Below are 50,472 nucleotides of genomic sequence, written 5' to 3'. Positions count from 1 at the left end.
TGGGAGAGTAGGACGCCGCCGAACAATCTTTCGGAGAAAGCCCCCTGACGGGATGTCAGGGGGCTTTCTCGCGTTCCCGGGGGAATTCCGGTCAGCGGCCGTCGCAGCCGGTTCCGGCGCCGGCGGCCCGGCCTGATCGCTCGGCGTCCGTACGGAAAACCGGCCGGAGAACGTACGCTCGCAGGCATGCGGACTTCTGAGAACACGTCAGGTGCGGGCCGGATCGAGCGGGTCGAGGCGTTGGCGCCGGGGCAGGCCGGGGAGGTGCGGGAGCTGCTCGCGGCGGCGGCCGCGGCGGACGGGCGGGAGGCGGTGTCGGAGGCCGGTCGGCTGCGGGTCCGGCCGGACGACCCGCGCGCGGGGGTGCGGCACCTGGTGCAGTCGGTGGACGGCGCGGTGGTGGGCTACGCGCAGCTGGAGGGCGAGCGGCCCGGCACCGTGGAGCTGACGGTGGCCCCGGCCGAGCGCGGCCGGGGCCTGGGCGGCGCGCTGGTGGACGCGGTGCTGGCCGAGGGTGCGGGCGGGTTGGACTTCTGGGCGCACGGCGGGCTGCCGGCCGCCCGGCACCTGGCCGAGCGTCACGGCGCGGTGCTGGTGCGCGAGCTGCGGCAGATGCGGCGCACCGAGGCGGCGCCGGACGCGGTGGCGCTGCCCGCGGGCGTCGAGCTGCGGACGTTCGAGCCGGGCCGGGACGAGGCGGCCTGGCTGGCGCTGAACGCGCTGGCGTTCGCGCACCACCCGGAGCAGGGTGCCTGGACCGGACGCGACCTGGCGGAGCGGATCGCCGAGCCGTGGTTCGACCCGAAGGGCTTCTTCCTGGCCGAGCGGGACGGCCGGCTGGTGGGCTTCCACTGGACGAAGGTCCAGCCGGACGGGCTCGGCGAGGTCTACGTGGTGGGGGTGGATCCGGCGGAACAGGGTAATGGCCTGGGGAAGGCGTTGACGGCGGCGGGCCTGCGGCACCTGATCCTGGAACGCGGCCTGCCGACGGTGATGCTGTACGTGGACGCGGACAACGCGGCGGCCGTCCGGGTCTACGAGCGGCTCGGCTTCGCGGTCCACGAGGTCGACCTGATGTACCGGTGGACGCCTTCCGGGCAGCGCTGAGCCGGTCGGGCGCGGGCGGAAGGGGGCGTCCGCTAGCGGCCACGGGGGTGACGGACTCAGCTTTCCTCCTGGCCATGCGGTGTTTACCGTGGATTCAATTGGCGCCGCGAAGATCACAGAATGTCGTCCGTATTGCCCCGTCCGCGTCACCGCTCCACCCACCGCCCGGCCGGGCGGGTTCCGGCCTCCCCGGGCGGGTGGACGTGGTTCGACGAGGACGAGCGACCGGCGGAGTCATGCCCTTCGCCCCACTGGGAGCGCGTCCTGCAGGAGGAGCTGGAACCGATGAGCATCCCCCGCCCCGTCTCCGACTCGGCCGATCCGGCCGAGCGCAGCAGCGAGCAGAAGCCGGCCGTCCGGTCGGGCGTGAGGTCCGGTGCCGGCTCCAGGGCCGTCGCCCCGAAGGACACCGCGAAGGACACCGTGAAGGACAAGGACGCCGCGAAGGACGCGAAGCCGCGCCCGGTGCCGGTCCGCGGCGGCAAGGGCAAGGCGGTCGAGCCCAGGACCGGGGCGAAGCCCGAGGCCAAGGAGCCGGCCGAGGCCGAGTCGCCGCGCGCCGCGACGGCGCTGCCCGCCGCGGTGTCGGCGGCCTTCGCCGCGGGCCCGGCGGCGGGCACGTCGGCCGGCGGCGCGGACGAGGGGGAGCTGCCGCAGGGCCGCTTCCTGGACCGCGAGCGCAGCTGGCTGGCGTTCAACGAGCGGGTGCTGGAGCTCGCCGAGGACCCGGAGATCCCGCTGCTGGAGCGGGCGAAGTTCCTGGCGATCTTCGCGTCCAACCTGGACGAGTTCTTCATGGTGCGGGTGGCCGGCCTCAAGCGCCGGATCGCCACCGGGGTGGCGCAGCGCTCGGCGTCCGGCCTGCAGCCGCGCGAGGTGCTGGACCAGATATGGCGGCGTTCGCGCGAGCTGATGGCCCGGCACGCGGCGACCTTCCAGCAGGAGGTGCTGCCGGACCTGGCGGCCGAGGGCGTCGAGCTGGTGCGCTGGCCGGACCTGGCGGAGGCCGAGCAGGCCCGGCTGCACACGCTGTTCCGGCAGCAGATCTTCCCCGTGCTGACGCCGCTGGCGGTCGACCCGGCGCACCCGTTCCCGTACATATCGGGGCTGTCGCTGAACCTGGCGGTGGTGGTGCGCAACCCGGTGTCGGGGCACAAGCACTTCGCCCGGGTGAAGGTGCCGCAGTCGCTGTCGCGGTTCCTGGAGGCGTCCCCGCAGCGGTACGTGCCGCTGGAGGACGTGATGGGGGCGCACCTGGAGGAGCTGTTCCCGGGGATGGAGGTGCTCGCCCACCACGCGTTCCGGGTCACCCGCAACGAGGACCTGGAGGTGGAGGAGGACGACACCGAGAACATCCTGAAGGCGCTGGAGAAGGAGCTGATGCGGCGCCGCTTCGGCCCGCCGGTGCGCCTGGAGGTCGAGGAGTCGATCGACCCGTACATCCTGGACCTGCTGGTGCGGGAGCTGAACATCACCGAGGCGGAGGTCTTCCCGCTGCCCGGGCCGCTGGACCTGACCGGGCTGTTCGGGATCGCCGAACTGGACCGGCCGGAGCTGAAGTACCCGAAGTTCGTGGCGGGCACCGCGCGCGGGCTGACCGACGTGGAGTCGGCGACGCTGCCGGACATCTTCGGGGCGATGCGCGAGCGGGACGTGCTGCTGCACCACCCGTACGACTCGTTCTCCACCTCGGTGCAGGCGTTCCTGGAGCAGGCCGCCGCCGACCCGCACGTGCTGGCGATCAAGCAGACGCTGTACCGCACCTCCGGCGACTCGCCGATCGTGGACGCGCTGATCGACGCGGCGGAGTCCGGCAAGCAGGTGCTGGTGCTGGTGGAGATCAAGGCGCGGTTCGACGAGCAGGCGAACATCAAGTGGGCCCGGAAGCTGGAGGAGTCCGGCTGCCACGTGGTGTACGGCCTGGTCGGGCTGAAGACGCACTGCAAGCTGTCGCTGGTGGTCCGCCAGGAGGGCGACACGCTGCGCCGGTACTCGCACGTCGGCACCGGCAACTACCACCCGAAGACGGCCCGGCTGTACGAGGACCTGGGCCTGCTGACGGCGGACCCGCAGGTCGGGGCCGACCTGAGCGACCTGTTCAACCGGCTGTCGGGCTACTCGCGGCGCGAGTCGTACCGGCGGCTGCTGACCGCGCCGCGCGGGCTGCGGGACGGGCTGGTGGCGCGGATCAACGGGGAGATCGCGCACCACCGGGCCGGGCGGCCGGCCTTCGTCCGGATCAAGGTCAACTCGATCGTCGACGAGGTGGTCGTCGACGCGCTGTACCGGGCCTCGCGGGCGGGCGTGCCGGTGGACGTGTGGGTGCGCGGCATCTGCGCGATCCGGCCGGGCGTGCCGGGGCTGAGCGAGAACATCCGGGTGCGGTCGATCCTGGGGCGGTTCCTGGAGCACTCCCGGGTGTTCGTGTTCGGCAACGGCGGCGACCCGGAGGTGTGGATCGGCAGCGCCGACATGATGCACCGCAACCTGGACCGCCGGATCGAGGCGCTGGTGCGGGTCACCGACCCGGCCCACCGGTCCGAGCTGAACGGGCTGCTGGAGCTCGGCGTCTCGGACGAGACCGACTCCTGGCACCTGGGCGCCGACGGCACCTGGACCCGGCACGCGCAGGACGCCGAGGGACGGCCGCTGCGCCACGTCCAGGACCTGCTGATCGACTCGCGCCGCCGCAACCGCGGCTCCGCCGCCGCGCGCTGAGCGGCACCCCGCCCGCGCCGGGAAGGACCCCGGCGCGGGCGGACTGCACCCCTGGGGCAGGCCCAGGGAGGGAATCGGGGAGAGCCACAGCCATGACCGATGCGCCGACGACGGCCCCGGTGGCGCGCGCCGCGACCGCCGGGGAGGTCCTTGCCGGCTACCTGACCGCCCAGGCGGGCGCGTTCCTGCGCGCCCTGCCGCAGGCGGTCGGCGAGGCGGGGTCCAGACCGGGGGCGCTGCCGGCGTCGGCGCGGGCCGCGGACGACCTGCTGCGGGCGGTGCGCCGGGTCGGCGGGGCGCTGCACACCTTCGCGGCGGCGTTCGACCCGCAGTGGGCGCAGGAGTCCCGCACCGAGCTGCGCTGGCTGCTGAACCTGCTGGCCCAGGAGCCGGGCTACCAGCGGCGGGCGACCCGGCTGCTGGGCGCGCTGGACTCGCTGGCCGACACCTCGCCGGACGGGGCGGGCATGCTGGCGGGGCACGCGGGCGCGCCGAAGGCCCGGGCGCTGCTGGAGCGGCAGCTGACGCTGGCCCGGACCAGGGCGCACACCGCGCTGCTGCAGGAGCTGCGCTCGGCCCGGCTGCACGCGCTGGCGGACCGGATGACGCTGCTGGCGGGCGAGGTGCCGCTGGTGGCCCCGGCCGAGCCGGCGGCGGCGCTGCTGCCGAGGGCCTCGGCGGCGCTGGCGGCGCTGCTGGGCGCGGGCGAGCGGCTGCCGTGGCGGCGCGCGGCGCAGGCGTACGGCGGGGCGGGGCTGCACCGGCTGGGGTCGGCGGAGCCGCCGGTGGAGCCGGCCGGGGTGCCGGCGGCCAGGTCGGCGGCGGACGCGGACGCGGCGCTGGCGGCGGACGACGCGCCGTGGCTGCGGGCCCGGATCCTGGTGAAGCGGGCCAGGTACGCGCTGGAGGTGTGCGGGGCGCCGGGTGAGGGCCTGCGGGAGCTGGACGGGGTGCTGGCCCGGCACCAGGAGGCCTCGGACGCGGCGGCGACGGTGGCGACGGCGGCGCGCACGCCGCGGATCACCCCGGCGACGGCGTACGTGCTGGGCGTGGTGCACGCGGACCAGCGTTTGGAGGTGGAGTCGGCCCGGTACGCTTTCGGGCGCCAGTGGCCGGGGGTGGTGCCCGGGCTGGCCGGCCCGGCGGCGGTGCTGCCGGCCTGAGCCCCTCGTTCCCCGTCCGGACGGACCGCGTACCGCTGATGCCCGATCGTTCCTCCCCGCCCGACCGAGGCCAGGCCCGGTCGGGCGGTCCCCGTCCGGACCGGCGTCCGGCGGCGGGTTCCCGTTCCACGGTGCTGGCGGCGGGTGCGGTGCTGTGGGTGCCGGGGCCGCCGAAGAAGGGCGGCCGGGGGCGGAAGAAGCCGCGGATCGCGCTGGTGCACCGGCCCAAGTACGACGACTGGAGCCTGCCGAAGGGCAAGCTCGACCCGGGCGAGGGCTGGCGGGCGGCGGCGCTGCGCGAGGTGCTGGAGGAGACCGGGATGCGCTGCGTGCTGGGGCCGGAGCTGCCGGCCCAGCACTACCTGGCGCACGGCCGGCCGAAGGAGGTCCGGTACTGGTCGGCGGTGCCGACGGGCGGCGCGTTCCGGCCCAACCGGGAGGTCGACCGGCTGGAGTGGCTGCCGCCGAAGCGGGCCCGGGAGCGGCTGACCCACCCGCGGGACCGGGTGCTGGTGGACGCGCTGCTGGAGCTGCTGCTGGGCTGAGCGGCCGTCCGGGTGGTTCGCCCAGGTCGTGCGGGTGATCTGTCCGCGCCCCCACCGTGACGCAACCGTTACTACCGGCCGCAGTTTCCTGACGTCCCTTCGAGGTTCACTCCCCGTTCATTTGCGACGGGCTGACGCGTCACCTGTCCTGCCTAACTTCTGGGTTACCGGAGGGCCGGAAGGGCCCCGGACCACAGCAAAACCGGTCGTTCCGAGACCGGCATTGCCTCAGAAAGGGACACCCAGTGAACCTGCGGAACGGCCGCTCCAAGGCCCTCGCCATCGGTGCCGTCGCGCTCGTCTCCACGCTGTCGCTCTCGGCTTGCGGCACGGACGACAACACCTCGAAGACCAACGCCGGTTCCTCGGCTTCGGGTGGCTCCGCTCCCGCCGCTGCCAAGATCACCTGTGCGGACAAGGGCGGCGCGCTGCTGGCCGCGGGTTCCACCGCGCAGACCCCGGCGATCGACGTCTGGAAGGCCGCGTACAGCGCCGCCTGCTCCAGCGCCACGCTGACCTACGGCGGCGGCGGCTCCGGTGCCGGTGTCACCCAGTTCAACCAGGGCAAGATCGCCTTCGCGGGCACCGACTCGGCCCTCAAGCCGGCCGAGGTCGAGACCTCGAAGACCGTCTGCACCGGCGGCCAGGCGATCGACCTCCCGATGGTCGGCGGCCTGATCTCGATCGTCTTCAACGTCGAGGGTGTCGACAAGCTGGTCCTGGACGGCCCGACCCTGGCGAAGATCTTCGACGCGCAGATCACCAAGTGGAACGACCCGGCGATCGCCGCCCTGAACGCGGGCGTCAACCTGCCGGCCGCCGACATCCAGGCGATCCACCGCTCGGACGACTCCGGCACCACCGCCAACCTGACCGGCTACCTGGCGAAGGCCGGCGCCGGTGCCTGGAAGTACCCGGCGTCGAAGACCTGGGCGGGCCAGGGCGGCCAGTCCGCGAACGGCTCCGCCGGTGTCGCGGCCCAGGTGAAGCAGGTCAAGAACTCGATCTCCTACGTCGAGCTCTCCTACGCCCAGACCAACAAGCTGAACAGCGCCGCGATCAACACCGGCGCCTCCAAGCCGGTCGAGGCCACCGCCGCCAACGCCGCCGCGACCCTGGCCGCCGCGAAGATCACCGGCACCGGCGCGGACCTGACCCTGGACATCGACTACGCGACCAAGGCCGAGGGCAACTACCCGCTGACCCTGGTCACCTACGAGGTCGTCTGCGACAAGGGCAACAAGGCCGACAGCCTGCCGGTCCTGAAGTCCTTCCTGAACTACACCGTCAGCGACGCCGGCCAGCAGGCCATCGGCGCGGTCGGCTACGTGCCGCTGCCGGCCGAGCTCGCGGCCAAGGTCAAGACCCAGGTCGACGCCCTCGCCTGAGCCTGAACGACGACCGGCCGGGCGGCCCCCCAAGGAGGGGGGAGGGGCCGCCCGGCCGGGCTGCTCGTCGGAACGCGGTACCGCACCAACCACCACTGAACGTCCGGGGCACCGCCGCCAAGGTGCCGCCCTCCGCGGGGCAGCGCCGCCAGACCGGAGTAAACGATCATGACTTCTGCACCCCCCGCCGACGCGCGGGGACGGACTCGACGGGGCCGGGGCGACAGCCGCCGCGGCGACAGCGTGTTCTTCAACCTCTCGCGGGGCTCGGGCATCCTGCTGCTGGTCATCATGGCCGCCATCGCAGGCTTCCTGGCCTACCGCTCCTTCCTCGCCCTGGGCAAGAACGAGGGCAACTTCCTCACCACCTTCGAGTGGGCGCCGGACGGCGTCAAGCCGGTCTTCGGCATCGCGGTCCTCACCTTCGGCACACTGGTCAGCGCGTTGATCGCGATGGTCATCGCGGTCCCGATCTCGGTCGGCATCGCGCTGTTCATCTCGCACTACGCGCCGCGCCGGATCGCCCAGCCCTTCGCCTACCTGGTCGACCTGCTGGCCGCCGTGCCGTCCATCGTCTACGGCCTGTGGGGCGTGCTGTTCCTCGTCCCGCACATGGACGGCCTGACCAGCTGGATGGACCAGTACCTCGGCTGGACGTACGTCTTCGACCAGTCCAGCACCGGCGTCCCGCCGCGCAACCTGTTCACGGTCGGCATCCTGCTCGCCATCATGGTGCTGCCGATCATCACCGCGGTCACCCGCGAGGTGTTCCGGCAGGTCCCGCGGATGCACGAGGAGGCGGCGCTCGCGCTCGGCGCGACCCGCTGGGAGATGATCCGCACCGCGGTGCTGCCGTTCGGCCGCCCCGGCATCATCTCCGCGTCGATGCTCGGCCTGGGCCGCGCGCTCGGCGAGACCATCGCCGTCGCCACCGTGCTGTCCACCAACAGCCAGCTGTCGCTGCACCTGCTCGACCCGGGCGGCGGCACCTTCGCGCAGAACATCGCGCTCAAGTTCAACGAGGCCCAGCCGCTGGGCCGGGACGCCCTGATGGCCTCCGGCCTGGTCCTGTTCGTCATCACCCTGCTGGTGAACGGCGCGGCCCGCATGATCATCGCCCGTCGCAAGGAGTACTCGGGGGCCGCCGCATGAGTGCCGTCATCGTCACCGACGCCGCCCCGCAGCTGAGCCACCGGCTCACCGCGGCCCGGCTGCCCCGCTGGGCGCCGGCCGGCATCGCCCTCGCCTCGATCGCGGTCGGCTGCGGCGTGGGCGCCGCCGCCGGGCTGGAGAGCCACCTGCAGTGGGGCCTGATCTCGGCGCTGCTGTTCCTGGTGGTCAGCTACACCGTCTCGGCCGCGGTCGAGGGCCGCCGCCAGGCCCGGGACCGGTTCGCCACCTCGCTGGTCTGGGTCTCCTTCATCTGCGCCGTGGTGCCGCTGGTCGCCCTGACCTTCTACACCGTCCAGCAGGGCATCGACGCGATCACCCCCGAGTTCCTCACCCACTCGATGAAGGGCATCGCCGCCACCCTCAGCCCGGACGGCGGCATCTACCACGCGATCATCGGCACCATCGAGCAGGTCCTGCTCGCCACCCTGATCGCCGCCCCGATCGGCCTGCTCACCGCCGTCTACCTGGTGGAGTACGGCCGCGGCCGGCTCGCCAAGGCGGTCACCTTCTTCGTCGACGTCATGACCGGCATCCCGTCGGTCGTCGCCGGCCTGTTCGTCCTCTCGCTCTGGAACATCGCCCTGGGCTTCCAGTACTCCGGCTTCTCGGGCAGCCTCGCGCTGGCCATCCTGATGATGCCGGTGGTGGTCCGCTCGACCGAGGAGATGCTCAAGCTCGTCCCGAACGAGCTGCGCGAGGCCTCGTACGCCCTCGGTGTGCCGAGGTGGAAGACCATCCTGCGGATCGTCCTCCCCACGGCCGTGGGCGGCATCACCACGGGTGTCATGCTGGCCGTCGCCCGCATCACCGGCGAGACCGCCCCCGTGATGATGCTGGTCTTCGGTGCCGACTTCATCAACAGCGACCCCTTCAACGGACCGCAGCAGTCGCTGCCGCTCTACATCTGGCAGCAGTACTCGCAGATCAACAACGACTACGGCTACCAGCGCGCCTGGGGTGCGGCCCTGGTGCTGATCGCGTTCGTGATGGGTCTCAACCTCATCGCCCGGGGCATCGCGCGGTGGCGCTCGCCCAAGGGCGGGCACTGACACCGACTGACGTTCGAACAGACGAGAGAAGACGAAAGACCATGGCCAAGCGCATCGACGTCAGCGGACTGTCCGCCTACTACGGCTCCACCCGCGCCATCGAGGACATCTCGATGACCATCGAGCCCCGCTCGGTGACCGCCTTCATCGGCCCCTCGGGCTGCGGCAAGTCCACCTTCCTGCGCACCCTCAACCGGATGCACGAGGTGATCCCCGGCGCCCGGGTCGAGGGCAAGGTGATGCTGGACGACGAGAACCTGTACGGCGCCCACGTCGACTCGGTCGCCGTCCGCCGCTCGGTCGGCATGGTGTTCCAGCGCCCCAACCCGTTCCCCACCATGTCGATCTACGACAACGTGGTGGCGGGCCTCAAGCTGGCCGGCGTGAAGAAGAAGTCCGTGCTGGACGGGGTGGTGGAGCGCTCCCTGCAGGGCGCCAACCTGTGGAACGAGGTCAAGGACCGCCTGGGCAAGCCCGGTGCGGGCCTGTCCGGCGGCCAGCAGCAGCGCCTGTGCATCGCCCGGGCGATCGCCGTCGAGCCCGAGGTGCTGCTGATGGACGAGCCCTGCTCGGCCCTCGACCCGATCTCCACCCTCGCCATCGAGGACCTGATCGGCGAGCTGAAGTCGCAGTTCACCATCGTGATCGTGACCCACAACATGCAGCAGGCGGCCCGGGTCTCCGACCGCACCGCCTTCTTCAACCTGGCGGGCGTCGGCCAGCCCGGCAAGCTGGTCGAGCTGGACGACACCCAGCGGATCTTCTCCAACCCGTCGGTCCAGGCCACCGAGGACTACATCTCCGGCCGCTTCGGCTGACCGACCCGGCCCCCCGGGGCCCCACCCGACTGCTCCGCGGCGCTGCATGGCGGTGCCGCCGCGGAGTCAGAAAGAGGAAGGGCCCGCCCCCGTGCTGTGGGGGCGGGCCCTTCCGCCGTTCTCGTCGGTCCTCCCGGTCCCGCGCCGGGTCAGAGGACCAGCAGGTTCACGATCCCGAACATCGCGGCGGCCACGACCGCCGCGGCCGGCATGGTGATGAACCAGCCCAGCACGATGTTCTTCGCCACCCCCCAGCGGACCGCGCGGACCCGCTTGGTGGCGCCCACGCCCATGATCGCCGAGGTGATCACGTGGGTGGTGGAGATCGGCGCCGCGTAGACGAACGAGGTCGTGTACATCACCGCGGAGGCGGTGGCCTCGGCGGCGAAGCCCTGCGGCGGGTCCAGCTCGATGATCTTCCGGCCGAGGGTGCGCATGATCCGCCAGCCGCCCGCGTAGGTGCCCAGCGAGAGCATCGTGGCGCAGGAGATCTTCACCCAGATCGGGATGCCGTTGCCGGTCTGGTGGCCGGAGATGACCAGGGCCATCACCACGATGCCCATGGTCTTCTGGGCGTCCTGCAGGCCGTGCGCCAGCGCCATCGCGGCCGCCGAAGCGGTCTGCGCCACCCGGAAGTTGCGCTTGGCCTTGTGCGGGTTGGCCCGCCGGAAGATCCACAGGATCGCCAGCATCACCAGGAAGCCGCCGACCAGGCCGACCACCGGCGAGACGATCATCGGAACGATGATCTTGTCGACCACGCCGTGCCAGACCACCCCGATGCCACCCGCCAGCGCCGCGCCCACCATGCCGCCGAACAGCGCGTGCGAGGAGGAGGACGGCAGGCCGAAGTACCAGGTCACCAGGTTCCAGGCGATCGCCCCGACCAGGGCCGAGAACAGGATCGCCATGCCCTTGCTGCCGGTCGGGGTCTCGATGATCCCCTTGGAGACGGTCTTGGCCACCCCGCTGCCGAGGAACGCGCCGGCCAGGTTCATCACCGCGGCCATCGCCAGGGCCGCCCGCGGGGTCAGCGCCCGGGTGGAGACCGAGGTGGCGATCGCGTTCGCCGAGTCGTGGAAGCCGTTCGTGTACGTGAAGAAGAAAGCGACGCCGATGACGACGATCAGTGCTGCCATGTCCACGGAGGTCAGGACTCCTTGACGGCGATGGTCTCCACCGTGTTGGCCACGTGCTCGAACGCGTCGGCGGCCTCTTCGAGGACGTCCACGACCTGCTTGAGCTTCAGCACCTCGATCGCCTCGTACTGGCCGGAGAACAGGTGGGCCAGCAGCTTGCGGTGGATCTGGTCCGCCTGGTTCTCCAGCCGGTTGACCTCGATCCAGTACTCGGTGAGGTTCGACATCGACCGCAGGTTGGGCATCGCCTCCGCGGTCAGCTCGGCGGCCCGGGCCAGCACCTCGATCTGCTGCTCGATGCCCTTCGGGAGGGTCTCGATGTCGTACAGCACGACCAGGTCGACGGCCTCCTCCATGAAGTCCATGATGTCGTCCAGCGAGGAGGCCAGGTTGTAGATGTCCTCCCGGTCGAACGGGGTGATGAACGAGGAGTTCAGCTGGTGGAAGATCGCATGGGTGGTGTCGTCGCCGGCGTGCTCGGCGGCGCGCATGCGCTCGACGATCTCCGCGCGGGCTGACACGTCCGAGCCCAGTAGTTCCAGCAGGAGCTTCGATCCGACGACGAGGTTCTCCGCTGCTGCGGCGAACATGTCGTAGAAGCTCGTCTCCTTCGGGGTCAGGCTAAAACGCACGGAAATCTCCGATGTGCGGGGTCGGTACTTGACGATGCTAGGCGCACGCCCCCCTCACCTGAACACGGGGTTGCCGACGCGCGCCCTAAGTGTGTCCCACGACACGCCGGTTTGCTCCCGCTCTGCACGGGGATCTCTGACCTGACGCCCGGACGGCGGAACACCAGGCCGGTGCCGCTTGTTGGATCCGGGGGCACCTCCCGGCCGTAGGCTGGGGGCGGGCCGAGCACCGAGACCACGAGGGCGGACCGGATGACCACCATCGACACCCCGAGCGCCGGCACCGCGCCGGCCACCGACAGCGCACCGGCGGCCGCCTGCCACGGCGCCTCCCCGGGTGCCGGGCCGCACGGCTACAGCGGCGAGAAGGAGGCGCACCTCAAGCGGCTGCGCCGGATCGAGGGCCAGATCCGCGGCCTGCAGCGGATGGTCGACGAGGACGTCTACTGCATCGACATCCTCACCCAGGTCTCCGCCTCCACCAAGGCCCTGCAGTCCTTCGCGCTCTCCCTGCTGGAGGAGCACCTGCGGCACTGCGTGGCCGCCGCCGCGGCCGCCGAGGACGGCGGCGAGGAACTGAACGCCAAGGTCGCCGAGGCCAGCGCGGCCATCGCCCGGCTGCTGCGCACCTGACCCGAGCGCCCGACCGACGCGGCGTCAGTCCGCCCCGCCCGTCAGCCCGCCCCGCCTGTCAGTCCGGTCCGTCCGTCAGTCCGGTCCGTCCGTGGCCGGATCGCGGCGGGCCAGCAGGACCTCGTCGATCTGCTCGGCGGCCAGCCGTTCCGCGCGGCTGGCCGAGGCGGCGATCATCAGCTCGCCGGTCAGGTCGATCTCGTCCAGCGCGGTTCTGTCGTGGCCGCCGGTGCCGCTGTCCCCGGATGCCATCTCCACCCCTTCCGCCGCCCGGCCGTGCCCGCCCCGTACCAGCGTAGGGAGCGGCGGGCCGGGCCACATGGCACGGACGGGCCATCTCTGCCGTCCGAAACGGGTGGGCCCGGCGCTCCGCCGGTCACTTCGGCGAGGGGGTGGCCTTCATCGAGTAGATGTCGGCGGCGGCGGGCTCGGCGGCCTCCACCGGCTTGCCGAACTCGCTCAGCGACAGCGTGGAGACCACCTTGACCTGGTCCTTCGGCGCGGTCGAACCGGCCACCCCGGCGAAGGCGAAGTTCTCCACCACCTTGTGCAGCCGGCCCTGGCCGTCCAGCCAGGCCTCGAACGGGACCTCCTTCGCGGTGAAGGTCTGGGCGGCCATCCGCAGGCCGTCCGCCCCCCGGCCGCCGGTCGCGTCGGCGGCCTTCGCCAGGTCGAGGGTGCCCTTGTAGTGCTTGAGCTCCACCCCGTCCGCCGTCTCGGTGCCCACCAGCTCGGCGTGCAGCGCGCCGCGCAGCGCGCCCGCCGCGGTGGCCGGGTCGGTGGCGCCGGAGCTGACCAGGTTGCCGTCCGGGAGCTGGCGCACGTCCAGCTTGACCCACTTGCCCTCGGGGATCTTCGCGCCGCTGTTCTGCAGGTACACCGTGCCGGGCAGCACCACCTCGGTGATCTTCCCGGTGGTGGCGGCGCCGGGCGGGACGTCGATCTCCAGCCGGCCGATCCGCTTCACGTAGTCGTAGCCCCCGCCGCCGTGGAAGACCGCCCTCTTGTCGGCGGACTCGGTGACCAGCTCGGTGGTCGCCCGGGCCGAGCCGGTGCGGCCGGTGATGTCGGCCGCCGAACGGACCGCCGTCAGCGGGTCCCCGGACAGCTGGTCGGCCGAACCCGGCCGCTCCTGACCACCGCCGCCGCAGGCCGACAGCACGGTGACGAGCAGGGCCGCGGCGGCGGCGCGGTTGAGCGTCTTCACTTCTTCGACAACCCCCTCGGGCCCCGGACGACCCGGGATGACCCGGCGAGCAACCACCCCGGATGGGCGGAGCGCCTGCCAGGCAAACGAGCCGGGGCGCGGAAGGTTACGCCGTTGTTCACCGAACGGACCGGAGGCCGGTCCGCCGGGCCGGGATACGGTGAAAGGTGTGGCAGAACAGCGCGCAGGGGCCTTCGGCAGGGCATTGGCGGCCGACCACACGACCGGCCGCACCACCGACCGCACGAGCGGCCGCACCGATCACACCGACCGCACGAGCGGCCGCCCGGACGGACACCGGGTGGAGGTGGTGGAACGCGGCTCGTTCAGCTTCGCGCAGTGCGCCTGCGGCTGGTTCGCCCCGGCCCGGCGCTCCCGCGACAAGTCCCGGCGGGACGCGGCGGACCACCTCGCGGAGACGGCCGGACCGGTGGCGCGGGCGGGTTGACCCCCCCCGGGCCCCGGGCCCCGGTGCTGCCGGGCTCAGGCCGCCAGGTCCGACTCGCGGTCCCGTTCCGGCTCGCGGCCCCGGTCCCGGCCGGCCCGGCGGCCCGAGCGGCGGGCGCCCGACCCGGCCGGCCGGCGCCCGCCGGAGCCGTCGGCGGGTACCCGGGCCGCCACCAGCGGCCGCAGCGCGGTCCGGGACAGCGCGTGGCACAACGGCACCAGGACGGCCATCGCGATCGGCGCGAGCAGCAGCACCACGGCGGTGGCCAGCGCGTAGCCGCCGAGCACGTCGGTCGGGTAGTGCACGCCGACGAACAGCCGGCAGAAGCCCTGCAGCAGGGCGAGCGCCCCGGCGACCAGGCCGAGCCTGCGGTTGACCAGGAACAGCGCGACGGCGATGCCCATGGACATCGCCGAGTGGTCGCTGACGAAGGAGAGGGTGTCCTCCTTGCCGGGCACCAGGACGTCCAGCTCGGGGTGGGTGACGAACGGGCGGGGCCGGTCGACGAGCTTCGAGATCGGCAGGTTGGCGAGCTCGGCGACGGCGACGGCGATCGGCGCCCACAGCACGCCGGCCACCGCGACCGGCGCGTCCGGGCGGCGGCGGGCGGACAGCCAGGCGGCCAGGCCGACCGCGGCCAGGCCGAGCAGGACGCCGTACTCGGCCGTCCAGGCGACCAGCGAGTCCAGCCAGCCGGGGGCGTCGGCGGCCAGGCCGTTGACGGCCTTGAGCAGCCCGAGGTCGGGGTCGCTCGAAGCGGTTCCGGCGTCGGCGAGCAGCGTCGGCACGCCGCACCTCCCTGTCGGCTCTCCGCAGTGGTCCCAGGTCGTGGTGCTTCCGGGTGCGGACGACCGGCAGCCTCCTGAGTCAACGCGATCAAGGGCGCCGCGGTTTCCGTGGAAACGCACCGTTATGCAAAATTGACTGACCGTCCACCGGGCGTGCACATGCCGGGCCGGTCCGGACCGGTTCCGGACCCGGTCAGTCGGTCTTCGGCGCCTCGCCCCGGGTGATGGTGCCGTCGCCCAGGTTCCGGTTGGGCAGCGCGGCCGCGCCGTCCGGGGTGACCCGGGTCGCGCCGATGTAGTCCCGCTGGTCGATGGTGTCGTAGCGGACCTTGGCGCCGGTGTGCGGCGCGTCGATCATGTAGCCGCCGCCGACGTAGATCCCGACGTGGTGGATGGTCCGCGGGTCGTCCAGGTCGTTGGCGAAGAACACCAGGTCGCCCGGACGGAGTTGGTCCCGCGAGGGGTGCGGCCCGGCGTACCACTGGTCGTTGGCCACCCGGGGCAGCTCGATGCCGACGCTCTCGTACGCGACCTTGGTCAGGCCCGAGCAGTCGAACCGCCCGTTCTCCCACTCCTGCCCGGTGCCGCCCCACAGGTAGTCGGTGCCCAGCTTGCTCTGCGCGAACCAGATCGCCCCGGCGGCCTCCTTGGACAGCGCCAGCTGCACGCCCGGGTCGGCCGGCGCGGTGAAGGACTTCGCCAGGGTCTGGATGCTGCGGACGTACCCCTGGGTCTCCTTGTACGGCGGGATCCCCCGGTACTTGGAGACCGCGCCCGGGCCCGCGTTGTAGGCGGCCAGCATGTTCGCCTGCCGGTCGCCGGGGACGTTGGCGACCTGCTTGGCCAGCAGGCAGTCGTAGCTCGCGGCGGAGGCGATCGCGTCGAGCGGGTTCCAGACGTCCCGCTTGCCGTCGCCGTCGCCGTCGACGCTGAAGGCGTCCCAGCTGCCCGGCATGAACTGGGCCATGCCCATCGCCCCGACCGGACTCCTCGCCCCCGGGTCGAAGCCGCTCTCCTGGTAGAGCTGGGCGGCCAGCACCGGCGCGGAGATCTCCGCGCAGAGCTCGCCCCACCGCTGGATGTGCGCCTGGTACGCGGCCGGCACCGTCCGCCCGGAGAGCCCGGGCCGCGCGGCGGACTGCCCCGGGACCCCGCTGGCCGCGTACGTCCCGACCGTCACGACGCCCACGAAACCGATCACCACCACCGCCGAGGCGGCCCCTGCCACCCGAGCCTTCCGGAGCACCATCAAGCACCATCCCGACGGAACGTCAGCGGCCATGTCCTGTTACGCAATTGCCCGGTGCAATCATCACAGATACCAGGGGCGGGAAGTATCCTTGTAGCCACCGGACATCCTGGCGGAGGCGTCCGGCCAGCCACGAGCAATCCGCGAGAAGCAGCCAAGTCGGCGTCGGATCCGGCCAAGAATAGGACCTGCCCCTTCGCTCGACCGTGGTCCGGGGCCTTGAATTTTCCTGATCGGGCGGTGAGATGGGATGGACCTGAACGTGGACAGCACAGTGATCCGGCACTTGGCGGAGGACCCGCCCAAGAAGGCCGACATCGACACCATCATCGGCGGGATCGCCCCCGACTGGGGCCCGTTCGCCACCCTCGGCTCCTCGGCCCGGGTGATGGTCCAGGTCGTGATGGCCGTGGCGATCCTGGTCTGCCTCGCCATCGCCATCTGGGGCGCGGCCAAGCAGCGGATCGGCGCCACCGCGATGCGCGACACCTTCAGCGCCGAACAGGGCAAGGGGCTGATCGTCGCCGGCCTGACCGGCGTGTTCATCATCGGTTCGCTCGGCACCCTGTTCACCATTGTGTACGGCATGGCCATCTGACGATCGGACAACCGCCGCCCCGGCGGCGCCGGTCCACCACCCGTCCGTCACCGCCTCCCCCGCCGACCCGCTTCCCACCGCACGCTCACGCCGAGCACCCGTCACGCCGCCGCGCACGCCCCGCGCGGCGGCGCCCACCAGGAGGGCCCCGTGCCGTTGTCCGACGACCAGCCGCACACCCGTACGCGGCTACCGGTCGCCGAACAGAACGCCCCCGCGAGCGGCCGGCCGGCCAGACCGCTGCGCACCCTCCTGACCGTCCTCGGCATCGTCACCCTGCTGGTCGTCGCCGTCGCCGTCGCCAACCGCGACAAGGCCCCCGTCGACCGCGGCGCCGCCACCACCTCCGGCGACCGCGCCGCCGGCGGCGCCACCGCCTCCCCCGACCGCACCGCCGCCAGCGGGCAGCAGCCCGTCGGCACCACGGTCAACGGCATCGGCACCGGCTACCCGCACACCGACCAGGGCGCGCAGTCCGCCGCCGCCAACTACGCGGTGGCGCTCGGCTCCACCGACATGTTCCGCGCCGACTCCCGCCGCACCGTCCTCACCACCATCGCCGACCCCACCGCCGTCCAGACCCTGCAGACCCGCCTCGACCAGGCCTTCACCCCGGAGACCAACGCCCGCTACGGGCTCGACGCGCAGGGCAGGGCGCCGGCGAACCTGACGTTCATCAGTCGCGCCATCCCGATCGGCACCGACCTGCTGAACTACTCGGACACCGGGACGAAGGTGGACGTCTGGTGCAATTCGCTGGTGGGGCTGACCGGTAAGACCTCGGAGATCCCGGTCACCGCGAGCTGGTACACGCTCGACATCACGATGCGTTGGACCGGCAACGACTGGAAGATCATCGATTACAGCCGGAAGGCAGGCCCGGCCCCGTTGCCCGCTGACCAACAGGCCGCGACCTCGGAGGAGATCACGGGTGCCGTCCAGCAATTCGGAGGTTTCCGCTATGCGCGCTGACGGAGCGGGCAGAGGTCTCGGCCGTCGTGTCGCCGTCCTGGCCGGGGCGACCGCTTCGCTCCAGACGGCGCTCCTGGCGGTGGTCAGGGCGGCCACCGCCGCGACCCCGTCGCCCACTCCCCAGCCCTCTTGCACGGTGGACGTGCCGGTGCCGGGTGCCGACAAGCTGTGCGCTCCGCCCGGGGCCACCGTGATCCCCGGGAGCGGGGCGGTGTCCGGGGTGACGGATCCGTTGGGGTCGTTGGCGAAGGGGTGTGCGCAGGCGGCGGCCTGGGTGGTGCGGCAGTTGTCGGGGGCGATCGACGGGACGACGAAGGTCGACTTCACGAACGCGGCGTTCCTGCAGCAGTACGCGGTGGTGTTCGCGGTCTCGACGGTGATCACGCTGGTGCTGTGGCTGCTGGCGGTGACGAAGCGGGCGGTGCGCGGGGCGGCGCTGGGGCAGGCGTTCGGCGAGGCGGTCGGGTACCTGTGGCTGACGGTGATCGCCTCGGCGTTCACGCCGTTGATCCTGTACACCGTGGTGACGGTGACCGACGGGCTGACGGACGCGATCGCGTCGGGGACGAAGTCGGACACCGGCACGTACCTGGGCGGGTTCGCGGACACGTTGGAGAAGGGCACCATGGGCGGCGGCCCGCTGATCCTGATCCTGGTGTCGCTGGTGGCGGTGCTGGCCGCGGCGGTGCTCTGGGTGGAGCTGGTGATCCGGGCGGCGATGCTGTACGTGGGCGCGCTGCTGGGGACGGCGGTGTACGCGGGGCTGGTGGACAAGCAGATGTGGAAGCACGTCCGCCGGTGGGCCGCGATGATGCTGGCGGTGGACCTGGCGAAGCCGATCGTGGTGGTCATCCTGGGGCTGGCGGGCGCGGTGGCGACCGGCGCGGGGGCGGACGACGACTTCGGCCGGGTGCTGGCGGGGTTGGCGATCCTGTTCCTGTCGATCTTCGCGAGCGCGGCGGTGTACCGGTTCGTGCCGGGCTTCGGCGACGAGCTGATGGCGATGCGGCGGGCCCGGGCGGGCGCGGTGCAGGCCGGCAGCGCGATGATCAACGGTCCGGCGAACTTCGTGAAGCAGGGCATCTCGACGCACGGTTCGCGCGGCGGCGCGGAGGGCGCGGGCGGCGGTGGCGGCGCCCCGGCCGGCGGCGGCGGGGCGGGCGCGGGCATCGCGGCGCACGCCTCCCGTCCGGCGAACCCGCCGCGGGCGGCGGCGCCGCCCGCGCAGGCCCAGGTCCAGGCTCCGGTCAACAACCCGAAGGGAGGGTGACGGGGAGATGAGCAGCGAACAGCTCGGCCAGTACGGCACCCAGTACGCCCATCAGCGCCGCAGTTACCTGATCGGCAAGGCGCGTCCGAACGCGCCGATCGGGCGCAACCGGGAGAACGGCGAGATCGTGCTGATCATCGCCGGCGCGGGCCTGGGCATGGTGTGGGGGCTGGTCCCGAGCCTGTTGCCGCTGCGGATCGCCGGCCTGGTGGGCTTCCCGCTGCTGGCGATCATGGCGGTGTACGTGCCGTACCGGCGGCGGACGTTCTACAAGTGGGCGGAGATCAACCGGACGTACCGGCGGACGGTGCGCAGCGGCCGGGCGGTCTGGCGGCCGGACGTGCACGAGGCGGGCACCCGGCTGGACGGCCGCGAGGTGGAGGTCGGCCCGCCGCCGGGGGTGGGGCGGCTGCGCTGGCTGTCCGCGCCGTTCGGGCCGGACGAGGTCGCGGTGCTGATGCACCTGGAGCGCCGGACGGTGACGGCGGCGATCGAGATCGAGGGCCCGGGCGTGGGCCTGCGCGACTCGGAGGACCAGGAGGCGCTGGTCGACCGGTTCGGGACGCTGCTCAAGCACGTGGCCAACGGCGACGGCTTCGTGACCCGGCTGCAGATCCTGGCCCGGACGCTGCCGGCCGACCCGGACGCGCACGCCAAGGACGTGGAGCGGCGCGGCGACCACGCGGCGCCGCGCTGGCTGCAGGAGAGCTACGACCAGTTGCAGTCGATGGTGTCGACCTCCTCGGAGCAGCACCGGGCGTACCTGGTGGCCTGCATGCACTACACCCGGGACCTGGCGGCCGAGGCGCACGCGATGGGGCGCACCGCGTACGGGCGGGACGACGCGAAGCGGGACCGCAGCGACGACGGTCTGGCGACCGTGATGGCGCGCGAACTGACCGACATCTGCGCGCGGTTGGCGGAGGCGGACATCCGGGTGCGGCAGCCGCTGGGGCAGGCCCGGCTGGCGTCGCTGATCCACTCGATGTACGACCCGGACCACCCGATCGACCACATCCAGGCGATGAGCCGGCGCAACGCCTGGCCGGCCGAGCTGGACGCCACGCACCCGCAGTACCTGCAGGCGAAGACCCGCGAGGCGGCGACCCGGGAGCCGTGGTGCCACGCCACCGCGTGGATCAAGGAGTGGCCGCTGACCCCGGTCGGGGTGAACTTCCTGGCGCCGCTGCTGGTGCACACGCCGGACGTGATCCGGACGGTCGCGGTGACCATGGACCTGGAGCCGACCGACGTCGCGATCGAGCGGATGCTGACCGAGAAGACCAACGACGAGGCGGAGGCCAGCCGGGCGGCGAAGATGAACCGCACGGTGGACCCGCGCGACCTGGCGCACACCGGCCGGGTGGACCAGCGCGGCGACGACCTGGCGTCCGGCGCGGCCGGGGTGAACCTGGTCGGCTACCTGACGGTGTCCTCGCGCAGTCCGGAGGCGCTGGCCCGGGACAAGCGCACCATCCGGGCGTCGGCGGGCAAGAGCTACCTGAAGCTGGAGTGGTGCGACCGCGAGCACCACCGGGCGTTCGCCAACACCCTGCCGTTCGCCACCGGCATCCGCCGCTGACCCCGCTGACCCACCCGGAGGACCGTCGATGCTCGGCAAGCTGACCGATGCCTTCACCAGCACCCTGTTCGGCCGGGTGGAGACCACCCGGCTGCCGGTGCGCACCTCCAGCGGCCAGGCGCAGGCGGTGTACCTGCCGACGGCGGCGCCCGGGCTGGGCGACTCCGGGGTGATCATCGGCCGCGAGGTGTACAGCGGCAAGGGCTACGTCTACGACCCGTTCCAGCTGTACGGCCAGCAGCTGCCGGCCCCGCACTGGCTGGTGCTGGGGGAGTCCGGCAACGGCAAGTCGGCGTTGGAGAAGACGTACGTGCTGCGGCAGTTGAGGTTCCGCGACCGCCAGGTGGTGGTGCTGGACGCGCAGGGCGAGGACGGCGTCGGCGAGTGGAACCTGATCGCGAACGCGCTGGGGATAAAGTCCATCCGGCTGGACCCGCTGGCGGCCCGGGACGGCGGGGTGAAGCTGAACCCGCTGGACCCGGCGATCACCACCACCGGCCAGCTGTCGCTGCTGCGCACCATCATCGAGGTGGCGATGGGCCGCGGCCTGGAGGAGCGGGCCGGCTTCGCGCTGAAGGCCGCGCACGCGTACGTGACGGCGACGGTGAAGGACCGCCAGCCGGTGCTGAACGACATCATCGACACGCTGCGCAGCCCCGACCTGTCGGCGGTGGAGTCGCTGGGCGTGCAGGTCGGCGAGGTGCAGTCCTGGGGCCTGGACGTGGCGCTGGTGCTGGACCGGCTGGTCGACGGCGACCTGCGGGGCATGTTCGACGGGCCGACCTCGGCGGGCATCGACCTGGACGCGCCGCTGATCGTCTTCGACCTGTCGCACATCGACCGGAACTCGATCGCGATGCCGATCCTGATGGCGATCGTCGGGGTGTGGCTGGAGCACACCTGGCTGCGGCCGGACCGGGTGAAGCGGATCTTCCTGGTCGAGGAGGCCTGGCACATCATCAACAGCCCGTTCGTGGCGCAGCTGTTCCAGCGGTTGCTGAAGTTCGGCCGCCGGCTGGGCCTGTCCTTCGTCGCGGTGGTGCACCACCTGTCGGACGTGGTGGACGGGGCGGCGGCGAAGGAGGCCTCGGCGATCCTGAAGATGGCCTCGACCCGGACGATCTACATGCAGAAGGCCGACGAGGCGAGAGCCACCGGCCGGGTGCTGGGCCTGCCGCGCTGGGCGGTGGAGATCATCCCGACGTTGTCGCCGGGCATCGCGGTGTGGGACGTCAACGGCAACGTGCAGGTGGTCAAGCACATCATCACCGAGGCCGAGAAGCCGCTGGTGTACACCGACCGCGCGATGACCGAGGACGCGGTGGCCGAGCGGGACCGGGCCGACCAGCAGCTGGCGGCGCAGCCGCGGATCTGACCCCGGACGGGAGGGCCCGGCCGGGGTCGGGCGGGCGATTCGTCAGGCCGTGGATACCAGCTCGTTACTCGCAGGTTCCTGACAGCTACGCGCGTTGACCCTAGGCTGCACCCTGACAACGCCAGGCCGCGCTGCCGCGGCCCCGACGGTCCAGGGGACACCCATGCCCATTTCCGGTTCCACCGGCCGCCGTTCGACCGCCCTCGCGGTCGCCGCGGCCGCCGCCCTGTTCGGCACGATGGCCCTGCCGGCCACCGCCGAGGCCCACGGCCGGGGCCACGGCAAGCCCACGTACGAGGACCTGCAGCTCCTCGCCATCAACGACCTGCACGGCAACCTGGAGCCCCCGGCCGGTTCCTCGGGCACGATCACCGAGATCGACCCGGCCACCGGCAAGACCGTCGCGACCCCGGCCGGCGGCGCCGAGTACCTGGCCACCGCGCTGCGCCAGGCCCGCGAGGGCCACCGCAACAGCCTGACCGTCGCCGCGGGCGACCTGATCGGCGCCAGCCCGCTCATCTCGGGCCTGTTCCACGACGAGCCGACCGTCGAGGCGCTGAACGAGATCGGCCTGGACGTCACCTCGGTGGGCAACCACGAGTTCGACGAGGGCTCGGCCGAGCTGCTGCGCATGCAGAAGGGCGGCTGCCACCCGACCGACGGCTGCTACGAGGAGGGCCGCACCTTCGAGGGCGCCGACTTCCCGTACCTGGCGGCGAACGTCACCAGCGAGAAGACCGGCAAGCCGATCCTCAAGCCGTACTGGGTGAAGAACGTCCGCGGCGTCAAGGTCGGCTTCATCGGCGTGACCCTGGAGGGCACCCCGAACATCGTCACCGCCGAGGGCGTCAAGGGCCTCAAGTTCGGCAACGAGGTCGCCACGGTCAACAGGTACGCCGCCGAGCTGAAGAAGCAGGGCGTCAACTCGATCGTGGCGCTGATCCACGAGGGCGGCCTGCCCGCCAGCAGCGTGTACAACTACGACTGCGGCGCGGCCGGCGCGGGCATCTCCGGCCCGATCGTGGACATCGCCAAGCAGATCGACCCGGCCGTCGGGGCGATCGTCACCGGCCACACCCACAACTCGTACGCCTGCACCATCCCGGACCCGAACGGCGTGCCCCGCTCGGTGACCAGCGCCGCCTCGTTCGGCCGGCTGTACACCGAGATCAACCTGAAGCTGGACAAGCGCACCGGCGCCATCGTCCGCCCGTCGGTCACCGCCGCCAACCACGTGGTGCGCCGCGACCTGCCGAAGGCGCCGGACCTGACCGCGCTGATCGACCGGTACCGGACGCTGGCCGCGCCGATCTCCAACCGGGCCACCGGCTACATCACCGCCGACATCAACGGCCGCGGCTCCAGCGCGCTGGAGAAGCCGCTCGGCGACCTGATCGCCGACGCCCAGCTGGCCGGCCTGGCGCCCGCCGACAAGGGCGGCGCGCAGGTGGCGTTCATGAACCCCGGCGGCATCCGCAGCGACCTGGTGTACAAGGCCAGTGGCGCCGAGGGCGACGGCGTGGTGACCTACGGCGAGGTGTTCGCCGTCCAGCCGTTCACCAACATGATGCAGGTCAAGACGCTGACCGGCGCCCAGCTGGTGCAGGTGCTGCAGCAGCAGGTCTCCGGCCCCAACGAGGCCTCCCCGAAGGTCCTGCAGATCTCGAACAACCTGCACTACACGCTCGACCTGAACCAGGTCGGCGCGGCCCGCGTCGTCGTCGACTCGATCCGGCTGAACGGCGCGCCGGTCGACCCGGCCGCGCGCTACCGGGTCGCCGCGAACGAGTTCCTGGCGGGCGGCGGTGACGGCTTCCCGGCCTTCGCGGCCGGCACCGACAAGCTGGTCGGCGCCTCCGACCTGGACGTCTTCAACACCTACCTGACCGCCCACAGCTCGGCGAGCGCCCCGCTCGCGCCGCCGGCCGCGGACCGGATCACCGTCGTCCCGGTGGTCAAGGCGGGCTGACCGCGCACCGCCCCGCGCGGAGGGCGGGACACCACCGGGTGTCCCGCCCTCCGGCGCGTCTCAGCGCGGGTCGTCCGGCTGCCCCGGCAGCACCAGCACCGCCCGCGTCCCCGCCCCGCCGTCCGGGGCCGGGCCCAGCGCGACCTGCCCGCCGGCGTCCCGGACGGTCTGTGCGACGATCGACAGGCCCAGGCCCGAGCCCGGCAGCTGCCGGGAGGACGGCGAGCGCCAGAACCGGTCGAACACGTACGGCAGTTCGTCCGCCGGGATGCCGGGGCCGTGGTCCCGGACCGTCAACCGCCCCTCCCGCAGGGCGACTTCGACCGTCCCGGCGGGCGGCGAGTACTTCACCGCGTTGTCCAGCAGGTTGATCACCGCCCGCTCCAGCGCCGCCGGGTCCCCGTGCACGTACCAGGGCCGCACGTCGGTGTCGAAGACCAGCGCCGGACCGCGCAGCCGGCCCCGCTCCAGCGCCCGGGCGACCGTCTCGTGGAACGGCACCACCGTCCGCACCGCCTCCGGGTTCGGCGTGTCCGGCCGGGACAGCTGCAGCAGGTCGCCGATCAGCACGGTCAGCTCCTGCATCTGCGCCTTCATGTTCCCCAGCATCCGGGCCCGGGTCTCCGGCGGCAGCGCCCGCCCCTGCGCGTCCGAGCGGATCAGCAGGTCGACGTTGGTCCGCAGCGAGGTGAGCGGGGTGCGCAGCTCGTGGCCCGCGTCGGCGATCAGCCGGGTCTGCCGCTCCCGGGAGTTGGCCAGCGCGGTCGACATCGAGTTGAACGAGGTGGACAGCCGGGCGATCTCGTCCTTCCCGTGGACCGGGATGGTGGTGCCGACCTCCTCGGTCCGGGCGATGTGCTCGACCACGCCGGTCAGCTGGTCGACCGGCTTCAGCGCGGACCGGGCGACGACCCGCCCGGCGACGCCCGCGCCGACCACGCCCAGCCCGGCGACGCCGGCCATCAGGAAGGCGAGGCTGCGCAGCGAGTCCTCGACGTCCTGGGTGGGGAGGGCGGTGAGCAGGACGGCCGGTTTGCCGTCGACGGTGGTCGAGCCGCCCCAGACCCGGACCATCGCGGGGGTGCCGTCGGTGTAGCTGCCCTCGCGGTAGACCGGTTTGCCGGTGGACGCGGTGAAGTCGTCGCCGGTGTACTGGATGATCTTGTTCGACTGCGGGGGGAAGCAGACCGTCCCATCGGCAACGATGAACTGGTTGTCGTACTTGTTCTGGTGAAAGGGCAGCCGCCCGTCCGCCGCCGTGGCCGCCTTCGCCAGCGCGGACGCCGGGGTGGAGGCGCAGGCCACCCGCGACTGGTTCGGCGCCCCCGGCGGCTCGGCGTCCTTCAGCGACTGCTGCACCTGCCCGTACAGCGTGTTCCGGACGATCAGCCAGCAGGCCACCGCCACCACCGCGATCGCCACCGCCACCGCGGCGGCGGTGAGCATGGCCAGCCTGCTCCGCAGCGACCTGCCGCGGAACCACCCCGTGAGCCGGCCGGTCGGCTTCACGCCGCGGCGCCGGTCGCGGCGCGCAGGGCGTAGCCGACGCCGCGGACGGTCTGGATGATCCGCGGCATGCCGTGCTGCTCGGTCTTGCGGCGCAGGTACATCACGTAGACGTCCAGGGAGTTGGAGGAGGGCTCGAAGTCGAAGCCCCAGACGGCCTTGAGGATCTGCTCGCGGGTGAGCACCTGGCGCGGGTGGGAGAGGAACATCTCCAGCAGCATGAACTCGGTGCGGGTCAGTTCGATCGTGTGGCCGTCCCGGGTGACCTCGCGGGTGGCGGTGTTCATCCGCAGGTCGGCGAAGGAGAGCACCTCGCCGCCGTCCTCGTCGGCGGCGGTGCGGGCGGCGGCCTCGGCGGCGAGCGCGTTGCGGCGCAGCAGGGCGCGGACCCGGGCGAGCAGTTCGTCGAGCTCGAAGGGCTTGGCCAGGTAGTCGTCGGCGCCGACGTCGAGGCCGGTGACCCGGTCGCCGACGGCGTCGCGGGCGGTGAGCATCAGGACGGGCACGGTGTCGCCGCGGGAGCGCATCCGGCGGACGGCGGTGAGGCCGTCCATCCGGGGCATCATGACGTCCAGCAGCACCAGGTCGGGGCGGTCGCGCTCGACGGCGGCCAGCGCCTCGTAGCCGTCGGTGGCGGTGGCGACCTGGTAGCCCTCGAAGGCGAGGCTGGATTCCAGCGCGTCGCGCAGCGCGGGCTCGTCGTCGACCACGAGGACGCGGGCACCGCCCGTGGCCTCGGCGGGAGTGCGGTCGTCGGCGGGGGGAGTCATCGGCGCGGGCCCTTTCTGAGTCCGGTGCGGTCCTGGCCATTGTCCGTCGGGAGGGACGGACCGGGCGGGGGTCAGAGGGTCTTGCCGGCCTGCATCTGGGACAGGACCTGCTTGACGCTGTTGATCGGGATGGCGAAGCCGAGGCCGACGCTGCCGGCCTCGGAGCCGCCGGTGGAGCCGGAGCCGGAGGCCGAGTACATCGCCGAGTTGAGGCCGATCACCTGCCCGGCGGCGTTGATCAGCGGCCCGCCGGAGTTGCCGGGGTTGAGCGCGGCGTCGGTCTGCAGCGCCTTGTAGGTGGCGGTGTCGGACGAGGACGAACCCGACGAGCCCGAGCCCGAGGACGAGCCCGAGCCGCGCTGGCCGGGCAGGTTCGGGAAGCCGAAGCCGCCGTTGTTGCTGGTGGTGCCCTCGTCGACCTGGACGGAGACCTGCCGGTCCTTGGCGGAGACGATGCCGGAGGTGACGGTGCCGGTGAGGCCCTCGGGGTTGCCGATGGCGACCACCGAGTCGCCGACGGCGGTGCCGTCGGAGTCGCCGAGGACGGCGGTGGTCAGGCCGCTGACGCCGGCGGCGGTGATCACGGCGGTGTCCAGGGACTTGTCGGTGCCGGTGACGCTCGCGGTGGCGGTGGAGCCGTCCTGGAAGGCGACCGTCAGCTGCCCGCCGCCGCCGACCGCGCCGGAGACCACGTGGTAGTTGGTGAGGATCTGCCCGTCGGCGGTGAGCACCACGCCGGTGCCGGTGGCGGTGCCGCCGTTCGTCTTGACGGTGATCTGCACGACGGCGGGGGAGACCGCGGCGGCGATCGCCGAGACGTTCGCGCTGCCGTCGGCGTTGGCCGAGACCGGGCGGACCAGGGTGCTGCTCGCGCTGCCCGCGCCGGAGTGGTCGGCGGCGAGCGCGCCGCCGGTGACGCCGCCGACCAGCGCGGCGACCGCGGCGACGGCGGTGGCCAGGGCGAGTCGGCCGCGCAGCAGGCCGCGGCGGGCGCGGTGCCCGGCGGGGGCGCCGCCCTCCGGGAGGGCGGGGCCGTACCCGACGGGCGGCAGGGCCGGGTCGGGCGCCGGGTCGGACGCGGACCCGGGGGCGGCGGGCGGTAGGGCCGGGTAGGCGGCCTCCTGGTAGGGGGCGGCGTACGGCGGCCGCGCGGGGGCGGCGGGCGGCTGCGGCGGGAGCCAGCCCGCGCCGCCGTCCTGGGGGTGGGGCTCGTGGGTGCTGCGGTGCTGGTCGCTCATGACGACCACGTTCCGCCCGCTTCATGAGGAGCGGATGAGAGGGCGGTACAGGTTCCCCCAGAAGCGTGTCAGCTTCTCATAAAGCCTGGTCAGGGCCGCTGGTCGTCGCCGCCGCAGCCGCAGGACCGCCGGACGACCAGCCGGGACGGGAACTTGCGGACCCGCTCGGTGTCGCTGCCGGGCACCATCAGCGAGTCGTCGAGGACCAGGTCGACGGCGGCCCGGGCCATCGCGTCCCGGTCGGAGGCGACGGTGGTCAGCGGCGGGGAGGCGAAGGCGGCCTCCGGGATGTCGTCGAAGCCGACCACCGCGAGGTCCTCGGGGACCCGCAGGCCGAGTTCCTGGGCGGCCCGGAGCACGCCGATCGCCTGGTCGTCGGTGGAGCAGAAGACGGCGGGCGGCCGCCGGTCGGAGCCGAGCAGCTCCAGCGCGACCTGGTAGGCGCCGTAGCGGTGGAACGGGGCGTCCACCAGGTGCGGTTCGGTGGGCAGGCCGTGCGCGGCCATCGCCAGCTCCCAGCCGGCCACGTGGTCGATCACCGGGTCGCCGGGCGCGGGGGACTCGACCGGGCCGCCGAAGCAGGCCACGTACGGGTGCCCGTGCACCTCCAGCAGGTGGCGGACGATCAGCTCGGAGCCGCCGATGTCGTCGGTGACCACGGCGACGTCGTCGATCGCCTCGGGGCGGCGGTGCAGCAGCACCACCTTGGCGCCCTCCATGGCGGCGAACTCCTCGGCGGCGCGCTGGGAGGGGCCCTGGCTGACCAGGATCAGGCCGGAGACCCGCATGCCGAGGAAGGCGCGGACGTAGTGCACCTCGCGGTCGTCCACGTAGTCGGAGTTGCCGATCAGCACCAGCTTGCCGCGCTCGGAGGCGGCGCGTTCCACGGCGTGCGCCATCTCGGCGAAGAACGGCTGCCGGGCGTCGGGGACGACCATGCCGATCAGGTTGGTGCGCCGCGAGGCCATCGCCTGGGCGACCGAGTTCGGGCGGTACCCGAGCTGCTCGATCGCGGCGAGCACCTTCTCCCTGGTGGCCGGGGCGACCGGCCGGGGACCGTTGTTGATCACATAGCTGACGACCGCCGTCGAGGTGCCAGCCAGTCGGGCTACGTCGTCGCGCGTCACCTTGGCCACGGGGGGAGTCTACGCGGGTGGTTCGGCGCTCCGGCCCGGGGTGACACCTGGTGGGACGGCGCTTTCGGGACCGAACCGGGCAAAGCCGGACGAGTGTCCCCGCGGGGCCGGGCGAGTGCCTGTCGAGGTGCGGCCCGCCCGGCCCGCCGTCAGTGCTCCAGGTGCGCGCCGGCCCGGTTCGGCTCGGTCCGCTCGGCGCCCTTGTCGGTCCGCTCGGGCACCACGAAGCGGTACCCGACGTTGCGCACGGTGCCGATCAACTGTTCGTTCTCGACGCCGAGTTTGGCCCGCAGCCGGCGGACGTGCACGTCGACGGTGCGGGTGCCGCCGAAGTAGTCGTAGCCCCACACCTCCTGGAGCAGCTGGGCCCGGGTGAAGACCCGGCCGGGGTGCTGGGCCAGGTACTTGAGCAGCTCGAACTCCTTGAAGGTGAGGTCGAGGACGCGGCCCTTGAGCTTGGCGGAGTAGGTGGCCTCGTCGACCGAGAGGTCGCCGTTGCGGATCTCCATCGGGCTGTCGTCGGCGGTCGCGTTCAGCCGGCCGAGGGCGAGCCGCAGCCGGGCCTCGACCTCGGCCGGGCCCGCGGTGTCGAGCAGCACGTCGTCGACGCCCCAGTCGGCGGTGACGGCGGCCAGGCCGCCCTCGGTGACCACCAGGATCAGCGGGCTGCCGATGCCGGTGGAGCGGAGCAGCTGGCACAGGCTGCGGATCTGCGGCAGGTCGCGCCGGCCGTCGACCAGGATCACGTCGGCGCTCGGGGTGTCGACCAGGGCGGACCCCTCGGCGGGGGCCACCCGGACGCTGTGCAGCAGGAGCCCGAGGGCGGGCAGCACCTCGGCGGAGGGTTGCAGGGCGTTGGTCAGCAGGAGCAGTGAACTCATACCCGGTTAGTCCCCTTTCCGGGTCGTCGCGGTCGCGGACGCCGGGGGAAAGCGGCGGCCGCGGTACAGGGTGGGGGGAGCGCCGACCGGGCCGGCGGGGGCGTCGACGGGCGCGGCGGCGGTGGCTCGCCCGGGGTCCCGCAACCCCTGGCGTCCCGCTGGTGCCCCGTCCATCGGCGTACCCTCCGGTTCTGGCCCGCCGGGCGCGCACCTCGTCGTGCGGCCGGCGGAGGCGTTCCGGCGGGCGGCACGGGTGGTGCGCCGTTCGCAAGAACGTCCGTATAGGCGTCCTGAAAGCACAAAAGGACCCGGGGGCGACTCTGCCCGGATCCCTCATCGGGATCGAGAATAGCCGACCTCCGGCGGCCTGGGGAGAGGCGCGAGCGGGGCGCACGCCGCCGGGCGGGTGCTCCGGGGGCCCGCCGCCGGGGCCGGCGGGGGCGGGTGCTTGCCTCCGGGCGGGGGGTGCGGGCGATGATGGGGGCCGCACCGGCCGCACCGTACGTGTACCCCGATCCACGGGTGGGCCGGCCGGCACCGGGCCGGCCGCCGTACCGGGCGAGGACCGTCGAGAGGGGTTGCCGTGACCGCGACCACCGGATCCCGCACCACCGCCGTGTCACCCGCGGGGGTGAGCGGCACCGTCCGCTACTGGGCCGCCGCCAAGTCCGCGGCCGGCCGGGCCGAGGAGGACTTCGAGGCCGGCACGCTGGCCGGGGCGCTGGCCGCGGTGCGCGCCGCGCACGCCGACCGGCCGGAGCTGCTGCGGCTGCTCGGGGTGTGCTCCTTCCTGCTGGACGGCGAGCAGACCGGCGGCCTGGACCACGCCGCGGTGCCGCTGTCCGAGGGCTGGACGGTCGAGGTGCTGCCGCCGTTCGCCGGAGGCTGAGCACCGGTTTCCCGGCCGCGGTTCCGGAACCCGGGCGCGCGTGCGATCGTCGCTATGTCCGTAGCCCCGGTCCGGTTCGTCTCCGAACCTGACCGGGGGCGACCGTCACAGGGGGAGCGCGATGCACGGTTCGGTGAAGCTGCTGATCGGCCTGGGAGTGGTGGGCGGCCTGCTGGTCGGCGCCGACCGGGTCGCCGTCGGCGTCGCGGAGGACCAGGCGGCGGACGCGGCCGTCTCCTCGGGGTGGCTGACCAGCCGGCCGGACGTCGAGATCGACGACTTCCCGTTCCTGACCAGCGCGCTGGCCGGCGAGCTGGACAAGGTCACCCTGAGCTCGGACGGGATGACCGTGACCGACGGGAAGGAGACCGTGACGGTGCACTCCTTCAGGGCGAACCTGTCCGACGTGACGTTCACCGACTCCTACCGCGGCGTCACGGTCGGCCGCGGCGACGGCCACGGGGTGGTCGCCTACCAGGACCTGTCGAAGTTCGTCATGGGCGGCCGGTTCACCCTCCAGTACGCGGGCCCCGGCAAGGTGAAGGTCGCCACCCCGGTCGGCGCGGTCGAGGGCAGGCTGCGCAGCGAGGGCGACCAGGTGGTGGTGGACGGCTTCCAGGTCACCGGTGCCGCCGCCTCGTTCGGCGGCCTGGCGGGCGACCTGCTGAAGCCCCAGCGGTTCGCCCTGACCGGTCTGCCGGCCGGGCTCTCGCTGGCCGAGGCGACCCCCGAGCCGGACGGGGTGCGGCTGGGCTTCACCCTCGCGCCGGGCACCACGCTGGGCCACTGACCCGCCGCACCGGCGTCCGCTGGGCGAGACGCGCTGTCCAGTCCCGCCGTCGGAACGTCCCGGAACGCCCGATCGCCCGGTCCCCGCACGGGGTCCGGACGGGGCGACCGGCGAGCGAAAACCGGTAAATCCCACGATTCGGATGTTCGGGTCTCACCATTCGACACAATGATGACAGCGCCCCCACCGGTTCCCTAGCATCGTCGTCATGAAGCGACAGGCGGACCTCACGAAGCGGCGGGCGGTAGACCACTGCCGCGTGTCGAGCTGCCTGTGTCGAATGCGCTGACCGGCTGTCGCGCCCGGTAGTCCCCGGCCCGTCCGCCCCGCCACTCCGACGCCGCTTGACCGGTAGCCACGGGCACCGGTGCGTCCGGAGCGACGAACACACCCCCTGATCGACCCCGGTCGAAGCCGCACCCGCGCCCGTCCCACCATGCGGACAGGTGTGCGGACGCGCACGGTCCGGACCCCTTCCCGAAGCCCTTCCGCCAACCGCCCCCGGATGGAGAACACCACATGAGCCGCAGCGACGTCCTGGTCGACGCCGACTGGGTCCAGGCCCACCTGGACGACCCGAAGGTCGTCATCGTCGAGGTCGACGAAGACACCGCCGCCTACGACAAGAACCACATCCGCAACGCGGTCCGGATCGACTGGAAGAAGGACCTGCAGGACCCCGTCCGCCGCGACTTCATCGACCAGGCCGGCTTCGAGGCGCTGCTGTCGGCCAAGGGCATCGCGAACGACGACACCGTGGTGCTCTACGGCGGCAACAACAACTGGTTCGCGTCCTACGCCTACTGGTACTTCAAGCTGTACGGCCACGGCGACGTCCGCCTGCTGGACGGCGGCCGCAAGAAGTGGGAGCTCGACTCCCGCGAGCTGGTCGTCGAGCAGCCCGAGCGGGCCGCCACCCAGTACACCGCGCAGCCGGCCGACTCCTCGATCCGCGCCTTCCGCGACGACGTGGTCAACGCGATCGGCACCCTGAACCTGGTCGACGTGCGCTCGCCCGACGAGTTCTCCGGCAAGCTGCTCGCCCCGGCCCACCTCCCGCAGGAGCAGTCGCAGCGCCCGGGCCACGTCCCGTCCGCCAAGAACATCCCGTGGGCGAAGAACGCCAACGACGACGGCACCTTCAAGAGCGACGACGAGCTCAAGGCGCTGTACGAGGCCGAGGGCGTCGACCTGGCGACCGACACCATCGCGTACTGCCGGATCGGCGAGCGCTCCGCGCTCACCTGGTTCGTGCTGCACGAGCTGCTCGGCCAGGAGAACGTCAAGAACTACGACGGTTCGTGGACCGAGTACGGCAGCCTGGTGGGCGTGCCGATCGAACTCGGCAACTGAGCCCCGGCTCGCGCGACAGCAAGGAAGAGGGAGACAGACATGTGCGGTGCGAAGGCCGGCGGCCCGGACCTGGCAGGAGTTGACGTGGCCAACGAGACGATCATCCAGGGTTCGGTGACCCGCAACGACGAGCCGGTCAACGGCTACGTGCGGCTCCTGGACGAGAACGGCGAGTTCACGGCCGAGGTCCCGACCTCGGCGACCGGGCAGTTCCGGTTCTTCGCCCGCCCGGGCAAGTGGACGCTGCGGGCCCTGGTGCCCGGCGCCACCGTGGACCGCCAGGTGGTCGCCACCCAGGGCGAGTTCACCGAGGTCGCGATCGCGGTCTGACGACCGCGCGGCAGCGTGACGAGGGGCCCCGACCGCACTTCGACGGTCGGGGCCCCTCGGCCTACCCTGGAGGGGTGCAGGCACACCGACGGCACGTGCGCTACTTCGTGATGATGGGCGTCTGCCTGGCGCTGTTCGTCCTGGCCTGGGGCGTGGTGCGGTTCTGGTCGGTCGGCGCCGCGATCGGCATGTGCGCGGTCGCGATGGTGATCCCGCCGGTGGCCGCCGTCCTGGCCAACCGGCGCGACCGGGACGACGACTGGTGGGACGACCCGCGCTGGGACGACCCGCACTGGGAGCGGCGCGGCCACGACCGGGACGCGCCGGACCGCGAGCCCCCCGGCGACGACCCCCGGCGTCAGTAGACGAGCGCCCTGGCGTCGTCCGCCATCACCTCGGAGAGGAACACCTGCGCGCCGGCGATCCGCACGCCCTCGATCACGTCGGCCTGCGCGATGTCCCGGCGCGCCGCGCACTGGGTGCACAGCGTGACGGCGCCGGCCGCCAGGACCGCCGCCAGCAGGTCCGGCAGCGGCGCGGAGTGCGGCAGCTCGAACTCGGCGGCCCGCCCCGGCAGCGCGAACCAGGCGGACTCCCCGGTCAGCCAGAGCGAGACCGGCACGCCGCTGGCGACGGCGACCGAGGCGACCGTGAAGGCCTGCGAGCAGCGTTCCGGCGCGTCCGCCCCGGCGGTGACCTTGATGACCAGCTTCTTCGACATGCCCCAGAGACTACGGGCGCGGGGGCCGCCGGATAGACTCGCGCCGTACCACAGCCCGTCGAACCCGCCCCTGGAGCGCACCGTGTCCGGTCTTGAGATCTTCTTCGACAGCCTGCTGGCTCTGATGGCCGTGCTGATCACCTGGTTCGCCATCTTCTCCGTCATGAAGCTCTACCAGGGCCAGCGCTGACGACTGCCGTACGGTTGACCCGGTAACCGTCCGACGACACCAGCCAGGACCATGATCGAGATTCCTTCCGACCTCCACCGCGACGTCGTCCCGCTCGCCTTCCTCCTCGGCACCTGGGAGGGCGCGGGCGTCCACGACTTCCCGGGCAGCGAGAAGTGCAACTTCGGCCAGGAGGTCGTCTTCCGGCACGACGGCCGTCCCTTCCTCGAGTTCCGCTCCCGCAGCTGGGTGCTGGACGAGCAGGGCGAGAAGGTCCGCCCGCTGGAGACCGAGCACGCCTTCTGGCGGGTCACCAGCAACCAGCACGGCACCAGCGGCGAGCGCGAGATCGAGGTCTCCTCGGTCCGCGACGACGGCACCGTGGAGATCTGGTACGGCAAGCTGCACGACGGCAAGCCGCAGATCGACCTGGCCACCGACGCGGTCGCCCGGATCGAGGGCGCGGCCCCCTACAGCGGCGGCAAGCGGCTGTACGGCCTGGTCAAGGACGAGCTGCTGTGGGTCGGCGAGAAGGCCGCCCCCGAGGTGCCGCTGCGGCCGTACATGTCGGCGCAGCTGAAGAAGGTGCTCAACCCGGCGCAGCTGATCAACGACATCAACGACCTGCCGGACGACGGCATCGCGTTCTTCCGCTGATCCGACCGCCTCGCGCGGAGTAGTAGGGGCCGACCACCCGGTCGGTCCCTACACTTGTCGGCACGACCTCTCACCGGGCAGGGACACACGTGGCGAACAGCGAGACCACCGACTGGAAGGCCGACCTGCGCGAGCGCGGCTACCGGCTGACCCCGCAGCGCCAGCTGGTGCTGGAGGCCGTCGACGTGCTCGACCACGCGACCCCGGACGAGATCCTCTGCCAGGTCCGCAGGACCGCCAGCGGCGTCAACATTTCCACCGTCTACCGGACGCTGGAGCTGCTGGAGGAGCTCGGCCTGGTCTCGCACGCGCACCTCGGCCACGGCGCCCCCACCTACCACCTGGCGGGGCGGCACACCCACCTGCACCTGGTCTGCCGGGACTGCGACAAGGTCACCGAGACCGACACCGCGATCGCCGCCCCGCTGATCGAGAGCCTGCGCGCCCAGCACGGCTTCGACACCGACCTCAAGCACTTCGCCATCTTCGGCCGCTGCGCCGACTGCACCGCGAAGCTGGCCGACGGGCGGTCGTAAGCTGGCGGGTATGAAGAGCCCGCTGCTTGCGCTGCCCGGTGCCGTTGCCGCCGAAGGTCCCGACGAGGGGGTCGCCGCCCACTACGGCGACCTGTTCCGCGAGCAGCGCGCGCTGGCCGCCGGGCGCGGCTTCACCGACCTCTCGCACCGGGGCGTGGTCACCGTGACCGGCCCCGACCGGCTGAGCTGGCTGCACCTGCTGCTCACCCAGCACGTCAGCGAACTGCCGCCGCAGCGGGCCACCGAGGCGCTGGTGCTCTCCCCGAACGGGCACGTGGAGCACGCGCTCTACCTGGTCGACGACGGCGGGACGACCTGGATCCACGTCGAGCCCGGCGCCGCCCCCGCGCTGGTGGCGTACCTGGAGTCGATGAAGTTCTGGAACCGGGTCGAGGTCGCCGACGCCACCGAGCGGTACGCGGTGGTGTTCCTCCCGGCCGGCTCCACCGCCCCGGCCGAGAAGGCCGCCGCGGTGCGCGAACTCCCGTGGGGCCGCGACCTGTTCCTGCCGCGCGCCGAACTCGCCTCCGCCGCCGAGGAGTTCGGCCCGGCCGCCGGGATCTGGGCGTACGAGGCGCTGCGGGTCGAGGGGCACCGGCCGCGGCTCGGCTTCGAGACCGACCACCGCACCATCCCGCACGAGGTGGACTGGCTGGACAGCGCCGTCCACCTGCAGAAGGGCTGCTACCGCGGCCAGGAGACGGTCGCCCGGGTGCACAACCTGGGCCGGCCCCCGCGCCGGCTGGTCTTCCTGCACCTGGACGGCACCGAGGAGAAGCTGCCCGCGCACGGCACCGAGGTCCGGGTCGAGGGCCAGGAGCGCCCGGTCGGCTTCGTCACCTCCTCGGCCCGGCACCACGAGCTCGGCCCGATCGCGCTGGCCCTGGTCAAGCGCAACACCCCGGTGGACGCGGTGCTGCTGGCCGACGGCGTCCCGGGCACCCAGGACGTCATCGTTCCGGCCTGAGGCCCGCCCGGGGCCCGCAGGAGGGTCAGACCTCCAGCAGGACGGTGAACGGCCCGTCGTTCACCAGCGACACCTTCATGTCGGCGCCGAACCGGCCGGTCGCCACCTCGGCGCCCAGCGCCCGCAGCTCGGCCACCACCGCGTCCACCAGCGGCTCGGCGACCGGGCCGGGCGCGGCGGCGTTCCAGGTGGGGCGGCGGCCCTTGCGGGCGTCGCCGTAGAGGGTGAACTGGCTGATCACCAGCAGCGGGGCGCCGAGCTCCGAGCAGGACCGCTCGGGGCTGCCCGGGAACAGCCGCAGCGTCCAGAGCTTGCGGGCCAGCTGGGCGGCCTGCGCCGGGGTGTCCTGGTGGGTGACGCCGACCAGGACGCACAGGCCCGGGCCCTCGATCGCGCCGACCGTCTCGCCGTCCACCGTCACGGCCGCCCCGGCGACCCGCTGCACCACTGCTCGCATGCCGCCCATTGTGCCGGGGCGGGCCCGCGGGGGGCGCGCGGCCCCGGGTCGCACGCCGGGGTCGCACGTGCCGCGCCCCGATTCGTGCAGGTGAGCCCGTGGCGCGGATTCTTCGTACTAGCCAGGGGTGTTCGCCAGGGGGCCGTTCGGGTACTCGGGCGTGCGGCGCCGGGGCCCGGAGTGGCACGCTGTCCGACGGCCCGGGGTCGCCCGGCCCCGCGGGGGCGTCCACCGTCCCGGCGAACCGCGTCACCCGCACGAGTGGCGGCGCCCGCCGGGGGGAACCCTGGACGGCGGGCGGCCCGTGCTACCGACGGGCACTGGTACTACGGCAGGTGGTCGGATTGATGGACGTGAGCGCGGTCGACGGGTTGGCCGGCCTGGCCCTGGAGGAACTGCGGGTGCTCCGCCGGGACGCACTGGAACAGGAGGCCGACCTGTCCTACCTGCGCCGCCTGCTGCACGGCCGGATGGACATCCTGCGGGCCGAGCTGCAGCGCCGGGAGGTCCCGCTGACCGGTGCCGGCGAGGCCCGGTGCGCGCTGCTGGAGCGGCTCCCGGCGATCCTCGCCGACGCCCCCTCGGCCAACCGCCGCCCGGCCCGGCACCTCACCCTCGGCCCGCCGCGCGGCGAGCGCTACCGGCTGGCGGCGGACGCCCTGATGGGCGACGTCCAGCTGGCCGACCTGGCCGCGCACGCCACCGCCGACCTGCTGGCCGCGATCGAGCGCCTGGACGAGCACCAGCGCGAGGTCTCCGGCCGCCGCCAGGTCCTGCAGCGCACCGCCGACGACTGCGGGGCGGAGATCACCCGCAGGTACCGTGAGGGGGAGGCCAGGGTCGACGACCTGCTCAGCGAGCGCTGAGCGGGCGTGCGGCCGGGGCCCACCCACCCTCACCGCACGTCAGCACTGGAGACCCACCCGTGTCGCAGTCCGCCCTGCCCGCCCTCGCCGAGGTCATACGCTCCGGCTTCACCGAGGGCCGCCACCGCGGTTCGCTGGTCCTGCTCGACGCCGACGGCGCCGTCGAGCACGCGCTCGGCGCCCCCGAGCTGCCGGTCTACCCGCGCTCCACCGCCAAGCCCTTCCAGGCCGTCGCCACCCTCCGGGCCGGCCTCGACCTGCGCGGCGAACAGCTCGCGCTGGCCGCCTCCAGCCACTCGGCGGAGCCGTTCCACCGCGCGGCCGTGCGCAGGCTGCTCGCCGACGCCGGCCTCACCGAGGCCGCCCTGCGGCTGCCCGCCGACCTCCCGCTGGACGAGGTCGAGGCCGAGGAGCTGCTGCGCTCCGGCGGGGAGCGCGCCCCGATCCTGATGGACTGCTCCGGCAAGCACGCCGCCTGGCTGGCCGCCAGCGCCGCCAACGGCTGGGACCTGGAGCGGTACCTCGACCCGGGGCACCCGGTCCAGCTGCTGGCCCGCGCCGCCCTGGAGGAGGCCACCGGCGAGCCGGTCGCCCACCCGGGCACCGACGGCTGCGGCGCCCCGCTGTACGCCGTCTCGCTCACCGGCCTGGCCCGCGCCTACCGCGGCCTGCTGCTGGCCGCCCCCGGCACCGAGCAGCGCCGGGTCGCCGACGCGATGCGCGCCCACCCCGAGTACGTGGCCGGCACCCGCCGGGCCGACACCTGGCTGATGCGGGCGGTGCCCGGCGCGCTGTCCAAGATGGGCGCCGAGGCCGTCCAGGTGGTGGCGCTGCCCGACGGCCGGGCCCTCGCCTTCAAGGTCGAGGACGGCGCGGAGCGCGCCCGCGGCCCGGTGCTCGCCGCCGCGCTGCGCCGCCTGGGCGTCCAGGACCCGGTGCTGGAGCGGATCGCCGCCGCCCCGCTGCACGGCGGCGGCCAGGTGGTCGGCGAGGTCCGCGCGGCGTTCTGACCGGCAGCCCTGACGGCGGACGCCGGGATGCCCGGGGCGGCACTTCGGTGCACCGTGGACGGCGGGGGAGCCACCCGTCGCCGCTACAGGGAGAGACCGCCATGACCGACCACACCTACCGGGTCACCGAGATCGTCGGGTCCTCGCACGAGGGCGTGGACGCCGCGATCCGCAACGGCGTCGCCCGGGCCGACCGGACGCTGCGCAACCTGGACTGGTTCGAGGTGGTGCAGATCCGCGGCCAGCTCAAGGACGGCGAGGTCGAGCACTTCCAGGTCGGCCTCAAGGTCGGTTTCCGGCTCGACGACAACGACGGCGCCTGAGACGCCCGCCGGGCGGGAACGCGCGAGGGGCGGGAGTCCGGACCGGACTCCCGCCCCTCGCGCGCGGCGCGGGCCACCCCCCGGGGGGGTGTCACGGCTCAGTGGCCGCCCTGCTCCTGCAGGCGCTTGATCGAGGCGGTGATCTCCGCCTCGGCCTCGACCCGGCCGACCCAGTCGGCGCCCTGGACGGACTTGCCGGGCTCCAGGTCCTTGTAGACCTCGAAGAAGTGCTGGATCTCCAGGCGGTCGAACTCCGACACGTCCTGCAGGTCCTGCAGGTGGGCCCAGCGCGGGTCGGTCGCCGGGACGCACAGCAGCTTGTCGTCGCCGCCGGCCTCGTCGGTCATGTGGAACATGCCGATGGCGCGGCACTTGATCAGGCAGCCGGGGAAGGTCGGCTCCTCCAGGATGACCAGTGCGTCCAGCGGGTCGCCGTCGTCAGCGAGGGTGCCCTCGACGTAGCCGTAGTCAGCCGGGTAGCGGGTCGAGGTGAAGAGCATGCGGTCCAGGCGGAGCCGACCGGTCTCGTGGTCGACCTCGTACTTGTTGCGCGAGCCCTTCGGGATCTCGATCAGGACGTCGAACTCCAACGGTTCCTCCAAGGATTGGGACTGACAGAATCAAGTGTCTCCTACGGCGGGGAGTGCTCGGGAAAGGGGCCGGTCGGTGAGATCAGGGACAGCAGCGGGACGAGGGCGCAGAGCCGCCCTCGCCACCGCCCTCGGAGTGGTGCTGGCGGCCGGGACGCTCGCCGCGGACCCGGCGCTCGCCGAGCCCTCGTCGAGCGCCGGCCACGGCCGGACCACCGACGACGGCCGCCGCACCGGCACCCCCACCGGCGGCCACGGCACCGACCGGCAGGGCGGCGGCCACGGCGGCGGGAACGGCGGGCAGGACGGCGGGCACCGCGCCGACCGGCACCGGGCGGTGCCGGTCAGGGGCCCGGTGCTGGCCGAGGGCGACGCCGCCGACAGCAAGGCGCCGACCGGCGGCGGCCTGCGCACCGCGCTCGGCGGCACCGTCCAGGAGAAGGCGCTCGGCACCCTGAACTTCGCCGTCGCGGACGCCGCCACCGGCGAGTTCCTGTTCGGTGCGAACGAGAACGCCCCGGCCACCCCCGCCTCCACCACCAAGCTCGCCACCGCCGTCGCCGCGCTCGCCCTGCTGCCCGCCGGGCACCGGATCGCCACCACCGTGGTGAGCGGCGCCCCCGGCGAGATCACCCTGGTCGGCGGCGGCGACCCGACGCTGACCGGACTGCCCGCCGACCAGGTCCGGATCGGCGGCGCCCCCGTCGACCAGGACAGCGCCCCCGCCTCGATGGCCGACCTGGCCCACCGCACCGCCACCGCGCTGAAGGCGGCCGGCGTCACCGAGGTGAAGCTCTCGTACGACGCCGCGCTGTACACCGGCCCGCTGCTGCACCGGGACCACGACGCCACCAACATCGCCGCCGTCACCCCGCTGATGGTCGACGAGGGCCGGATCGACCCGCGCTCGCCCGACGAGGCCCCCGCCCGCGTCTTCGACCCGGCCGGGCAGGCCGCCGAGTCCTTCGCCGGCTTCCTCAGGGCCGAGGGCGTCACCGTCCGGGCGAAGCCCGTCGCCGCCCCCGCCCCCGCCGGGGCCGCCGAACTGGCCCGGGTGGAGTCCCCGGTGATCGGCCGGCTGGTCGAACGGATGCTCACCACCTCGGACAACACGCTGGCCGAGGCGGTCGCCCGGCAGGCCGCGATCGCCGCCGGGCAGCCCGCCAGCTTCGACGGCGGCGTGAAGGCGGTGACCGACGAGCTGACCGCGCTCGGCGTGCCGACCGCCGGGGTGGTGCTGGGCGACGGCAGCGGCCTGGCCAAGGCCAACCTGATCCCGCCGCTCACCCTGGTGAAGCTGCTCGCCGCCGCGGCGTCCCCCGCCCACCCGGAACTGCGCCCGGTCCTCACCGGCCTCCCGGTCGCCGGGTTCTCCGGCACCCTGCTGAACCGATTCGGCGCCAAGTCCGGCGCCGGCGAGGCGGCCGGCATCGTCCGCGCCAAGACCGGCACCCTCCAGGGCGTCAACACCCTCGCGGGCACCGTGGTCGACGCCGACGGCCGGGTGCTGGCCTTCGCCCTGATGACCCGCACCGACGCCGACCCCTTCACCGCCCGCGCCGCCGTCGACCGCGTCGTCGCCAAGCTCGCCGCCTGCGGCTGCTGAGCCCTCCCGCCGGGGGTTGCGCCGCCGCCGGGCGGGCAGACGGCCTCCCGGGCCCGGGGGCCCGGCCCGGTCAGTCGCGTCCCTCCCCCGGGCGGGGACGAGCACGTACGGTGAGGGCATGACGAGCGCGAGCGGCGGTGCGGAGATGGTCGACTGGGATCTCGCGGTGGCGACCGCGACGCGGCTCGCCCGGCCGGGGCCGCGCGTCGGCCGGGACGAGGCGCGGGCCGCCGTCGCGGAGCTGCGCCGGCACGCCGAGGAGGCGGAGCGGCACGTGCGGGAGTACACCCGGATGGGGTCGACGGCGGTGGCGGGCACGCCGGTGCTGGTGGTGGACCGGCCCGGGTGGGTGCGGGCCAACGTGGCGGGGTTCCGGACGGTGGTGCGCCCGTTGACCGAGAAGCTGGCGGCCCGCCGGGCGGACGGCGGCCGGGGGGCGTCGGTGGCGGCCTCGGCCGGGTCGCGGGCCACCGGCGTGGAGGTCGGCGTGGTGCTGGCCTTCCTGTCGGGGAAGGTGCTCGGCCAGTACGAGACCTTCGCCCCGGCGGAGCTGCCGACCGCCCCGGACAGCCCGGAGGGCCTGTTCGACCAGCCCCGGCGGGGCCTCGCGGCGCCGCCCGGGCGGCTGCTGCTGGTGGCGCCGAACATCGTCCAGGTGGAGCGCGAACTCGACGTCTCCCCGCACGACTTCCGGCTCTGGGTGTGCCTGCACGAGGAGACCCACCGGACCCAGTTCACCGCGGTGCCGTGGCTGCGCGACCACATCCAGTCCGAGGTGCAGGACTTCCTGGCCAGCACCGACGTCGACCCGGGGGCGTTCCTGGAGCGGCTGCGCGAGGCGTTCGGCGGCGTCGTCCCGGGCCTCGCGGGCGGCCGCCGCCGGGAGGGCCGGGAGGGTTCGCTCAGCGTGACCGACCTGGTGCAGACGCCCGAGCAGCGGGAGATCCTGGCCCGGCTGACGGCGGTGATGTCGCTGCTGGAGGGCCACGCGGACGTGGTGATGGACGGGGTGGGCCCGGCGGTGGTGCCCTCGGTGGCGGAGATCCGGGAGAAGTTCCAGCGCCGCCGCGACCGCGGCAGCGGCCGGCTCGACCTGGCGCTGCGCCGGCTGCTCGGGATGGACGCCAAGCTGCGGCAGTACCAGGACGGCGCGGTGTTCGTCCGGGGCGTGGTGGAGCGGGTCGGGATGGACGGCTTCAACCGGGTCTGGACCTCGCCGAACACGCTGCCGACCAAGGAGGAGGTCCACGACCCGGCGTCCTGGGTCTCCCGGGTGATCGGCTGAGCGGACCGGCCGGTCCCGACGGCCGGTCCCGACCCGGTGCGTCAGCCGGTCGAGTCGTACACCTGGCGGCAGCCGTAACGTTTCTCCATTCACCCGTACGTGGGACGGTGGATCCGCCGTTGGCGCGGGTGGCGTGGGCGGTGGCCGGATTCTGCGACCATCTGTGAGCGCCTGGTGACCGAGAGCTGTCAGGCGGCCGACGTACCCCCCTCCGCCAAGGAGTGCCAACCATGGGCCCACACCCCGCTGTCGCGGCGATACGCCTCGCCGTCCGCCGTACCCTCGCCGAGCTCGCCGCGGAGGCGGGCGTCGCCCCCGGCGGGCAGGTCCGCCCGCGCCCGCCCGCCCCGGTGCCGGTGCCCGTGCTGGCCGGCACCGCGACGGTGCCCGGCACGCTGATCGGCAACGCCCGCCGGCACCCGTCCGGCCTGCCCCGCACGCCCGCCGCGCCCGGCTCCCCGCTGGTGCTGGTGGCGGTCTCCGGCGGCGCCGACTCGATGGCGCTGGCCACCGCGACCGCCTTCGAGGCCCCCAAGCTCGGCCTGCGGGTCGGCGCGGTGACCGTCGACCACGGCCTGCAGGACGGTTCGGCCGAGCGCGCCGAGCAGGTCGCCGGCCGACTGCGCGAGCTCGGCCTGGACCCGGTGGAGGCGGTCGCCGTCCGGGTGGGCCGCGAGGGCGGCCCGGAGAGCGCCGCCCGGGACGCCCGCTACGCCGCCCTGGACCTGGCCGCCGAGCGCCACGGCGCGCTGGCCGTGCTGCTCGGCCACACCCGCGACGACCAGGCGGAGACCGTGCTGCTGGGCCTGGCCCGCGGCTCCGGCGCCCGCTCGCTGGCCGGGATGCCCGCCCAGAAGGGCCGCTACCGCCGCCCGCTGCTGGAGCTCGACCGGGCCGCCACCCGGCAGGCCTGCAGCGCGCAGTCCATCCCGGTCTGGGACGACCCGCACAACGCGGACCCGGCCTACACCCGTTCCCGGGTCCGGCACGAGGTGCTGCCGGTGCTGGAGAAGCACCTGGGCGGCGGCGTGGTCGAGGCGCTGGCCCGCACCGCCCGGCTGTTCCGCGACGACGCCGACGCCCTCGACCAGTGGGCCGCCCTGGCCGAGCGCGACCTCCGCGCCCCGGACGGCGCCCTGGACGTCGGCAAGCTCGCCGAACTGCCCCCCGCGGTCCGCCGCCGGGTGCTGCGCCGGGCGGCGCTGCGCGCGGGCTGTCCGGCCGGGGACCTGTTCGCCCGGCACCTGGAAACCGTGGACCTGCTGGTCACCGGCTGGCGCGGCCAGGGCCCGCTGCACCTACCCGGGGGCGTCGAAGCCGTGCGCCGGTGTGGCACGCTGGTGTTTCGGCGGCAGGGCGACTGAGCACGAACCAGTCGTACTACCGCCGCCGAACCCAGACCCCGAACGTTTGAGGACGTATCCCCGGTGGACCAGAACGACATGGGCGCAGACCTCGCGAAGGTGCTCATCAGCAAGGACGAGATCGACGCCAAGCTGGTGGAGCTGGCCGCGCGGATCGACCAGGACTACGCGGGCAAGGACCTCCTGCTGGTCGGCGTCCTCAAGGGCGCCGTGATGGTGATGGCGGACCTGGCCCGGGCCCTGCACAGCCAGGTGACCATGGACTGGATGGCGGTCTCCTCGTACGGGATGGGCACCAAGTCCTCCGGCGTGGTGCGGATCCTCAAGGACCTGGACACCGACATCGCCGGCAAGGACGTGCTGATCGTCGAGGACATCATCGACTCCGGCCTGACGCTGTCCTGGCTGCTCGGCAACCTCGGTTCGCGCGGCCCGGCCTCGCTGAAGGTGTGCACCCTGCTGCGCAAGCCGGACGCCGCCAAGGTGGAGATCGACGTCGAGTACGTCGGCTTCGACATCCCCAACGAGTTCGTGGTGGGCTACGGCCTGGACTACGCCGAGAAGCTCCGCAACCTGCCCTTCATCGGCACGCTGGCCCCGCACGTCTACGGCGGCTGAACCGTTCGGGCGACGGGCGGGAACAGGGCCCTGTTCCCACCCGTTGTGCGGGGGTAGGAAAATAGTCCGCACCGTGGTGCGATCCCGCCGGTAGCGGGGGTCCCTGCGGTACGGTCCCATCAAACGCTCGTCTTACGAGTACACACCGGCGGCGCCGAGGCCCCACAGCCGAGCAGCGCCCGTTGAACTGGCAGGAGGGACGGGGCGGCGACGCCCCGCATGGATGGACGTCAAGCGATACTTCCGTGCGCCGATCATGTGGGTCGTGCTGGCCGCCCTCGCCGTGTTCGCGTTGATGGAGCTCGTCTCGGATTCGAGCGGCTACAAGACTGCGGACACCGGGCAGATCGTCAGCGCTATCGACAGCAACCAGGTGAAGTCGGCGCAGCTCACCACCGGTGACTCGAACCTCATCAAGATCCAGCTCCAGGACGGCCAGAAGCTGAAGGCGGGCTCGAACGGCAAGTCGCCGTCCGGCACCCGCTTCCAGGCCTCCTACACCGGCGACCAGCAGGCCGCCGACCTGGCGAAGAAGCTCCAGGACAAGTACGCGGCCGGCCAGATCGCCGACGGCTACACCGTCAGCCCGGAGAAGCAGTCGACCATCGTCAGCCTGCTCTTCTCGATGCTGCCGATCGTCATCATCGTGCTGGTCTTCCTGTTCCTGATGAACCAGATGCAGGGCGGCGGCTCCCGGGTCATGCAGTTCGGCAAGTCCAAGGCCAAGCTGCTGACCAAGGACACCCCGAAGACCACCTTCGCGGACGTCGCGGGCGCCGACGAGGCGGTCGAGGAGCTCCACGAGATCAAGGAGTTCCTGCAGGAGCCCGCCAAGTTCCAGGCGGTCGGCGCCAAGATCCCCAAGGGCGTGCTGCTGTACGGCCCGCCCGGCACCGGCAAGACCCTGCTGGCCCGCGCCGTCGCGGGCGAGGCCGGCGTGCCGTTCTACTCGATCTCCGGCTCCGACTTCGTCGAGATGTTCGTCGGTGTCGGCGCCAGCCGCGTCCGCGACCTGTTCGAGCAGGCCAAGGCGAACGCCCCGGCGATCATCTTCGTCGACGAGATCGACGCCGTCGGCCGGCACCGCGGCGCGGGCCTCGGCGGCGGCCACGACGAGCGCGAGCAGACCCTCAACCAGCTGCTGGTCGAGATGGACGGCTTCGACGTCAAGGGCGGCGTCATCCTGATCGCCGCCACCAACCGCCCCGACATCCTGGACCCGGCGCTGCTGCGCCCCGGCCGCTTCGACCGGCAGATCGCGGTCGACCGCCCGGACCTCCAGGGCCGGCTGGACATCCTCAAGGTGCACCAGAAGGGCAAGCCGATCGCGCCGGACGTCGACCTCTCGGCCGTCGCCAAGCGCACCCCCGGCTTCACCGGCGCCGACCTGTCGAACGTGCTGAACGAGGCGGCGCTGCTCACCGCGCGCTCCGAGAAGAAGCTGATCGACAACCAGGTGCTGGACGAGGCGATCGACCGCGTCGTGGCCGGTCCGCAGAAGCGCTCGCGGATCATGTCCGAGAAGGAGAAGAAGATCACCGCGTACCACGAGGGCGGCCACGCCCTGGTCGCGGCGGCCTGCAACTACTCCGACCCGGTGCACAAGATCACCATCCTGTCCCGCGGCCGCGCCCTGGGCTACACGATGGTGCTGCCGGACGAGGACAAGTACTCGACCACCCGCAACGAGATGCTCGACCAGCTGTCGTACATGCTGGGCGGCCGGGCGGCGGAGGAGCTGGTCTTCCACGACCCGACCACCGGCGCCTCGAACGACATTGAGAAGGCCACCGCCACCGCGCGGGCCATGGTCACCCAGTACGGCATGAGCGAGCGCCTGGGCGCGATCAAGTTCGGCACCTCCGACTCCGAGCCGTTCCTCGGCCGCGAGATGGGCCACCAGCGCGACTACTCGGAAGAGGTCGCCGGGCTGGTGGACGAGGAGGTCAAGAAGCTGATCGAGACGGCGCACAACGACGCCTGGGAGATCCTGGTCGAGAACCGGGACGTGCTCGACAACCTGGTCCTCGAACTGCTGGAGAAGGAGACGCTGAACAAGGAGCAGATCGCCGAGATCTTCACTCCGGTGATCAAGCGTCCCCCGCGTCCGGCGTGGACCGGGTCGGCCCGCCGCACCCCGTCCACCCGGCCGCCGGTGCAGTCGCCGAAGGAGCTGGCGCTGACCAACGGCGCCGCCGCCGCGGCGGTGGACCCGGTCGACGTCGTGAAGCTCCCGCCGGTCGACGGCGGGCAGGTCGAGAGCTGAGCGACCGAACGAACGTTCGGAATGGATGCCGCGTCCCCGGGGTTTGTACCCTGGAGGCGCGGCATCCGTGCTGCGTCGACCCTCTTGACCGAGATTTTCCCGACTGACGAGCAGCGAGGCACGCATGATCGATCCGGTGACGCTCGACGGTGAGCACCCCGTCCGCGAGTTCGACCAGAAGCGGGCCGAGAACGCCGTCCGCGAGCTGCTGTTCGCGGTCGGGGAGGACCCGGACCGCGAGGGCCTGCTGGAGACGCCGGCCCGGGTCGCCCGCGCCTACCGGGAGATATTCGCCGGCCTGTGGCAGCGGCCGGAGGACGTGCTGACCACCACCTTCGACCTCGGCCACGACGAGATGGTGCTGGTCAAGGACATCGAGGTGTTCTCCACCTGCGAGCACCACCTGGTGCCGTTCCGCGGCGTCGCGCACGTCGGCTACATCCCGTCCGCCAGCGGCAAGATCACCGGTCTGTCCAAGCTGGCCCGGCTGGTCGACGTGTACGCCCGCCGGCCGCAGGTGCAGGAGCGGCTGACCAGCCAGGTCGCGGACGCGCTGATGCGGATCCTGGAGCCGCGCGGCGCGATCGTGGTGATCGAGTGCGAGCACATGTGCATGTCGATGCGCGGCATCCGCAAGCCCGGCTCGAAGACCCTCACCTCCGCCGTCCGCGGCCAGCTGCGCGACCCGGCGACCCGGAACGAGGCGATGAGCCTCATCATCGGCCGCTGATCCGGTGTCACGAGGGGGCGCCACCCGCGCGGGTGGCGCCCCCTCGGCGCGTGCTCAGGAGCGGGGCTCGCGGTCCGGCGGGGGCGTCAGGTGGTCGCTGAGCCACTCCAGGGTGGCGGGCAGCTCGCGGCGCCAGGTCTCGAAGGAGTGGCCGCCGTCGGGCAGGAAGATCGAGTCGACGGTCAGCTCGGGGTGGGCGGCGGCGACCTGCTGGGCGTCGGCCAGCAGGCGCTGGGTGGCGGGGAAGTCGTCCTCGGCCCGGGTCGAGACCAGCAGCAGGTTGGCCCGCGGCGCCGGCAGGTTCTTCAGCCGCCAGTCCAGGTCGGACCGTCGGGCCGCGTCCTGGTCGCCGCGGAACAGGTCGCCGTCCGTCCAGCGGTCGTTCGGCACCGTGTAGTCGGCGTGCATCCCGGCCGCGTTCCGGTAGGTGTCCGAGTGCCGCATCGCCAGCCGCAGCGCGCAGGACCCGCCGGTGGAGTAGCCGAACACCCCCCAGGAGTCGGCCGACCGGCTGACCCGGTACGCGGAGCGCAGCGCCGCCGGGACGTCCTCGGCGAACCAGGTCTCCGCCCGCGGGCCGCCGGGCACGTCCACGCACTCGGTGTTGCGCGGCGGGGCGACGGTCGGGCGGGCCATCACCAGCACGGTCGGCGCGATCCGCCCGGCGGCCCCCAGCTCGGCGGCGGTGCGCGGCAGCCGCAGGCCCTCGACCAGGTGCAGCGACGGGCCCGGGTAGCCGGCCAGGGCGAGCAGCACCGGGAAGCGCTCGCGGGCGTAGCGCGGGTTGAAGTACTCCGGCGGCAGGTAGACGAACAGCTGGTCGGACAGGCCCGAGGCGGTGCCGGTGACCCGGACCGAGTCGACCCGGCCGACCTCCTCCGGGGGGCCGGGCGGCAGCACGTCCCTGACGGTGCCGAGCCCGCCCTCCTCGGTCGGCACCACCAGCGCGCCGGTCTCCGGGGCCGCGCCGGGCGCCTTCGCGGCCGCCAGCGCCAGCGGGGCGCCGCCCGGACGCAGCAGGTCGTTCCAGGAGCTGTAGAAGCCGTACGCGTTGTTCACCGACAGCAGCAGCACGGCCAGCGCCGACAGTTGGGTGACGGCCAGCAGGCCGAGCCGGCCGAGCACCGGCAGCGGTCGCTGCCGGGCCAGCCGGGGCCACAGCCAGAGGGTGCCGAGCAGGGCGGCCGAGGCCACCGCGATCAGCGCGTGCACCAGTGTCCGGCTGGTCAGCTCCATGGCCCGGGCTCCTCCTCTGTTCCGGCCCGGCCATCGTCATCTGACGGCCCGTCGGGAGCGAGTCGGGGTAGTCTGACCGGGCGTCGGACGTCCGTGCGAACGCCTCGGCCCGTCGGGGGAACCGGGGTGGCGCAGGGCGGCGTCCACCGGGGGGACGAACGCGCCGAACCGCCAGGGGGCGGCCACGGGTGCGGGCACGGCCGGACGGCCGCGTCCCCCGGAGTGACGAGCGCAACCGTTCGAACCCGTCCGGGCCGACGGCCCGTGATCCGCCCGGTGGACCGCACTTGACGTGCGGATTGCCAGAAGAAGGAACAGTCATGAAGGTCCATCACCCCCCCGTTCCCGGAGTGCGCGCGCAGCGCCCGGGTGCCTCTAGGCTGAGTTCTCATGAGCGCTCCCGTGTCCGCTGAGACGACCCCCGACACCTCCCGGGTCCGGGGCCTGCGGGGTCTGCGTCACCAGGCCGCCGCGGTGCCGCGGCGCTGGCTGCCGAGCGCGGTCGGGTACGCCTGCCTGGCGATCGGCCTGGTCGACATCGCCTGCGCGGTCTTCCCCAAGCTGCGCCTCACCCGGATGCACAGCTGGGCCGGCCAGCTGCCCGGCGGCGCCACCTCGCTGGCCGCCGCCGGCACGCTGATGGTCGGCATGCTGCTGGTGCTGCTCGCGCACGCGCTGCGCCGCCGCAAGACCCGCGCCTGGCGGGCGGTGTGCGTGCTGCTGCCGGTCGGCGCGGCGCTGCACCTGCTGCGCTGGCACCAGTACGGGCAGGCCGCGGTCTCGCTCGGGCTGCTCGCCGTGATGCTGGTGCACCGGCGCGAGTTCTACGCCAAGGCCGACCCGCGGACCCGCTGGCGCGCGGTGCTCAACTTCGTCGTGCTCGGCGCGGTGTCGGTGCTGCTGGGCCTGCTGATCGTCTCGGTGCGCTGGAAGGCCGAGGTCGGCGACCCGTCGCTGTTCCAGCGGCTGGAGCACGTCGGCTACGGCCTGTTCGGCTTCGAGGGCCCGATCCACTACACCTCCGACCGGGTCGGCGACCTGGTCGGCTACTCGCTCGGCGCGCTCGGCCTGCTCACCGCGCTGACCACCGCGTACCTGGCGCTGCGCCCGGAGAAGCCGGAGCCCGAGCTCACCCCCGAGGACGAGCTGCGGGTGCGCGAGCTGCTGCACCGGCACGGCCGCCGCGACTCGCTCGGCTACTTCGCGCTGCGCCGCGACAAGAGCGTGCTGTTCTCGCCCACCGGGAAGGCGGCGATCTCCTACCGGGTGGTCTCCGGCGTGATGCTGGCCTCCGGCGACCCGGTCGGTGACGTGGAGGCCTGGCCCGGCGCGATCAAGGTCTTCATGGCGACCGCCCGCGAGCACGCCTGGGTGCCGGCCGTGATGGGCTGCTCCGAGGTCGGCGGCGAGGTGTGGACCCGGGAGGCCGGGCTGGACGCGCTCGAACTCGGCGACGAGGCGATCGTCGACACCGCGACCTTCTCGCTCGCCGGCCGGGCGATGCGCAACGTCCGGCAGATGGTCAAGCGGATCGAGCGCAACGGCTACTCCTGCCGGGTGCGCCGGGTCGGCGACCTCGGCCCGGAGGAGAAGCGGCAGATCGGCGACGCGGCGGCCCGCTGGCGCGGCACCGACACCGAGCGCGGCTTCTCGATGGCGCTCGGCCGGTTCGGCGACGCCGGGGACGACGACTGCGTGGTGGTCACCGCGCACAAGGCGCCCGAGGAGGGCGGGACGGGCGACGACCTCAAGGCGGTGCTGCACTTCGTCCCCTGGGGCGAGGACGGCATCTCGCTGGAGCTGATGCGCCGCGACCGGGAGGCCGACCCCGGCCTGAACGAGCTGCTGATCGTCGCCGCCCTGCAGCAGGTCGGGGCGATGGGCGTGCGGCGGGTCTCGCTGAACTTCGCGATGTTCCGCTCGGCGCTGGCCCGCGGCGAGCGGATCGGCGCCGGGCCGGTGCTGCGGGCCTGGCGCGGGCTGCTGGTGTTCCTGTCGCGCTGGTTCCAGATCGAGTCGCTGTACAAGTTCAACGCGAAGTTCCAGCCCGCCTGGGAGCCGCGCTTCCTGGTCTACCCGCACACCCGCGACCTGCCGCGGATCGGCTTCGCCGCGATGCAGGCCGAGGCGTTCATCACCCTGGGCATGCCGCGCTTCGGGCGCAAGCGGCAGCGGCAGGGCCTGATGCCGGAGCCGGCGGCGCGGCTCGGCGAGGCGGCGTAGCGGCCCGCGGCGGGGGGGGGGGGCGGCGGGGGGGCCCCCCCCCCCCCCCCCGGGGGGGGCGGGGGGGGGCCGGCGCCCCCCAAAGGGCCCCCCAAAAAAGAAAAACCCCCCCCCCCCCCCCCCCCCACCCCC

Annotated in this window: 49 protein-coding genes; 34 read left to right on the top strand and 15 right to left on the bottom strand. The window is 73.1% G+C overall.

All coding sequences use genetic code 11. The features are described from left to right. The first annotated feature begins 186 nt into the window (after positions 1-186). The 8 genes from mshD (at position 187) to pstB (ending at position 9,961) form a co-directional block, all read left to right on the top strand. A complete protein-coding gene (gene mshD, locus ACZ3J7_RS26015; protein WP_465625240.1) occupies positions 187-1,107 on the top strand; it encodes a mycothiol synthase in 921 nt (306 codons plus the stop codon). Between the two features lie 285 nt (positions 1,108-1,392). Further along, a complete protein-coding gene (locus ACZ3J7_RS26010) occupies positions 1,393-3,825 on the top strand; it encodes an RNA degradosome polyphosphate kinase (protein ID WP_465625238.1) in 2,433 nt (810 codons plus the stop codon). Positions 3,826-3,917: 92 nt separating this feature from the next. Further along, complete coding sequence (locus tag ACZ3J7_RS26005) at positions 3,918-4,988, top strand: CHAD domain-containing protein (protein ID WP_465625236.1); 1,071 nt, start codon at positions 3,918-3,920, stop codon at positions 4,986-4,988. A gap of 38 nt (positions 4,989-5,026) precedes the next feature. Further along, the gene (locus ACZ3J7_RS26000; protein WP_465625234.1) at positions 5,027-5,533 is read left to right on the top strand and encodes an NUDIX hydrolase; all 507 of its coding nucleotides are present in this window, start codon (positions 5,027-5,029) and stop codon (positions 5,531-5,533) included. 245 nt (positions 5,534-5,778) lie between these two features. Further along, positions 5,779-6,921, top strand: a complete 1,143-nt coding sequence (gene pstS, locus ACZ3J7_RS25995) for a phosphate ABC transporter substrate-binding protein PstS (RefSeq protein ID WP_465625232.1) — start codon at positions 5,779-5,781, stop codon at positions 6,919-6,921. 168 nt (positions 6,922-7,089) lie between these two features. Then, complete coding sequence (pstC, locus tag ACZ3J7_RS25990) at positions 7,090-8,073, top strand: phosphate ABC transporter permease subunit PstC (RefSeq protein WP_465625231.1); 984 nt, start codon at positions 7,090-7,092, stop codon at positions 8,071-8,073. Next, positions 8,070-9,143 (top strand): phosphate ABC transporter permease PstA, encoded by a 1,074-nt coding sequence (gene pstA, locus ACZ3J7_RS25985; protein ID WP_465625229.1) that lies wholly within the window; start codon positions 8,070-8,072, stop codon positions 9,141-9,143. The genes pstC and pstA overlap by 4 nt, the downstream gene beginning before the upstream one ends. A gap of 41 nt (positions 9,144-9,184) precedes the next feature. Continuing rightward, positions 9,185-9,961 (top strand): phosphate ABC transporter ATP-binding protein PstB, encoded by a 777-nt coding sequence (pstB, locus tag ACZ3J7_RS25980; RefSeq protein ID WP_465625227.1) that lies wholly within the window; start codon positions 9,185-9,187, stop codon positions 9,959-9,961. A gap of 149 nt (positions 9,962-10,110) precedes the next feature. Here pstB and ACZ3J7_RS25975 read toward each other — a convergent pair whose 3' ends face one another. Then, positions 10,111-11,106 carry an inorganic phosphate transporter gene (locus ACZ3J7_RS25975; RefSeq protein ID WP_465625225.1) on the bottom strand — a complete coding sequence of 332 codons (996 nt, stop codon included), beginning with the start codon at positions 11,104-11,106 and terminating at the stop codon, positions 10,111-10,113. 5 nt (positions 11,107-11,111) lie between these two features. Next, positions 11,112-11,732, bottom strand: a complete 621-nt coding sequence (locus tag ACZ3J7_RS25970) for a DUF47 domain-containing protein (protein WP_014137429.1) — start codon at positions 11,730-11,732, stop codon at positions 11,112-11,114. Between the two features lie 252 nt (positions 11,733-11,984). Between ACZ3J7_RS25970 and ACZ3J7_RS25965 the strand changes: the two genes are divergently transcribed. Next, on the top strand, positions 11,985-12,365 hold the full coding sequence (locus ACZ3J7_RS25965; RefSeq protein ID WP_465625223.1) for a metal-sensitive transcriptional regulator: 381 nt from the start codon (positions 11,985-11,987) through the stop codon (positions 12,363-12,365). 75 nt (positions 12,366-12,440) lie between these two features. Here ACZ3J7_RS25965 and ACZ3J7_RS25960 read toward each other — a convergent pair whose 3' ends face one another. Both ACZ3J7_RS25960 and ACZ3J7_RS25955 read right to left on the bottom strand, forming a co-directional pair. Further along, positions 12,441-12,617, bottom strand: a complete 177-nt coding sequence (locus tag ACZ3J7_RS25960; RefSeq protein WP_465625221.1) for a hypothetical protein — start codon at positions 12,615-12,617, stop codon at positions 12,441-12,443. Between the two features lie 124 nt (positions 12,618-12,741). Beyond that, complete coding sequence (locus ACZ3J7_RS25955; RefSeq protein WP_465625219.1) at positions 12,742-13,572, bottom strand: SCO4651 family lipoprotein; 831 nt, start codon at positions 13,570-13,572, stop codon at positions 12,742-12,744. Between the two features lie 169 nt (positions 13,573-13,741). Here ACZ3J7_RS25955 and ACZ3J7_RS25950 point away from each other — a divergent pair, with 169 nt between their 5' ends. Further along, entirely contained in the window at positions 13,742-14,020 is a 279-nt protein-coding gene (locus tag ACZ3J7_RS25950) for a hypothetical protein (RefSeq protein WP_465625217.1), read from the top strand. 35 nt (positions 14,021-14,055) lie between these two features. Here ACZ3J7_RS25950 and ACZ3J7_RS25945 read toward each other — a convergent pair whose 3' ends face one another. Continuing rightward, the gene (locus ACZ3J7_RS25945; protein WP_465625215.1) at positions 14,056-14,808 is read right to left on the bottom strand and encodes a phosphatase PAP2 family protein; all 753 of its coding nucleotides are present in this window, start codon (positions 14,806-14,808) and stop codon (positions 14,056-14,058) included. A 193-nt stretch (positions 14,809-15,001) separates the two neighbouring features. After that, positions 15,002-16,057, bottom strand: a complete 1,056-nt coding sequence (locus ACZ3J7_RS25940) for a C40 family peptidase (protein ID WP_465625214.1) — start codon at positions 16,055-16,057, stop codon at positions 15,002-15,004. A 250-nt stretch (positions 16,058-16,307) separates the two neighbouring features. Between ACZ3J7_RS25940 and ACZ3J7_RS25935 the strand changes: the two genes are divergently transcribed. The 6 genes from ACZ3J7_RS25935 (at position 16,308) to ACZ3J7_RS25910 (ending at position 23,823) form a co-directional block, all read left to right on the top strand. Then, positions 16,308-16,655: a hypothetical protein gene (locus ACZ3J7_RS25935; RefSeq protein WP_465625213.1), complete on the top strand. Its 348-nt coding sequence runs from the start codon at positions 16,308-16,310 to the stop codon at positions 16,653-16,655. Positions 16,656-16,805: 150 nt separating this feature from the next. Further along, on the top strand, positions 16,806-17,627 hold the full coding sequence (locus ACZ3J7_RS25930; RefSeq protein WP_465625211.1) for a hypothetical protein: 822 nt from the start codon (positions 16,806-16,808) through the stop codon (positions 17,625-17,627). Next, positions 17,617-18,897 (top strand): hypothetical protein, encoded by a 1,281-nt coding sequence (locus ACZ3J7_RS25925; RefSeq protein ID WP_465625209.1) that lies wholly within the window; start codon positions 17,617-17,619, stop codon positions 18,895-18,897. Before ACZ3J7_RS25930 ends, ACZ3J7_RS25925 begins: the two co-directional genes overlap by 11 nt. A gap of 7 nt (positions 18,898-18,904) precedes the next feature. Then, positions 18,905-20,479 carry an SCO6880 family protein gene (locus tag ACZ3J7_RS25920; protein ID WP_465625207.1) on the top strand — a complete coding sequence of 525 codons (1,575 nt, stop codon included), beginning with the start codon at positions 18,905-18,907 and terminating at the stop codon, positions 20,477-20,479. Between the two features lie 28 nt (positions 20,480-20,507). Further along, positions 20,508-21,854, top strand: a complete 1,347-nt coding sequence (locus ACZ3J7_RS25915) for an ATP-binding protein (protein WP_465625205.1) — start codon at positions 20,508-20,510, stop codon at positions 21,852-21,854. 163 nt (positions 21,855-22,017) lie between these two features. Next, complete coding sequence (locus ACZ3J7_RS25910; RefSeq protein WP_465625203.1) at positions 22,018-23,823, top strand: bifunctional metallophosphatase/5'-nucleotidase; 1,806 nt, start codon at positions 22,018-22,020, stop codon at positions 23,821-23,823. A 60-nt stretch (positions 23,824-23,883) separates the two neighbouring features. Here the strand turns inward: ACZ3J7_RS25910 and ACZ3J7_RS25905 are convergent, their stop codons facing one another. The 5 genes from ACZ3J7_RS25905 to ACZ3J7_RS25885 all read right to left on the bottom strand — a co-directional run bounded on the left by ACZ3J7_RS25905 (position 23,884) and on the right by ACZ3J7_RS25885 (position 29,354). Further along, positions 23,884-25,269, bottom strand: coding sequence for a sensor histidine kinase (locus ACZ3J7_RS25905; RefSeq protein ID WP_465625201.1), 1,386 nt, complete (start codon positions 25,267-25,269; stop codon positions 23,884-23,886). A gap of 59 nt (positions 25,270-25,328) precedes the next feature. After that, entirely contained in the window at positions 25,329-26,099 is a 771-nt protein-coding gene (locus ACZ3J7_RS25900) for a response regulator transcription factor (RefSeq protein WP_465625199.1), read from the bottom strand. 71 nt (positions 26,100-26,170) lie between these two features. Further along, positions 26,171-27,337 (bottom strand): S1C family serine protease, encoded by a 1,167-nt coding sequence (locus tag ACZ3J7_RS25895; protein WP_465625197.1) that lies wholly within the window; start codon positions 27,335-27,337, stop codon positions 26,171-26,173. Between the two features lie 89 nt (positions 27,338-27,426). Beyond that, positions 27,427-28,473: a LacI family DNA-binding transcriptional regulator gene (locus ACZ3J7_RS25890; protein WP_465625195.1), complete on the bottom strand. Its 1,047-nt coding sequence runs from the start codon at positions 28,471-28,473 to the stop codon at positions 27,427-27,429. A 149-nt stretch (positions 28,474-28,622) separates the two neighbouring features. Next, positions 28,623-29,354 carry a response regulator transcription factor gene (locus tag ACZ3J7_RS25885; protein WP_465625193.1) on the bottom strand — a complete coding sequence of 244 codons (732 nt, stop codon included), beginning with the start codon at positions 29,352-29,354 and terminating at the stop codon, positions 28,623-28,625. Positions 29,355-29,937: 583 nt separating this feature from the next. Between ACZ3J7_RS25885 and ACZ3J7_RS25880 the strand changes: the two genes are divergently transcribed. From ACZ3J7_RS25880 to ACZ3J7_RS25860, 5 genes are all read left to right on the top strand, one after another. Continuing rightward, positions 29,938-30,243, top strand: coding sequence for a MoaD/ThiS family protein (locus tag ACZ3J7_RS25880; protein ID WP_465625191.1), 306 nt, complete (start codon positions 29,938-29,940; stop codon positions 30,241-30,243). 121 nt (positions 30,244-30,364) lie between these two features. Continuing rightward, positions 30,365-31,033 carry an LmeA family phospholipid-binding protein gene (locus tag ACZ3J7_RS25875; RefSeq protein WP_465625189.1) on the top strand — a complete coding sequence of 223 codons (669 nt, stop codon included), beginning with the start codon at positions 30,365-30,367 and terminating at the stop codon, positions 31,031-31,033. Positions 31,034-31,552: 519 nt separating this feature from the next. Then, the gene (locus tag ACZ3J7_RS25870) at positions 31,553-32,386 is read left to right on the top strand and encodes a sulfurtransferase (protein WP_033217631.1); all 834 of its coding nucleotides are present in this window, start codon (positions 31,553-31,555) and stop codon (positions 32,384-32,386) included. 39 nt (positions 32,387-32,425) lie between these two features. Further along, positions 32,426-32,716, top strand: a complete 291-nt coding sequence (locus ACZ3J7_RS25865) for a DUF1416 domain-containing protein (RefSeq protein WP_014137449.1) — start codon at positions 32,426-32,428, stop codon at positions 32,714-32,716. Between the two features lie 74 nt (positions 32,717-32,790). Beyond that, the gene (locus ACZ3J7_RS25860; RefSeq protein ID WP_465625186.1) at positions 32,791-33,081 is read left to right on the top strand and encodes a DUF3099 domain-containing protein; all 291 of its coding nucleotides are present in this window, start codon (positions 32,791-32,793) and stop codon (positions 33,079-33,081) included. Here ACZ3J7_RS25860 and ACZ3J7_RS25855 read toward each other — a convergent pair. Then, positions 33,075-33,437 carry a DsrE family protein gene (locus tag ACZ3J7_RS25855; RefSeq protein ID WP_465625184.1) on the bottom strand — a complete coding sequence of 121 codons (363 nt, stop codon included), beginning with the start codon at positions 33,435-33,437 and terminating at the stop codon, positions 33,075-33,077. The genes ACZ3J7_RS25860 and ACZ3J7_RS25855 overlap by 7 nt on opposite strands. A gap of 241 nt (positions 33,438-33,678) precedes the next feature. On the opposite strand from ACZ3J7_RS25855, the gene ACZ3J7_RS25850 reads away from it, so the two are divergent. The 3 genes from ACZ3J7_RS25850 to ygfZ all read left to right on the top strand — a co-directional run bounded on the left by ACZ3J7_RS25850 (position 33,679) and on the right by ygfZ (position 35,766). Beyond that, a complete protein-coding gene (locus ACZ3J7_RS25850; RefSeq protein ID WP_030910119.1) occupies positions 33,679-34,263 on the top strand; it encodes a heme-binding beta-barrel domain-containing protein in 585 nt (194 codons plus the stop codon). An 89-nt stretch (positions 34,264-34,352) separates the two neighbouring features. Then, positions 34,353-34,799: a Fur family transcriptional regulator gene (locus tag ACZ3J7_RS25845; RefSeq protein WP_465625182.1), complete on the top strand. Its 447-nt coding sequence runs from the start codon at positions 34,353-34,355 to the stop codon at positions 34,797-34,799. Between the two features lie 10 nt (positions 34,800-34,809). Continuing rightward, the gene (ygfZ, locus tag ACZ3J7_RS25840) at positions 34,810-35,766 is read left to right on the top strand and encodes a CAF17-like 4Fe-4S cluster assembly/insertion protein YgfZ (protein ID WP_465625180.1); all 957 of its coding nucleotides are present in this window, start codon (positions 34,810-34,812) and stop codon (positions 35,764-35,766) included. Positions 35,767-35,791: 25 nt separating this feature from the next. On the opposite strand, the gene dtd is transcribed toward ygfZ, so the two are convergent. Then, complete coding sequence (gene dtd, locus ACZ3J7_RS25835; protein ID WP_465625178.1) at positions 35,792-36,223, bottom strand: D-aminoacyl-tRNA deacylase; 432 nt, start codon at positions 36,221-36,223, stop codon at positions 35,792-35,794. A 347-nt stretch (positions 36,224-36,570) separates the two neighbouring features. Between dtd and ACZ3J7_RS25830 the strand changes: the two genes are divergently transcribed. The 3 genes from ACZ3J7_RS25830 to ACZ3J7_RS25820 all read left to right on the top strand — a co-directional run bounded on the left by ACZ3J7_RS25830 (position 36,571) and on the right by ACZ3J7_RS25820 (position 38,422). Next, positions 36,571-37,089, top strand: coding sequence for an RsiG family protein (locus ACZ3J7_RS25830; protein WP_465625176.1), 519 nt, complete (start codon positions 36,571-36,573; stop codon positions 37,087-37,089). Positions 37,090-37,148: 59 nt separating this feature from the next. Then, positions 37,149-38,099 (top strand): asparaginase, encoded by a 951-nt coding sequence (locus ACZ3J7_RS25825; RefSeq protein ID WP_465625174.1) that lies wholly within the window; start codon positions 37,149-37,151, stop codon positions 38,097-38,099. A 101-nt stretch (positions 38,100-38,200) separates the two neighbouring features. After that, positions 38,201-38,422, top strand: a complete 222-nt coding sequence (locus ACZ3J7_RS25820; protein WP_465625172.1) for a dodecin — start codon at positions 38,201-38,203, stop codon at positions 38,420-38,422. A 98-nt stretch (positions 38,423-38,520) separates the two neighbouring features. Here ACZ3J7_RS25820 and ACZ3J7_RS25815 read toward each other — a convergent pair whose 3' ends face one another. Beyond that, positions 38,521-39,012 (bottom strand): inorganic diphosphatase, encoded by a 492-nt coding sequence (locus tag ACZ3J7_RS25815; RefSeq protein ID WP_465625170.1) that lies wholly within the window; start codon positions 39,010-39,012, stop codon positions 38,521-38,523. A 76-nt stretch (positions 39,013-39,088) separates the two neighbouring features. Between ACZ3J7_RS25815 and dacB the strand changes: the two genes are divergently transcribed. The 6 genes from dacB to folE all read left to right on the top strand — a co-directional run bounded on the left by dacB (position 39,089) and on the right by folE (position 46,881). Beyond that, a complete protein-coding gene (gene dacB, locus ACZ3J7_RS25810; RefSeq protein WP_465625168.1) occupies positions 39,089-40,618 on the top strand; it encodes a D-alanyl-D-alanine carboxypeptidase/D-alanyl-D-alanine endopeptidase in 1,530 nt (509 codons plus the stop codon). Positions 40,619-40,736: 118 nt separating this feature from the next. Further along, entirely contained in the window at positions 40,737-41,903 is a 1,167-nt protein-coding gene (locus ACZ3J7_RS25805) for a zinc-dependent metalloprotease (protein ID WP_465625166.1), read from the top strand. 230 nt (positions 41,904-42,133) lie between these two features. After that, positions 42,134-43,267, top strand: coding sequence for a tRNA lysidine(34) synthetase TilS (gene tilS / locus ACZ3J7_RS25800; RefSeq protein ID WP_465625164.1), 1,134 nt, complete (start codon positions 42,134-42,136; stop codon positions 43,265-43,267). Positions 43,268-43,345: 78 nt separating this feature from the next. Next, on the top strand, positions 43,346-43,885 hold the full coding sequence (hpt, locus tag ACZ3J7_RS25795; protein ID WP_033217699.1) for a hypoxanthine phosphoribosyltransferase: 540 nt from the start codon (positions 43,346-43,348) through the stop codon (positions 43,883-43,885). 223 nt (positions 43,886-44,108) lie between these two features. Then, complete coding sequence (ftsH, locus tag ACZ3J7_RS25790) at positions 44,109-46,151, top strand: ATP-dependent zinc metalloprotease FtsH (RefSeq protein ID WP_465625162.1); 2,043 nt, start codon at positions 44,109-44,111, stop codon at positions 46,149-46,151. Between the two features lie 124 nt (positions 46,152-46,275). Next, positions 46,276-46,881, top strand: coding sequence for a GTP cyclohydrolase I FolE (folE, locus tag ACZ3J7_RS25785; RefSeq protein WP_465625160.1), 606 nt, complete (start codon positions 46,276-46,278; stop codon positions 46,879-46,881). 54 nt (positions 46,882-46,935) lie between these two features. On the opposite strand, the gene ACZ3J7_RS25780 is transcribed toward folE, so the two are convergent. Beyond that, a complete protein-coding gene (locus tag ACZ3J7_RS25780) occupies positions 46,936-48,117 on the bottom strand; it encodes an alpha/beta hydrolase (protein ID WP_465625158.1) in 1,182 nt (393 codons plus the stop codon). Positions 48,118-48,507: 390 nt separating this feature from the next. Here ACZ3J7_RS25780 and ACZ3J7_RS25775 point away from each other — a divergent pair, with 390 nt between their 5' ends. Then, complete coding sequence (locus tag ACZ3J7_RS25775; protein WP_465625156.1) at positions 48,508-50,340, top strand: phosphatidylglycerol lysyltransferase domain-containing protein; 1,833 nt, start codon at positions 48,508-48,510, stop codon at positions 50,338-50,340. Positions 50,341-50,472 lie beyond the last annotated feature (132 nt).

The sequence above is a fragment of the Kitasatospora sp. NPDC015121 genome (genome assembly GCF_055562955.1).
This window is presented reverse-complemented; position numbering and strand designations above follow the sequence as displayed.

Coding starts and splice junctions, on each gene's coding strand:
- mshD (WP_465625240.1), top strand. CDS start 187: ATGCGGACTTCTGAGAACACGTCAGGTGCGGGCCGGATCGAGCGGGTC.
- ACZ3J7_RS26010 (WP_465625238.1), top strand. CDS start 1,393: ATGAGCATCCCCCGCCCCGTCTCCGACTCGGCCGATCCGGCCGAGCGC.
- ACZ3J7_RS26005 (WP_465625236.1), top strand. CDS start 3,918: ATGACCGATGCGCCGACGACGGCCCCGGTGGCGCGCGCCGCGACCGCC.
- ACZ3J7_RS26000 (WP_465625234.1), top strand. CDS start 5,027: ATGCCCGATCGTTCCTCCCCGCCCGACCGAGGCCAGGCCCGGTCGGGC.
- pstC (WP_465625231.1), top strand. CDS start 7,090: ATGACTTCTGCACCCCCCGCCGACGCGCGGGGACGGACTCGACGGGGC.
- pstA (WP_465625229.1), top strand. CDS start 8,070: ATGAGTGCCGTCATCGTCACCGACGCCGCCCCGCAGCTGAGCCACCGG.
- pstB (WP_465625227.1), top strand. CDS start 9,185: ATGGCCAAGCGCATCGACGTCAGCGGACTGTCCGCCTACTACGGCTCC.
- ACZ3J7_RS25965 (WP_465625223.1), top strand. CDS start 11,985: ATGACCACCATCGACACCCCGAGCGCCGGCACCGCGCCGGCCACCGAC.
- ACZ3J7_RS25960 (WP_465625221.1), bottom strand. CDS start 12,617: ATGGCATCCGGGGACAGCGGCACCGGCGGCCACGACAGAACCGCGCTG.
- ACZ3J7_RS25940 (WP_465625214.1), bottom strand. CDS start 16,057: ATGGTGCTCCGGAAGGCTCGGGTGGCAGGGGCCGCCTCGGCGGTGGTG.
- ACZ3J7_RS25935 (WP_465625213.1), top strand. CDS start 16,308: ATGGACCTGAACGTGGACAGCACAGTGATCCGGCACTTGGCGGAGGAC.
- ACZ3J7_RS25925 (WP_465625209.1), top strand. CDS start 17,617: ATGCGCGCTGACGGAGCGGGCAGAGGTCTCGGCCGTCGTGTCGCCGTC.
- ACZ3J7_RS25920 (WP_465625207.1), top strand. CDS start 18,905: ATGAGCAGCGAACAGCTCGGCCAGTACGGCACCCAGTACGCCCATCAG.
- ACZ3J7_RS25915 (WP_465625205.1), top strand. CDS start 20,508: ATGCTCGGCAAGCTGACCGATGCCTTCACCAGCACCCTGTTCGGCCGG.
- ACZ3J7_RS25910 (WP_465625203.1), top strand. CDS start 22,018: ATGCCCATTTCCGGTTCCACCGGCCGCCGTTCGACCGCCCTCGCGGTC.
- ACZ3J7_RS25905 (WP_465625201.1), bottom strand. CDS start 25,269: ATGCTCACCGCCGCCGCGGTGGCGGTGGCGATCGCGGTGGTGGCGGTG.
- ACZ3J7_RS25900 (WP_465625199.1), bottom strand. CDS start 26,099: ATGACTCCCCCCGCCGACGACCGCACTCCCGCCGAGGCCACGGGCGGT.
- ACZ3J7_RS25895 (WP_465625197.1), bottom strand. CDS start 27,337: ATGAGCGACCAGCACCGCAGCACCCACGAGCCCCACCCCCAGGACGGC.
- ACZ3J7_RS25885 (WP_465625193.1), bottom strand. CDS start 29,354: ATGAGTTCACTGCTCCTGCTGACCAACGCCCTGCAACCCTCCGCCGAG.
- ACZ3J7_RS25875 (WP_465625189.1), top strand. CDS start 30,365: ATGCACGGTTCGGTGAAGCTGCTGATCGGCCTGGGAGTGGTGGGCGGC.
- ACZ3J7_RS25870 (WP_033217631.1), top strand. CDS start 31,553: ATGAGCCGCAGCGACGTCCTGGTCGACGCCGACTGGGTCCAGGCCCAC.
- ACZ3J7_RS25865 (WP_014137449.1), top strand. CDS start 32,426: ATGTGCGGTGCGAAGGCCGGCGGCCCGGACCTGGCAGGAGTTGACGTG.
- ACZ3J7_RS25855 (WP_465625184.1), bottom strand. CDS start 33,437: ATGTCGAAGAAGCTGGTCATCAAGGTCACCGCCGGGGCGGACGCGCCG.
- ACZ3J7_RS25850 (WP_030910119.1), top strand. CDS start 33,679: ATGATCGAGATTCCTTCCGACCTCCACCGCGACGTCGTCCCGCTCGCC.
- ygfZ (WP_465625180.1), top strand. CDS start 34,810: ATGAAGAGCCCGCTGCTTGCGCTGCCCGGTGCCGTTGCCGCCGAAGGT.
- dtd (WP_465625178.1), bottom strand. CDS start 36,223: ATGCGAGCAGTGGTGCAGCGGGTCGCCGGGGCGGCCGTGACGGTGGAC.
- ACZ3J7_RS25830 (WP_465625176.1), top strand. CDS start 36,571: ATGGACGTGAGCGCGGTCGACGGGTTGGCCGGCCTGGCCCTGGAGGAA.
- ACZ3J7_RS25820 (WP_465625172.1), top strand. CDS start 38,201: ATGACCGACCACACCTACCGGGTCACCGAGATCGTCGGGTCCTCGCAC.
- ACZ3J7_RS25805 (WP_465625166.1), top strand. CDS start 40,737: ATGACGAGCGCGAGCGGCGGTGCGGAGATGGTCGACTGGGATCTCGCG.
- tilS (WP_465625164.1), top strand. CDS start 42,134: ATGGGCCCACACCCCGCTGTCGCGGCGATACGCCTCGCCGTCCGCCGT.
- hpt (WP_033217699.1), top strand. CDS start 43,346: ATGGGCGCAGACCTCGCGAAGGTGCTCATCAGCAAGGACGAGATCGAC.
- ftsH (WP_465625162.1), top strand. CDS start 44,109: ATGGACGTCAAGCGATACTTCCGTGCGCCGATCATGTGGGTCGTGCTG.
- folE (WP_465625160.1), top strand. CDS start 46,276: ATGATCGATCCGGTGACGCTCGACGGTGAGCACCCCGTCCGCGAGTTC.
- ACZ3J7_RS25780 (WP_465625158.1), bottom strand. CDS start 48,117: ATGGAGCTGACCAGCCGGACACTGGTGCACGCGCTGATCGCGGTGGCC.
- ACZ3J7_RS25775 (WP_465625156.1), top strand. CDS start 48,508: ATGAGCGCTCCCGTGTCCGCTGAGACGACCCCCGACACCTCCCGGGTC.